This is a genomic window from Desulfosarcina variabilis str. Montpellier, assembly GCF_048565275.1.
Classification (GTDB): domain Bacteria; phylum Desulfobacterota; class Desulfobacteria; order Desulfobacterales; family Desulfosarcinaceae; genus Desulfosarcina; species Desulfosarcina variabilis.
In genome coordinates, this window is the sequence record NZ_CP159846.1 from 5,074,376 (window position 1) to 5,132,046 (window position 57,671).

General features: G+C 45.1%; 51 protein-coding genes, 3 tRNA genes and 1 pseudogene (2 of these 55 running past the window's edge). 20 read left to right on the forward strand and 35 right to left on the reverse strand.

Annotated elements, in window-relative coordinates; translation table 11 throughout:
- Positions 1-56 carry the end of a hypothetical protein gene (locus tag Dvar_RS22850; protein WP_419655436.1) on the forward strand. The gene continues 583 nt to the left of window position 1, outside the view, so only the last 56 of its 639 coding nucleotides appear in the window; the start codon falls outside the window, past its left edge; the stop codon is at positions 54-56.
- A gap of 170 nt (positions 57-226) precedes the next feature.
- Here the strand turns inward: Dvar_RS22850 and Dvar_RS22855 are convergent.
- Both Dvar_RS22855 and Dvar_RS22860 read right to left on the reverse strand, forming a co-directional pair.
- Positions 227-314 (reverse strand) — tRNA-Leu (locus tag Dvar_RS22855).
- A gap of 132 nt (positions 315-446) precedes the next feature.
- Positions 447-1,145 carry a potassium transporter gene (locus tag Dvar_RS22860; RefSeq protein ID WP_419655437.1) on the reverse strand — a complete coding sequence of 233 codons (699 nt, stop codon included), beginning with the start codon at positions 1,143-1,145 and terminating at the stop codon, positions 447-449.
- A 197-nt stretch (positions 1,146-1,342) separates the two neighbouring features.
- Between Dvar_RS22860 and Dvar_RS22865 the strand changes: the two genes are divergently transcribed.
- The 4 genes from Dvar_RS22865 to Dvar_RS22880 are packed head-to-tail and all read left to right on the forward strand — an operon-like array spanning position 1,343 to position 5,097.
- Positions 1,343-1,960, forward strand: coding sequence for a Maf family protein (locus tag Dvar_RS22865; protein ID WP_419655438.1), 618 nt, complete (start codon positions 1,343-1,345; stop codon positions 1,958-1,960).
- Positions 1,957-2,640: a YggS family pyridoxal phosphate-dependent enzyme gene (locus Dvar_RS22870; RefSeq protein WP_419655439.1), complete on the forward strand. Its 684-nt coding sequence runs from the start codon at positions 1,957-1,959 to the stop codon at positions 2,638-2,640. The genes Dvar_RS22865 and Dvar_RS22870 overlap by 4 nt, the downstream gene beginning before the upstream one ends.
- Positions 2,637-3,218, forward strand: a complete 582-nt coding sequence (locus tag Dvar_RS22875; protein ID WP_419655440.1) for an epoxyqueuosine reductase QueH — start codon at positions 2,637-2,639, stop codon at positions 3,216-3,218. Before Dvar_RS22870 ends, Dvar_RS22875 begins: the two co-directional genes overlap by 4 nt.
- The gene (locus Dvar_RS22880; protein WP_419655441.1) at positions 3,190-5,097 is read left to right on the forward strand and encodes a M48 family metalloprotease; all 1,908 of its coding nucleotides are present in this window, start codon (positions 3,190-3,192) and stop codon (positions 5,095-5,097) included. The genes Dvar_RS22875 and Dvar_RS22880 overlap by 29 nt, the downstream gene beginning before the upstream one ends.
- 16 nt (positions 5,098-5,113) lie before the next feature.
- Here Dvar_RS22880 and Dvar_RS22885 read toward each other — a convergent pair whose 3' ends face one another.
- The 16 genes from Dvar_RS22885 to Dvar_RS22960 all read right to left on the reverse strand — a co-directional run bounded on the left by Dvar_RS22885 (position 5,114) and on the right by Dvar_RS22960 (position 23,825).
- Positions 5,114-7,423: a GspE/PulE family protein gene (locus tag Dvar_RS22885; protein ID WP_419655442.1), complete on the reverse strand. Its 2,310-nt coding sequence runs from the start codon at positions 7,421-7,423 to the stop codon at positions 5,114-5,116.
- 170 nt (positions 7,424-7,593) lie between these two features.
- The gene (locus Dvar_RS22890; RefSeq protein ID WP_419655443.1) at positions 7,594-7,818 is read right to left on the reverse strand and encodes a hypothetical protein; all 225 of its coding nucleotides are present in this window, start codon (positions 7,816-7,818) and stop codon (positions 7,594-7,596) included.
- Between the two features lie 24 nt (positions 7,819-7,842).
- On the reverse strand, positions 7,843-8,274 hold the full coding sequence (locus Dvar_RS22895) for an ACT domain-containing protein (RefSeq protein WP_419655444.1): 432 nt from the start codon (positions 8,272-8,274) through the stop codon (positions 7,843-7,845).
- Positions 8,275-8,345: 71 nt separating this feature from the next.
- Entirely contained in the window at positions 8,346-9,647 is a 1,302-nt protein-coding gene (locus Dvar_RS22900; protein WP_419655445.1) for a phenylacetate--CoA ligase family protein, read from the reverse strand.
- Between the two features lie 346 nt (positions 9,648-9,993).
- Positions 9,994-10,785, reverse strand: a complete 792-nt coding sequence (locus Dvar_RS22905) for an enoyl-CoA hydratase/isomerase family protein (RefSeq protein WP_419655446.1) — start codon at positions 10,783-10,785, stop codon at positions 9,994-9,996.
- Between the two features lie 84 nt (positions 10,786-10,869).
- Entirely contained in the window at positions 10,870-12,879 is a 2,010-nt protein-coding gene (locus tag Dvar_RS22910; RefSeq protein WP_419655447.1) for an N-acetylmuramoyl-L-alanine amidase, read from the reverse strand.
- Positions 12,880-12,886: 7 nt separating this feature from the next.
- Positions 12,887-15,490, reverse strand: coding sequence for a DNA mismatch repair protein MutS (mutS, locus tag Dvar_RS22915; RefSeq protein WP_419655448.1), 2,604 nt, complete (start codon positions 15,488-15,490; stop codon positions 12,887-12,889).
- Positions 15,491-15,649: 159 nt separating this feature from the next.
- Positions 15,650-16,033: a hypothetical protein gene (locus tag Dvar_RS22920; protein WP_419655449.1), complete on the reverse strand. Its 384-nt coding sequence runs from the start codon at positions 16,031-16,033 to the stop codon at positions 15,650-15,652.
- A 150-nt stretch (positions 16,034-16,183) separates the two neighbouring features.
- Positions 16,184-16,975 carry a UPF0280 family protein gene (locus tag Dvar_RS22925; protein WP_419655450.1) on the reverse strand — a complete coding sequence of 264 codons (792 nt, stop codon included), beginning with the start codon at positions 16,973-16,975 and terminating at the stop codon, positions 16,184-16,186.
- Positions 16,976-18,157, reverse strand: a complete 1,182-nt coding sequence (locus Dvar_RS22930) for a deoxyguanosinetriphosphate triphosphohydrolase family protein (RefSeq protein ID WP_419655451.1) — start codon at positions 18,155-18,157, stop codon at positions 16,976-16,978.
- The gene (locus Dvar_RS22935) at positions 18,141-18,920 is read right to left on the reverse strand and encodes an ATP-grasp domain-containing protein (RefSeq protein WP_419655452.1); all 780 of its coding nucleotides are present in this window, start codon (positions 18,918-18,920) and stop codon (positions 18,141-18,143) included. The genes Dvar_RS22930 and Dvar_RS22935 overlap by 17 nt, the downstream gene beginning before the upstream one ends.
- A gap of 2 nt (positions 18,921-18,922) precedes the next feature.
- Positions 18,923-19,765 (reverse strand): P-loop NTPase, encoded by an 843-nt coding sequence (locus Dvar_RS22940; RefSeq protein ID WP_419655453.1) that lies wholly within the window; start codon positions 19,763-19,765, stop codon positions 18,923-18,925.
- 4 nt (positions 19,766-19,769) lie between these two features.
- Positions 19,770-20,234 carry a Mut7-C RNAse domain-containing protein gene (locus Dvar_RS22945; RefSeq protein WP_419655454.1) on the reverse strand — a complete coding sequence of 155 codons (465 nt, stop codon included), beginning with the start codon at positions 20,232-20,234 and terminating at the stop codon, positions 19,770-19,772.
- A gap of 8 nt (positions 20,235-20,242) precedes the next feature.
- Entirely contained in the window at positions 20,243-21,064 is an 822-nt protein-coding gene (locus tag Dvar_RS22950) for a hypothetical protein (protein ID WP_419655455.1), read from the reverse strand.
- A gap of 13 nt (positions 21,065-21,077) precedes the next feature.
- Positions 21,078-22,787, reverse strand: coding sequence for a tetratricopeptide repeat protein (locus Dvar_RS22955; RefSeq protein ID WP_419655456.1), 1,710 nt, complete (start codon positions 22,785-22,787; stop codon positions 21,078-21,080).
- 93 nt (positions 22,788-22,880) lie between these two features.
- Positions 22,881-23,825 (reverse strand): sigma-70 family RNA polymerase sigma factor, encoded by a 945-nt coding sequence (locus tag Dvar_RS22960; protein WP_419655457.1) that lies wholly within the window; start codon positions 23,823-23,825, stop codon positions 22,881-22,883.
- A 119-nt stretch (positions 23,826-23,944) separates the two neighbouring features.
- Here Dvar_RS22960 and Dvar_RS22965 point away from each other — a divergent pair.
- Positions 23,945-24,021, forward strand: a tRNA-Arg gene (locus Dvar_RS22965).
- Positions 24,022-24,319: 298 nt separating this feature from the next.
- Here the strand turns inward: Dvar_RS22965 and Dvar_RS22970 are convergent.
- The 4 genes from Dvar_RS22970 to Dvar_RS22985 all read right to left on the reverse strand — a co-directional run bounded on the left by Dvar_RS22970 (position 24,320) and on the right by Dvar_RS22985 (position 27,352).
- Positions 24,320-24,700: a response regulator gene (locus tag Dvar_RS22970; RefSeq protein WP_419655458.1), complete on the reverse strand. Its 381-nt coding sequence runs from the start codon at positions 24,698-24,700 to the stop codon at positions 24,320-24,322.
- A 113-nt stretch (positions 24,701-24,813) separates the two neighbouring features.
- Positions 24,814-25,659: an HDOD domain-containing protein gene (locus Dvar_RS22975; RefSeq protein ID WP_419655459.1), complete on the reverse strand. Its 846-nt coding sequence runs from the start codon at positions 25,657-25,659 to the stop codon at positions 24,814-24,816.
- A 31-nt stretch (positions 25,660-25,690) separates the two neighbouring features.
- On the reverse strand, positions 25,691-26,140 hold the full coding sequence (locus tag Dvar_RS22980; RefSeq protein WP_419655460.1) for a PilZ domain-containing protein: 450 nt from the start codon (positions 26,138-26,140) through the stop codon (positions 25,691-25,693).
- Positions 26,141-26,623: 483 nt separating this feature from the next.
- The gene (locus Dvar_RS22985; RefSeq protein ID WP_419655461.1) at positions 26,624-27,352 is read right to left on the reverse strand and encodes a Stp1/IreP family PP2C-type Ser/Thr phosphatase; all 729 of its coding nucleotides are present in this window, start codon (positions 27,350-27,352) and stop codon (positions 26,624-26,626) included.
- Positions 27,353-27,826: 474 nt separating this feature from the next.
- Here Dvar_RS22985 and Dvar_RS22990 point away from each other — a divergent pair.
- The 10 genes and pseudogenes from Dvar_RS22990 to tnpC all read left to right on the forward strand — a co-directional run.
- A pseudogene (locus Dvar_RS22990) lies at positions 27,827-28,093 on the forward strand (FHA domain-containing protein); the annotation flags it as partial.
- A gap of 39 nt (positions 28,094-28,132) precedes the next feature.
- Entirely contained in the window at positions 28,133-28,702 is a 570-nt protein-coding gene (locus Dvar_RS22995) for an FHA domain-containing protein (RefSeq protein WP_419664147.1), read from the forward strand.
- Complete coding sequence (locus tag Dvar_RS23000; RefSeq protein WP_419655462.1) at positions 28,699-29,844, forward strand: glycosyltransferase family 4 protein; 1,146 nt, start codon at positions 28,699-28,701, stop codon at positions 29,842-29,844. Before Dvar_RS22995 ends, Dvar_RS23000 begins: the two co-directional genes overlap by 4 nt.
- A 52-nt stretch (positions 29,845-29,896) precedes the next feature.
- Complete coding sequence (locus tag Dvar_RS23005; protein ID WP_419655463.1) at positions 29,897-31,033, forward strand: radical SAM/SPASM domain-containing protein; 1,137 nt, start codon at positions 29,897-29,899, stop codon at positions 31,031-31,033.
- Between the two features lie 4 nt (positions 31,034-31,037).
- The gene (locus Dvar_RS23010) at positions 31,038-32,024 is read left to right on the forward strand and encodes an NAD-dependent epimerase/dehydratase family protein (RefSeq protein ID WP_419655464.1); all 987 of its coding nucleotides are present in this window, start codon (positions 31,038-31,040) and stop codon (positions 32,022-32,024) included.
- Positions 32,025-32,470: 446 nt separating this feature from the next.
- Positions 32,471-33,163, forward strand: coding sequence for a methyltransferase domain-containing protein (locus Dvar_RS23015; protein WP_419664148.1), 693 nt, complete (start codon positions 32,471-32,473; stop codon positions 33,161-33,163).
- A gap of 509 nt (positions 33,164-33,672) precedes the next feature.
- Positions 33,673-35,076 carry an IS1380 family transposase gene (locus Dvar_RS23020; protein WP_419655465.1) on the forward strand — a complete coding sequence of 468 codons (1,404 nt, stop codon included), beginning with the start codon at positions 33,673-33,675 and terminating at the stop codon, positions 35,074-35,076.
- A gap of 758 nt (positions 35,077-35,834) precedes the next feature.
- A complete protein-coding gene (locus tag Dvar_RS23025; RefSeq protein WP_419655466.1) occupies positions 35,835-37,118 on the forward strand; it encodes a glycosyltransferase in 1,284 nt (427 codons plus the stop codon).
- Between the two features lie 360 nt (positions 37,119-37,478).
- Positions 37,479-39,479 (forward strand): HAD family hydrolase, encoded by a 2,001-nt coding sequence (locus Dvar_RS23030; protein ID WP_419655467.1) that lies wholly within the window; start codon positions 37,479-37,481, stop codon positions 39,477-39,479.
- Between the two features lie 284 nt (positions 39,480-39,763).
- Positions 39,764-41,155 carry an IS66 family transposase gene (gene tnpC / locus Dvar_RS23035; RefSeq protein WP_419655468.1) on the forward strand — a complete coding sequence of 464 codons (1,392 nt, stop codon included), beginning with the start codon at positions 39,764-39,766 and terminating at the stop codon, positions 41,153-41,155.
- 38 nt (positions 41,156-41,193) lie between these two features.
- On the opposite strand, the gene Dvar_RS23040 is transcribed toward tnpC, so the two are convergent.
- The 10 genes from Dvar_RS23040 to lepB all read right to left on the reverse strand — a co-directional run bounded on the left by Dvar_RS23040 (position 41,194) and on the right by lepB (position 54,916).
- Entirely contained in the window at positions 41,194-41,850 is a 657-nt protein-coding gene (locus tag Dvar_RS23040; protein WP_419655469.1) for a class I SAM-dependent methyltransferase, read from the reverse strand.
- A complete protein-coding gene (locus Dvar_RS23045) occupies positions 41,828-43,132 on the reverse strand; it encodes a lipopolysaccharide biosynthesis protein (protein WP_419655470.1) in 1,305 nt (434 codons plus the stop codon). The genes Dvar_RS23040 and Dvar_RS23045 overlap by 23 nt, the downstream gene beginning before the upstream one ends.
- A gap of 261 nt (positions 43,133-43,393) precedes the next feature.
- Positions 43,394-44,302: a glycosyltransferase family 2 protein gene (locus tag Dvar_RS23050; protein WP_419655471.1), complete on the reverse strand. Its 909-nt coding sequence runs from the start codon at positions 44,300-44,302 to the stop codon at positions 43,394-43,396.
- A 53-nt stretch (positions 44,303-44,355) separates the two neighbouring features.
- Positions 44,356-46,011, reverse strand: a complete 1,656-nt coding sequence (locus tag Dvar_RS23055) for an ArnT family glycosyltransferase (RefSeq protein ID WP_419655472.1) — start codon at positions 46,009-46,011, stop codon at positions 44,356-44,358.
- A gap of 34 nt (positions 46,012-46,045) precedes the next feature.
- Positions 46,046-48,190 carry a tetratricopeptide repeat protein gene (locus tag Dvar_RS23060; RefSeq protein WP_419655473.1) on the reverse strand — a complete coding sequence of 715 codons (2,145 nt, stop codon included), beginning with the start codon at positions 48,188-48,190 and terminating at the stop codon, positions 46,046-46,048.
- A gap of 122 nt (positions 48,191-48,312) precedes the next feature.
- Positions 48,313-49,464 carry a vitamin K epoxide reductase family protein gene (locus tag Dvar_RS23065; protein WP_419655474.1) on the reverse strand — a complete coding sequence of 384 codons (1,152 nt, stop codon included), beginning with the start codon at positions 49,462-49,464 and terminating at the stop codon, positions 48,313-48,315.
- Between the two features lie 10 nt (positions 49,465-49,474).
- A complete protein-coding gene (locus Dvar_RS23070; RefSeq protein ID WP_419655475.1) occupies positions 49,475-51,562 on the reverse strand; it encodes a tetratricopeptide repeat protein in 2,088 nt (695 codons plus the stop codon).
- A gap of 218 nt (positions 51,563-51,780) precedes the next feature.
- Positions 51,781-52,218 carry a prepilin-type N-terminal cleavage/methylation domain-containing protein gene (locus tag Dvar_RS23075; RefSeq protein ID WP_419655476.1) on the reverse strand — a complete coding sequence of 146 codons (438 nt, stop codon included), beginning with the start codon at positions 52,216-52,218 and terminating at the stop codon, positions 51,781-51,783.
- Positions 52,219-52,852: 634 nt separating this feature from the next.
- Positions 52,853-54,244: a sigma-54-dependent transcriptional regulator gene (locus Dvar_RS23080; protein ID WP_419655477.1), complete on the reverse strand. Its 1,392-nt coding sequence runs from the start codon at positions 54,242-54,244 to the stop codon at positions 52,853-52,855.
- A gap of 33 nt (positions 54,245-54,277) precedes the next feature.
- On the reverse strand, positions 54,278-54,916 hold the full coding sequence (lepB, locus tag Dvar_RS23085) for a signal peptidase I (protein WP_419655478.1): 639 nt from the start codon (positions 54,914-54,916) through the stop codon (positions 54,278-54,280).
- Positions 54,917-55,093: 177 nt separating this feature from the next.
- Here lepB and Dvar_RS23090 point away from each other — a divergent pair.
- Positions 55,094-55,191: transfer RNA gene (locus Dvar_RS23090), tRNA-Sec, on the forward strand.
- A gap of 98 nt (positions 55,192-55,289) precedes the next feature.
- Here Dvar_RS23090 and Dvar_RS23095 read toward each other — a convergent pair.
- The 3 genes from Dvar_RS23095 to Dvar_RS23105 are packed head-to-tail and all read right to left on the reverse strand — an operon-like array spanning position 55,290 to position 56,560.
- Positions 55,290-55,670 (reverse strand): hypothetical protein, encoded by a 381-nt coding sequence (locus Dvar_RS23095; protein WP_419655479.1) that lies wholly within the window; start codon positions 55,668-55,670, stop codon positions 55,290-55,292.
- Between the two features lie 12 nt (positions 55,671-55,682).
- On the reverse strand, positions 55,683-55,928 hold the full coding sequence (locus Dvar_RS23100; protein ID WP_419655480.1) for a hypothetical protein: 246 nt from the start codon (positions 55,926-55,928) through the stop codon (positions 55,683-55,685).
- Positions 55,925-56,560, reverse strand: a complete 636-nt coding sequence (locus Dvar_RS23105; RefSeq protein ID WP_419655481.1) for an AAA family ATPase — start codon at positions 56,558-56,560, stop codon at positions 55,925-55,927. Before Dvar_RS23105 ends, Dvar_RS23100 begins: the two co-directional genes overlap by 4 nt.
- 166 nt (positions 56,561-56,726) lie before the next feature.
- Here Dvar_RS23105 and Dvar_RS23110 point away from each other — a divergent pair, with 166 nt between their 5' ends.
- The 3 genes from Dvar_RS23110 to Dvar_RS23120 all read left to right on the forward strand — a co-directional run.
- Positions 56,727-56,948: a hypothetical protein gene (locus Dvar_RS23110; protein ID WP_419655482.1), complete on the forward strand. Its 222-nt coding sequence runs from the start codon at positions 56,727-56,729 to the stop codon at positions 56,946-56,948.
- Positions 56,949-57,014: 66 nt separating this feature from the next.
- Entirely contained in the window at positions 57,015-57,365 is a 351-nt protein-coding gene (locus Dvar_RS23115) for a hypothetical protein (protein ID WP_419655483.1), read from the forward strand.
- A gap of 142 nt (positions 57,366-57,507) precedes the next feature.
- Positions 57,508-57,671, forward strand: the 5' portion of a protein-coding gene (locus tag Dvar_RS23120) for a DUF2442 domain-containing protein (protein ID WP_419655484.1). It continues 70 nt past the right edge of the window; the window shows 164 of its 234 coding nt (coding positions 1-164); the start codon lies at positions 57,508-57,510; its stop codon lies beyond the right edge, outside the window.

Genomic DNA, 57,671 nt, shown 5'->3' on the forward strand with positions numbered 1-57,671 from the left:
TCAAACGGCTTTACGATCAATACCGCCAAAAATATTTTGATGGTGAAACGGCATAGTGTCTTTTTAAATCCTTGTACAGACCTTGTACAAATACGGAGCTAAATTTTTACATAAAATCTCACACCACCATAATCCCCCATCAATCATAGCTTTACAGGAACGACATATCATAGAAACCAAAATAAAAAGGGTTTGCAGATAATTAAATCTGTAAACCCTTTGTTGGTGGTGCCTAGGGCCGGAATCGAACCGGCACGAGGTTAAACCTCGAGGGATTTTAAGTCCCTTGCGTCTACCTATTCCGCCACCCAGGCAAACCATAACTTTTAACGCCACGTGTAATGGAATACACATAAAAGGTTGTGTGCCAGCTATTAACGGGTATCTGGCAAAATGTCAAGAAAATCGGTCAGCTGGTTTCAATCAAACGGTTTTTTTACGACGGGTCATCGGCCCTGGAGCCGCACCACATCCACCACGCCATGGCAGCGGCATGCAGTGGCAATCATCAATGGTCGATGACGGTTGTTGTTGGCTACATCCAACGCCTGCCACAAATCCGCGGGATAGATACCGCCCACACCGGGCAGCAGCTGATGACTGCGCAGGACAATGGGCAGGATATCATCGAGTTCAAGTTCAGCCAAAAGACGAAACATATCAACGGGTCTGGGCTTTCCCGTATGGGAGCATCGGTCCTTGGGTTCCGGGCAATTATCCGGGCAGAGAAAATCAGCATGGCTGACAAACGCTTTGCCGCATTCTCCCGCCATGGCGTGGGGCAATTTGGCCAACCAGTCGTCATGGATCGGAATTTTTTTAAGCCTAAAGCCTCTTTTGATCAAGTGAATTGAAAGCCACTCAAAAACAACATGGATAGGGATCGCCGGAATTACCATGTCCACCGGCGCATCCTTTACCAAATGCTGCGCCAGCCAGGAAATACCATCCGCGCAAACGGTTGTGATCGACGCCGCTGAGGCGACGGTGTCGTTTTCTGGCCGGCTGTCCACTACCGTGAGAACCGCTTTGGGGAAACGCCGGGTGATGCGGGAAATGGCGATTTGTCCGAAGCGTCCCGCTCCGATTATCCAGAAACGGCTAATATGTTGAGGTTTTTCTCCTTGAGCCTTGTTATTGTGCATGGCATTTGATAAAACAACGCAATATATAAGATTGTTGTGGGTGTTGGCCCATGTCCTATGATACATAGTGTTTAAGATAATGTTTTTGGCAAGGCCAGAGGGAGGAAGCCGTATTGTCATACTGCGACGACCGATAACGCAGCCCAAAAACATTATCTTCAATGCTATAGCGGCCGAATAAGGATAAGGATATAACAATGGTTTCAACTCGCCGCCAACTGATTCTGGCCTCCCAGTCCCCCCGCAGACGCTACCTCCTTGAACAGGCTGGGCTAACGTTCTCGGTCATTCCCAGCACCGTTGATGAGAATGCCACTGAATTAACAGACCCGGCGGATTATGTCAAAACGCTTGCCAGGGCCAAGACCATGGACGTGGCTGACCGGTATCCAGACAGTTGGGTGATCGGTGCCGACACCATTGTCACCATTGGGCAGGCAATTTTAGGAAAACCGTCGAGCCCCGCTGAAGCCAAGGCCATGTTGATTCAACTCAGTGGCCAGTCACACGCTGTTTTTACAGGATTTGCCATTGCCTGCAAAGAAAAAAAGATCTTGGTTTGTGATGCCATTCAAACCAGTGTTCAGTTCAAAGCGCTTTCCGATGCCGAGATCGACTGGTATATCCAAACCGGTGAGCCATTTGACAAAGCCGGTGCGTACGCCATCCAGGGAATGGGAACGTTTTTGGTCAGACGGATCAATGGCTCATATACCAACGTTGTGGGATTGCCTGTCTGTGAAGTTATCGAAGCCCTAATCAAGCTCGGCGTCGTCAGTTTGAATCGGGAAACCGTTACGGGAGCCAAGGTGTGAAAAAGATTCTGGAAGATATCAACAGGCGGATTGCCGATGCCGCCACAGGTTGCGGACGGGACCCCAAAAGTGTTCGTCTTGTCACCGTGAGCAAAACCGTCGATGCACAGCGGGTCGCCAAGGCCATTGATGCCGGCGCCACCATTTTGGGAGAAAACTACATTCAGGAGGCAAGGGATAAATTCAATGCCCTGGTAGATCGGCCGGTCAAGTGGCACTTTATCGGTCACCTGCAATCCAACAAGGCCAAATACGCGGTTCGCATGTTCGATCTGATTCATTCGGTCGACAGCCTCAAACTGGCCATCGCGTTGGATAAAGCCGCACAAAAAAACGGGAAGTGCCAGGACATTCTCATCCAGGTCAACATCAGTGGTGAGGAGAGCAAATCGGGGACAACGGAAGATGATGCCATGCATCTGATCGAAGCGGCCGGCCGGCTCGAGCATGTTCGGGTGCGCGGGTTGATGACCATGCCGCCCTATTACGACGAACCGGAATTGGCACGTCCCTATTTCCGTCGACTTGCCGCCCTTGGCCAACGCATCGCTGGCCAACATCTTCCCGGTGTGGCCATGGAAGAACTGTCTATGGGTATGACCGGTGACTTTGAAGTGGCCATCGAAGAAGGCGCCACCCTGGTGCGTATCGGCACTGCTATTTTTGGACCACGCCAATGAAAATATTGCTGCACATCTGCTGTGCCCCCTGCAGTATCTATCCGCTCCAGGTCCTTCGCGATGATCACCATACGGTCATGGGTTTTTTTTATCGTTACAACATCCATCCCTATACGGAATGCATGCAACGCGAAGAAACCCTTAAGGATTATGCCGCCACCATTGATCTGAAAATGATCTACCAGAACGGTTATGAAATCGAGGCCTTTTTGCGTAATGTGGCCTTTCGTGAAGCGGATCGCTGCACATATTGCTACCACGACCGCTTGAGCACCACAGCCAATTATGCGAAAAAGGGTAAATTCGATGCCTTCACAAGCACCTTGTTGTACAGCCGCTTTCAAAAGCATGACCAGATTCGCTGCATTGGTGAAGCCGTTGGAAAATCCATCGGCGTTCCCTTTTTCTACCAGGATTTTCGAGATGGCTGGAAAGCGGGGATTGATGAATCCCGTCGGTTAGGCATGTATCGCCAACAATACTGCGGGTGTATTTACAGTGAAAAAGATCGATATTATCGGCCGCCGCAAAAAATAGCGCGTGTACCGAATGATCAGGCGCCCAACAACGCCCAATAAACCCAATATTATCCATCCGCCCAACGCACCGATCGCCATGTTCGCTAACTTTATCTATTTTATCGTTGCCCTGCTGATTTATTCAACCTATCAGCCGTCCGAACAGACCAATTTTTCCGCAATGGACACGGCGCTTTTATTTTTTGCACTGATCCTGCTGTTCTTTTATTATTCCAGGTATACATTTTATCGTATCAAACGGATGAGCGACAAAGCGCCGCACCACGTCCTGGATCAACAGTTTTCTTCGGCATTGACCCGCCAGTCCATCATGGCGGTTGCTCTGTTCGCCGTGGATATCTACGGGCTGAACATTCCTTCTTTTTGGATGCATGTGGTACTGTTCGAAACGATTCCCACCCTTGAGGCGCTGGTGTTTTTGGCACTTTTCGTCGCCTATCTATCCCTGGTCTGGTTCAATGCCCATGGTGCCTATCAGCATATCTATCGGACCGACATTACCCGCAACGCATACGTTGGGTCCAACATTGCCTTCAGTGTCCCCGTGCTGCTGCCCTGGTTGCTGCTCTCCGGTATCGCTGATCTGATCCTGGCGTTGCCGTTTGACCGGCCTCGCCGTATCCTTCTTTCACCAGAAGGGGAAACCGCCTATTTTCTCTTTTTTCTCTTTGTGGTGGCCCTGATTGGACCGTTGATCATCCAGAAATTCTGGCGCTGCCGTCCCCTGGAGGCCGGTTTTTACCGTGGGCGTATCGAGTCCTTGTGCCGTCGCGCCAATCTTGGCTACGCGGACATTCTCTACTGGCCCATTTTTGGCGGCCGCATGATCACCGCCGGTGTGATGGGACTGATCAGTCGTTTTCGCTATATCTTGGTTACCGATGCGCTGTTACGCATTTTAACCCCCGAAGAGATAGATGCCGTCATCGCCCATGAAGTCGGCCACATCAAAAAACACCACCTGCTTTTTTATCTTTTTTTTCTGATCGGATTTACAGCCATTGCTTTTTTTACCTACAATCTCACCATCTATCTGATTATACTATCCGAATCCGTTTATCACCTTATTTTCTCTACCGGCATCCGTTTGCAAACAGCGGTTACCGGCCTGCATAGCCTGGCCATCATTCTTATTTTTCTGATTTATTTTCGTTTTATCTTTGGATATTTCATGCGCAATTTCGAGCGGCAGGCCGATGCGTTTGTCTACTCCCTTTTTGACAGTGCCGCGCCGCTGATTTCAACCTTTAGAAAAATTGTCATCGCCTCCGGTCATTCGGCAGACAAGCCCAACTGGCACCACTTTAGTATCCGGCAACGGGTTGATTTTCTCAACCGCTGTGAGTTGGACCGTTCCTGTATTCGGCGTCATGATCGCAAAGTACAGATCAGTATTATTATCTATGCCATGGTGATGGTGGGGGTGGGATTTTTCGGATATCAGCTCAATTTTGGACAAGCCGGTCGGCAGTTGAACGAAAAGGCATTAGAAACCGCGATACTAAATGAGATCAATTACGGTGGGCAGGCCAGTGCCGGTCTTTATGGGATGCTGGGAGATTTGTATTTTGGTCATCGGCGCTTTGATCAGGCGCGGGCAGCCTACCAAAATGCATTGGCAATCGATCCTGACAATGCCCTTGTGCTCAATAATTTCGCCTGGCTGCTGGCCACCTGCGAAGATCCCGCCTATCGTGATCCAAAACAGGCCTTGGTATTGGCCAAACAGGCTGCAGCGCTTGAAAAGTCGCCCCATGTTCTGGATACCCTGGCCGAAGCCCTGTTTATCAATGGACACATCCCAGAGGCCATTCAAGCTGCCACGACAGCCTTGGATCTAGCCAAAACCAATCGCGCCTATTACGAAGGGCAGCTCGAAAAATTCCAAGCTGCCCGAGAGCGTACGACTGATCATTAATGGGTGTGGATCAGGCTTATTTGATACAGACTTTGCGCACCTCGATCAAATCACAAAAGCCGTTGAAGATCTTTTCGATACCGTCCTGTTTCAGCGTGGTCATGCCATCGGCAATCGCCTGGCCACGAAGTTCTTCCATAGGCGCTTTGGTCTGAATCCGTTTTTTCATTTCATCGGTGCCCATCAGCAATTCGTGGATCCCCATTCGTCCCTTATAGCCGGTATTACTGCACATTTCACAGCCTTCGGCCTTGTACAGTTCCAACTCGTCGTTATAGGGAATATTCAGATTTTTCTCGAAATCCTCTTCTCCATATTCACGGACCAGTTCGTCATACTCTTCTTTGGAAGGATGATAACTTCGCTTACAGGTGCTGCACAGGGTTCGTACCAGCCGCTGGGCCAGGATGCATAAAATCGCATCGGCAAAGTTAAATGGGTCCATGCCCATATCCAGCAGACGGGTAATACTCTCCGGGGCGCTGTTGGTATGCAAGGTGGAAAAAACCAAGTGACCCGTCAGGGAGGCTTCAATGCCAATGGAGGTGGTCTCTTTATCACGCATTTCACCGACCATGATCACGTCCGGGTCGGCGCGCAGGAACGCGCGCATGGCCGCGGCAAAATCAAAGCCAATCTTGGGTTTGACCTGAACCTGGCGAAGCCCGCGTTGGGTGATTTCCACGGGATCCTCGGCGGTCCATATTTTGGTTTCGGTTTTGTTGATAAAGCTAAGGGCCGAATGCAAGGTGGTGGTCTTACCGGACCCAGTCGGCCCGCAGACAAAAATCAACCCATACGGCTTGGTGACCACACTGATGAAATTTTTATGATTGCGTTTGGAAAAGCCCATTTTGTCCAATGGGATGGGCTCTCCTGCGGCAAGAATACGCATCACCACATCTTCCAGTCCCCCTTGCGTAGGGATTGTGGCGACACGCAGTTCGATGTCTTTACCGCCGTATTTCTTGAATTTTATTTTGCCGTCCTGGGGCAGCCGACGTTCGGCAATATCCAGGTCAGACATGATTTTGATTCGGGAAACAACTGCGTTTTTATAGGAAAACGGAATGGTCTGATAAACCGTACATGAACCGTCGACCCGGATTCTCACCTGGGTATTTTGTTTTCCGGGATAGGGTTCGATGTGAATATCTGATGCGTTACGGTTGTAAGCATCCATGATAATCTTATTGACCAGTTGAACCACGGCACTGTCTTCTTCGCCAACACCGGATTCCGCCTCTTCCACCTCTTCTTCTTCCACCTGAAGTTGGGAGAGGATGTCGTCAATTTCAGCCAGTTCCTTTTCATCATGGGTAAACAGTTTGATGAAATCAAGGATATCCTGTTTAAGGCTGACATAGAACGTAACCATACGCCCCGGGAACAAGGCTTTGATTTCATCGATTTTCTTCAGATCATGGGGGTTGTCGACAGCGATGACAACCTTCTTGTTCTCGCTTTTCAGCGGTACCCATACATTGCTTCGCATAAAGGGCACTTTCAGCCCTGCAATCAAATCACCGGGAATGGGATAGTTGGCATTGTATTCGATAAAATTGGTCTTGAAATATTTTTCCAGGGCACTGCCGATTTCCTTTTTCGGAATTTTAAAATCCTTCATCAGTACGGTGGAAATCGGTTCTTTTCGCTTGTTGGCCTCCGCAATGGCCTTGGCCAGCTCCTTTTGGGTAAGCAAATGGTTTTCCAAAAGGTAATCGTATTTATTATTGCGCCCCCCCTTGGCGGCGATCCGTTTTTGATTGTATAGGGCCACCCCCATGATTTTGGACAGTTCTTTAATGGCCTTTTCTTCTGCAGGACCGAATTCACTGCCGCTTTTGCTGTTAATCAACTCCAGGGTGCCCATCAAATATTTCTGATAGACAATGGGATGGGCCAAAATCTGTTTGGTTCGGTAGCCTGTCTGGCGATCCCATTTTGAATCGAATTGGAGCTGCGGATCGATCTGGTTGAGCGCATCCTGATCATAGGCATCTTTAATGTTCAGCAGGGTCTGTCTCAGTGCGGCATAACCGGCAATACTGGTCTGTGCCACGGGGATTCGAATTTCAGCGACCTCATTGCCCGATTTAAAGCGCGATACCAGTTCACGCTTGACACCATCCACCACATAGACGGTAATTCGGTCGGCACCGAACAGCTCGCAGATTTCATCCCGCAGATTAATTAACGCTTCGCCCAGATTGTTGGCCGCATTCAGACGGTTGCCAATGTCCTGGATTTTGGCTTTATACTTGGTTTCGGACGTTGCGCCATTGTCTGTGTCGTCAAGGGTCAAAGTAATTTCTGCATTGGCCATAAATGAATACCTACATTTATTCGGTTGATTACAAAAACGGAAACAACGCTTGCAACACTATCAACAGTATCGGAAAAACCGTTCTTAAATGTAACGGTTTTTCCCTTCATCGCCGATAGTCTGCGCTGCCCTCCAATCACCAATCCACTGTGGTGGCTTTTTCCGGGCCTTCACGATTTGCGGTACTGCTCATAAAGCTTTTTACAGCCCCCGCCAATAAGGAAAACCCCCATAAAATAGAAACAGAACTGAATGAAACCGGCGGCATTGGCAAATCGTGGGATCTGCTCAATTTTAGGCATTACCTGAGGAATACGGTAAAAGACTCCCAGTCCAGCCAGAATCAATGCAATAGCCCATATTATCTGAGATTGGTTCACCTGTTTATTGGACATCGATCAACCTGCCTTTAGCGTTGGTCAAAGGTTATACAAGTGCTCACCATCAATGACGTTAACACCCTTTGACTCAAGCAGACGGATCGCGTCCTCATATTTCTCGATTCGAAAGATCATTACGGCATTGCTACCCGAGGAACGCACAAAGGCATACATGTATTCCACATTGAGATCAGCTTCATGGAGCATCATTAAAATTTCATTCAATCCACCCGGACGGTCAGGCACACCAACGGCCACCACACGGGTCTTGCCAACGGTAAAGCCGTTGTTTTTCAGTGTCTGACGCGCCGTTTGGCTATCATCGACAATCAGCCTGAGAACGCCAAAATCAGATGTGTCGGCAAGCGCCAGGGCCCGGATGTTCACATTTGCTTCGCTTAAAATGGCAGTCACTTCAGAAAGCCGACCAGATTTGTTTTCCAGAAAGACGGATATCTGTTCAACCTGCATGCCTTCCTCCCTTTGTTTTCGGTCATTGGATTGGCCTACTTGAGTGGTGTTACTTAATTTTAATAAAAAAATCAGATCTTACGATTATCCACAACACGGACGGCCTTACCCTCGCTACGCGCAATGGTCTTGGGTTCGACCAGCTTCACCCTGGCGGAAACGCCCAACAATTCTTTGATGTTTTTTGTTATCCGCCGCTCCAGGTGTTGGAGCCCCCTGACCTCGTCGCTAAAGCCACGTTCACCGATCTCGACCATGACGTTCAGCACATCAAGATTGTCTTCTCGGTCAACCACCAATTGATAATGCGGATCGACCTCTTCGATTTCCATCAGCACACTTTCAATCTGTGAGGGAAACACATTAACCCCACGAATGATCAGCATATCATCACTGCGACCAGTAACCCGGTTCATTCGTATGTGGGTGCGGCCACATACGCACGGCTGGGGGTTGAGCGAGGTAATATCCCGTGTCCGATAGCGGATAACCGGAAACGCCTCCTTGGTCAGCGACGTAAATACCAATTCCCCGGTGGCGCCATGGGGCAAGGGTTCGAGCGTGTTTGGATCCACAATCTCCGGGATGAAATGATCCTCGAACACGTGCAGCCCTTGCTTGGCTTCATGGCACTCAATGGCTACCCCCGGCCCCATGACTTCACTGAGCCCATAAATATCCACAGCGGTAATGTTTAGTTTGCGTTCAATCTCCTCGCGCATGTTCTCGGACCAGGGTTCGGCACCAAAAATGCCAAACTTGAAATTCATTGATTCCATGGGAATCCCCATCTCTTCGGCCACTTCAGCCAGATGAAGGGTATAAGAGGGGGTGGCCGTAATGATGGTGGGCTTAAAGTCCCTCATGATTACGATCTGCCGCTTGGTATTGCCACCGGACACTGGAATGACAGAGGCCCCCAACCGTTCCGCACCATAATGAACCCCTAACCCGCCGGTAAACAGGCCGTATCCATAGGCGTTATGGATAATATCGCCCCGCCATGCACCACCGGCTGCCAGCGCACGCGCCATCAGGGTAGACCAAGTCCCCACGTCCCTGGCCGTATAGCCGACGACCGTTGGTTTTCCGGTCGTGCCGGAAGAGGCGTGGATGCGAACCACATTGTCCATGGGGACGGCAAACATATTGAAGGGGTAATTGTCGCGAAGATCCTGTTTTGTAGTAAACGGTATGCGTCGCATGTCATCCAGCGACTTGATATCGGCCGGAGTGATACCCGCCGCATTGAATTTTTTCCGGTAAAAAGGAACATTGGCGTACACACGTTCAAGGGTGGTTTGAAGCCTCCGGAGTTGGATTGCTTCCAATGCCTCACGGGGCATGGTTTCATATTCAATGTCATAAATCATGTTACGGGCTCCTTCCCGCCATAGTGGATCAAACTAAACTGAACGTTTCAAAAGTTGAAAATATTGGAAAACAGACTAAACAAAAAGTGTTATGTTATAAAATGGATTATCACCATTTTGCCTGTTTCTCGCTTAACTGATGATAGACGACAATAAAAGGCCGCAAGGAAATCCCCCCACGGCCCTTTACTTTGCCTATATGCATTACTTAGGACCTGAAACCAACAAAATTTTCGACCATGGTTGGTTGTACTTTATCTTTGGTTCTAAGTTGCCGTCAGCCACAACTGCCATCGCGAACGAATCTTTTACGACTCCGTCCGAACGGCGACTTTTTACGAGTTTATCAATCTTTCAGTGTGCCTTTAAAATCGGCTTTGCGCTTTTCGATAAATGCCCGGGTTCCCTCTTTGCCATCAACACTGGCCATGCAAATGGCAAAGGAATCGGTTTCGATCTGGCAACCGGTATTAATATCAACGTTCAACCCGCTGTTGATGGCCTGTTTGGCGGCCCTTAAGGAAACTTTTCCCTTGGCGGCGATTTCACGCGCTGTTTTCATGGTCTCATCCATCAAGGCATCCGGTGCCAATACGCGGTTGACCATTCCGATTTTTTCAGCTTCGGCAGCGGTAATCAGTTTGCCTGTGTAAATCATCTCTTTGGCCATGCTGGCACCGATCAAGCGTGGCAACCGCTGGGTCCCGCCAAAACCGGGAATGATCCCCAGCTTGATTTCCGGAAGGCCAAAGCTGGCATTTTCCGAAGCATAGATAAAATCCGAGGCCAGGGCCATCTCACTGCCACCGCCCAGAGCAAATCCATTTACCGCGGCAATCACCGGAATGAACAGGTTTTGCAGTCGGCCGATGGTCTGCAGCCCTTTACGGGCAAACAGTTTGGCCTGCAGGGGATTGAAGGTGGCAAGCTCGGTAATGTCCGCACCGGCAACAAAGGACTTGTCTCCGGATCCGGTAAGCACAAGCACCCGGATATCCTCGTCTTCCTCAATTTTGTCCAGGGCATCGGCCATTTCATCCAAAAGGTCCCCGTTGAGCGCATTGAGTGCTTTGGGACGGTTAAAGGTGATGGTGGCTATGCCCTCTGCCACTTCAAAGATAATGTTTTCATAAGCCATGGTTTCCTCCTCCTTAAATGAAAAAAGTATGCGTTCATCAACATTTGGATGCAGCAAAAAATGGCGGCAATCCGTTATCCTTTTTTATCCGGCGCGACGGTCGGGGTAAATCAGTGCCGTCGGACCGGTTTCTTTGATATATTTTTTAATTCCACGAACAATGCCGTCGCACAGCGCCTCCTGATAGGTTGCATTGGTCAGTCGCTTGCACTCGCGCGGATTGGAGATAAATGATGTCTCCACCAAAATGGCCGGCATTTGCGCGCCCAATAGCACATAAAATGGTGCTTTTTTTACACCCTTGCTGCGAATATGGCTATACTTCTTTTTCAGGTGATAGCACATTTCTGTCTGTACCATTGCCGCCAATCGGCTGGATTCATTTATTTTTGCATTTTGCATCAAATCGTTGAGGATGGATTCCAAATCGCTGATGTTTTTGGCCGAGGTGGCATTCTCCCGAGCGGCAACCAAAATCGCGTCATCATCGGTGGCCAGGTTCAAGAAAAACGTTTCAATGCCATAGGCCCTTGTATGTCTTACCGCATTGGTGTGGATGGAGACAAACAGATCGGCATTTTGTGTATTGGCAATCGCCGTTCGTTCTTCAAGGGTCAGGTACCGATCGGTGGTACGGGTCAGCACGGCGTCACATTTGAGTTCATGCTCAACTTTGCGGGCCAGGCGTTTGGCGATTTGCAAAACAACATGTTTTTCATGAACCCCTTTTAAATACCCTGGTGCGCCATAATCCTTGCCCCCGTGGCCCGGATCAATAACGATACGGCTGACGCCCAGTGCCAGTTGGCGGGCAATGGCGCCCGGTGAAAGCTTGGCGGTGGACTGTCCGATGGGATCACTGGTCGCCGGCGTGTCCGCATCTTGGCCCCACACATCCAAAACAACACGAAACGGGTTTTTCAATGAAAAAATTTTGTAGTGCTTAAACGATTTGATATCAATCACGATCCTGACTGTATCACCGGTGTACTGCCCTGCCCTGGCATCACGTAACAGATCATCATTAATGGGGATGACACGCTGAATATCACTGCCCAGACGACTTTTTTGCATGTCAATATAAAGGCGCTGGGGCTTTTTCAGGGAAGGGTCCTTTTTAAGTAGGCGGTGAGAAAAACTGGTTTCTTGATCCGCATCAATAACGATACGTGTATAACTGGGGGTGGACCAAAAACGCAGTCCATCGATGGTAATCATCCCATTTTTTAGGGTCGACTTCTTTTTCACGGTGGCACGCTTTTTCGCTTGGTTTTGTTTGATCAGACCGGCCACCGGATCTTCAGCGGTTTTTGATCGAACCATTTTAGATTGACCGTGCTGGCCCGATTCGCTCCGGGCTTTTTCAGCCCAGCGGCTTTTGGGAAACGCCTGTATCACCTGCTGAAAAAAATCCTCGGCAGACGCCGTATCCGACTCCCGTCGCGACTTTCCGGCCAGTCCTTTGTAGAGCAAACCGCTCATGTAGAGTGATTCGGCAGCCGCAGGTCCGGTCTTGTCGGTCTGATAAGCTTTTTTGAAATGCCTGATACACGCTTCCCATTGATCGCGATATTTTTGTTTTCGCTTGCTGTCCAGCAGTCGTTGATAAGCGGCGTGCCCTTTTTTCAGATGAGCGTCGGCAACCGCGCTGCGTGGTGGTGGGATTTTTTGGCCCAAGCGCTTCAGCTGTTTTTTGGATTTGGACGTATACCGGCTTTTGGGAAACGTCTGGATCACCTTCCCAAAGGCATCGACCGCCGCCTGGCGATCTTTGGCGACGCCGGAATGTCTGTGCAGCTTTAGATACAAAATGCCCGATTGGTAAAGCCCTGCCGCGGCCCAGGGTCCGGATGGATTCAGCTGGTAAACGCGCTCGTACTTTTCGATACAGGCCATCCATTTGTCGCGGTATTTTTGGTGGCGTGGATTTTTTTTAAGCGCAGCATAGGCCTTTTCAGCTATTAAATACTGTTTTTTAGGTGTTACGGCATAAGCGGGTTGGACAACAACCGTGCCGGCCAGAATAAATAACACCATTAAACATAGGGCGGCAACGCACCGCCGGGCTGTTCGCGTTGGCTGCATCATAACCATGAACGTTTCAGTAAACGACCGTTTGTGCCTTATTTTGCAATTCATTCAATAAATTCATGGCCTCCATGGGCGTCATGCGACTCAAATCCAACATCTGCAATGTCTCTACCAATTTTCGTTCCATGGGGCTAAACAAGGCCAACTGCACATGGCCGTCTTTTTTTTTGGATCGGTCCTTTACTTTCTTTTTTTCAACGGCCTTGGGATGCGATCCGTCCTCGATCTGGGCTAAAATGGCTTTGGATCGTTTAATCACCGGCTCCGGTATGCCGGCCAGTCGGGCAACTTGAATTCCATAGCTTCTATTGGTGCCGCCTTCAACCAATTTCCTGAGAAAGATGATCGTGTCGTTCCACTCCTTGACCGCAATGTTGTAATTTTTCACCCGTTCGAGTTGTTGTTCTAACTCGGTCAACTCATGATAGTGCGTGGCAAACAAGGTTCGCGTGCCCATGCCGTTTAAATTGTGCAGGTGTTCGGCCACGGCCCAGGCAATACTTAAACCATCATAGGTAGACGTTCCTCGCCCGATTTCATCCATGATAACCAGGCTGTTGGCCGTCGCATTGTTGAGGATATTTGCCGTTTCCTGCATTTCCACCATAAACGTACTTTGCCCGGCAGACAGGTTGTCCAAGGCGCCAACGCGTGTAAAAATACGGTCGGTGATGGCAATCTCAGCCTTCTTGGCAGGCACAAAACAGCCCATCTGCGCCATAATGGTCATGAGCGCCACTTGGCGCAAAACGGTTGATTTGCCGGCCATGTTCGGCCCGGTAATGATGATCACCTGATCGTCCTGGTTGTCCAATCGGATCGAATTGGGCACAAATCGTTCGGCGGTGATCAGCTTTTCCACCACCGGGTGACGACCGTCGCGGATATCCAGCACGCCCTCAGTATTCAATGTCGGCCGGCAATAGCCATTGGTCTGCGCCACATCAGCGAATGTGCTCAGGCAATCCACCTGGGCAATGAACCGGGCCAGGGACAAAATGTCGTTGTGATGTGCTTTAACCTCACCAACAATGGCGCTAAAAATTTTTAATTCAAGACTGGCGCGCTGTTCCTGCGCGTTGAGCACCCTGGATTCAAAATGTTTAAGGTCGTCGGTAATATAGCGCTCCGCATTGACCAGGGTTTGCTTGCGCACATAATGATCAGGAACGGATTTGCTTTGGCTGCGCGGCACCTCGATGTAATATCCAAAAACTTTGTTGAAACGCACCTTGAGGGTGTTGATGCCTGTCGCCTCGCGTTCTTTGGTTTCAAGCTCGGCAAGCCAACCTTTGCCGTCACGACTGATTCGGATCAATTCATCTAGTTCGTCATCAAATCCTTCGCAAATCATTCCACCATCGCTGATCACCGGTGGCGCATCCTCGCGAATCGCACGATGAATGTTCTCGGCCAGTTCAGTTAATGGGGTTGTCGATTGACCGTAACGGTACAGCTCCGCCGAAAAGCCGTCAAGAATGCCCAAAAGCTCGGGTATTGTCGCGATCGATTTTTTCAGGGATGTGAGATCCCGAGCATTGGCATGCCCCATGGCGATTTTGCTGCCCAGCCGTTCAATATCCTGTACCGACTTCAGACAGTTTCGCAGATCCTTGCGAATTTGGATCTTTTCCACGGCCTCGGCAACAGCATTGTAGCGCCCCTCGATCGGGTCTGGTTCAAGCAAGGGATAGCGCAACCAGTCGCTTAGAAGTCGTCCGCCCATTGCCGTGACACTCTGGTCCAAAATCGACAATAAGGTTCCCTGACGATTGCCCAAGCGTATGTTTGCCGACAATTCCAGGTTGCGACGGCTCTGATCGTCAACAATTAGAAATTGCCCCAAAGAATACGTTTGCATTCCATCCAGGTGTTCGATCTTCTGCCGCTGGGTTTCACTCACATAATAAATCAGTGCCCCGGCGGCGCTGACCGCGGCTTTCAGGGTTTCACACCCAAAACCGTCGAGAGACAAAATGTCAAACTGATCCAGCAGCCGCTGACGGCTCCGCGCAAATTCAAAAACCTTAGTATCCAACGAGGTAACCGCGAAACCGGTCAAGCTGTCAAAAAGGACGGAAAACGTATCCTCAGCCTTAAGATTTTCCGCGATCAGAACTTCTCTTGGGGCTAACCGCATGATCTCATCGATGACGGCCGGAGCATCCTCCGTCTCAGTCAAGCGAAACATGCCGGTAGAAATATCCAGGCTGGCAATCCCCACCAACTGGTTGTGACAGGCCACCGCCAAAATAAAATTGTTGGCTTTGGCATCAAGCAGTTCATCTTCAATGATCATACCCGGCGTCACTACCCGCACCACTTCCCTTTTGACCAGTCCTTTAGCGGCTTTGGGGTCTTCGACCTGATCGCAAATGGCCACTTTGTAACCATTGTCAATCAACCGGGAAATGTAGCCTTGGGCTGCGCGGTAGGGCACACCGCACATGGGGACAGGCGATTCCTGGTTTTTATTGCGCGAGGTCAGGGTGATTTCAAGCACCCGGGACGCGACCTGTGCGTCTTCGAAAAACATTTCATAGAAATCGCCCATGCGATAAAACAAAAGAACGTCAGGATACCGCTCCTTAATGGAGAGGTATTGTTGAAGCATTGGAGTCGTTTTTACAGAGGTCATCAATCAGGAAAAAGTTTTGATGCTTGAAAAATAGTGCATTGACGGATGATCAGGGCGCCTCCCCCGATGGGAAGGCAGGTGACAGGATATCTTTTTTCCATTTTCGCCGTTGCCGACGATTCAATTGACTGTAATTTAGGTCTCGACGGCCGTTTGTGGAGGTTGTTCCTCAACAACCGGCCGGGCGATTTCCTCAGTAGTCGCGGCTTGCTGGGCGGATAGCTGTTTCTCTAAAGATGAAACCGCATCAACCAAGCTAGCCTCTTTTGCCCTAAGCGCTTTGATGGTTTTCGCGTCTTTGAATTGCTTGAACAGACTAAGGAAATAGGAAATCAAGATGCCAATGAGAAAAAACGCCACAAAAAAAATCGCATTGGCCAAGAATGGTGTCTCATAGTAGAAAAAGCCAAGATTCAGAATCATTTGGCTTTTCGACATGAAAAACCCTTTGTTTTGAAAGATAACCAGCCCGACAAAGCCGAAAATGATAATCCAGAAGGCGATTTTCACCTTTTTCATGTACGTACCTCTTCCTCCCTGGTTCGCGTTGGTTTTGGGTTATCCAGCAAATGTCGCACCGACTAGCCTGGACCATCGGTCCGAATATTATTCCATATCGTAAAAAACCCTTTGATTATCAAGCATCTTTATCCTTTTCCACTGTAAAACTCAACCTTTTTTTCGGTTGCCGGGAACCAATTCAACGCTGCCCCAGGCACCTATTTCGCGATTTCGAACAACGATAATACCGCTTATCCCGGGTATGGATTTGCCAAAATGAATGGCATTTTTGATATCTTTTGAAGACTGAATTCGATTACCGATAGCAGTGGCACTTGCATCGGCCAGCGCGCATGATGGAGAGATCACACATACCGCATCCGCCGATCCTGCGGACAGGCTATGGCCCACCGTGCCCGATGAGGTGCATATCCCCACCCCATCTGCCGCAGGCGGCAATTTAATTCCAAATTTCATGCTCAGTGGAGAATCCCCGGCAAACAGACCGACCACAACGGTATCGTCCGTTTTAAGAAAAATATCACCGCCGTTCTCAACGACCACCTGTTTGCATAGGCTTAACAGGTGGCGGGCAACAGTTTCGGCGATCGCCCCGGCCACGGCGGCCATGGGCCCTACGCCGGCCGCCTGTCCAGCCTGTACCATCTGCCGAACCACGGGCGGTGCAAAGTCCGCGTTGAACCAAGGCTGCAGTGTACTCGCAAAATCCGGATAACGCATGATATACCCTTCGATATGGGCCCGGCAGGCCTGCACCTGTTCATGGGCCTCCCGTTCAAATCGTTTATCGGCCTGAATCATCAAGTCGGTCTCTTGAGATATAACATGAAAGGTATCTAGACCGACGACCCCGACACGCTGGCGATAGGTGCGCTCACAAAAATCCGTCGGTTGACGACCACGTCTTCGATCAGACGGTTTAGTATTTTTGGGTACCATTTAGGATTGCACCTGGGGGCGAAGATTCTCAGGGAATTGGTGCAGGAAGTATCGATCGGTCATTCCTGCAATATAATCCCTGACGATTTCCGCATAGCTGTGTTGGGCCAAGTATGAATCCGACATGTCCGCCAAAAATCCGGAAAAAATTCCCGCGTCGCGGTTGTCCTTTTCCAGATCATCCAAACATGTCTCGAAAAGTTTGGCAAACAGCGATTTAATGGTACCAGAATGAATTTTGCTCTTTGGATTCTGGTAAATCCGCTCGAGATTGAATGCCTTAAGCGCTTTGAGCGCATCGGATATTTCAGGACTGAAAGCTACATGTTGCGTTTTCTGACTGGTCTGGATGATATCGGTAACCAAACGGTAAACAATGGTTCCGTTGGTATTGCCCAAAATACGGACAATGGATCGCGGAATATCGCTGCGCCGAAGAATATTCAGACGAATGGCATCTTCCAGGTCCCGGCCGATATAGGCAATGGTGTCCGCCATGCGTACCACACACCCCTCGGTAGTCATGGGAATAATCGGTGTTTTAGGATCGTTCTTCTTGGCCGTGATCTCAGCTTCAAAGGTATTAAAATCCTTATTATGATTGGGTGTTAACAGCCGGTTATGGATTTCACCGTCATGACACAGGATACCATCCAGGGTCTGCAAGCATAGGTTCCATCCCTGCCCTTTGCGCTCAACCCGATCGAGAAATTGAATACTCTGTACATTATGCAAGAAATACCCAATGCCGGCCTTGACACATAATTCGGATAAATACGTTTCGCCTTCATGGCCAAAGGGGGTGTGACCGATATCATGGCCCAGGGCAACGGCCTCGATCAGATCTTCATTCAGTTTCAAGAAACGGCCGATGGTGCGTGCGATTTTGGAAACCAGCTGGACATGCAGCACCCGATGGGTAATATGATCGTTTGGAATCAGGTAGAAAACTTGCGTTTTATCGATATAGCGCGCATAAGCACTGGCGTGCAGGATTCGATCCGCATCCAGAGAAAATGCCTGACGATAACCGGCAGCGGCATCATTAATGGGGTGTCGGCGTCGGCCGGTTTCACTTAATGTTGCCGTGGGAGAAAAGATTGTCCGTTCGCGATGATCTAATGTTGATTTGAGATGGTCCAGGATAGGCGGGGTTTTGAAGTCTTCAAATATATCCTTCATCAATCATTCGCTCCATCATGGCATAATAATCAATCCCGGCGGCCCTGAATCCTTCACGACCATACTTCATATTGGCCTCCAGGATCATGTATTGTCCATCAAAATAACAGATATCCAGCCCCACATCATCCCACCCGCAGGTTTTGGCTGCGTGAATGGCAAGGGCCATGGCCGTCTTTGGTATCGGTTCCAGACTGATGCGCCCACCTCTGGCCACATTGGTTCGGAATTCTCCTTTTTTGGCAATCCGCCAATAGGCATGGGCCACCTGACTGCCGATCACCACGGCCCGGATATCACGGTCAATAGTCAGGTATTGCTGAATGTAGCAGACATGCCGACCCTGGGTGTAATGTTCAAGGTCGGCATCGTTTTCGATCAGAAAAACCCCTCGCCCCATGGCAGACCCACGCGGCTCTTTGGCGATAAACGGATATTGGAAATGCCGTTTGATTTTCAATTGCTGGCGTTTGCCGTAAAATACACGCGTTTTGGGATGGGGTAATCCGACCAACTGAAACAGCGCACTTTGTTTGATCTTATCTTGAACGCATTTATATGTGTGATAACTGGGAAAGGTCGCCTTTCCCATGGCATCGAACAGGTCTGCATAAAACGCCGTGGGATAATAAATTTTTTCCGCACGTCGGATCAGCGCCACTTCTTCTGGATTGTAGTCCGTAAAGTTGGGACGCACACCGATGGTGCGCACGTTGCGGCATGCGCGCAAGCGCGCTTCCAGCGCCAGGACCTGCAACGCCATAACTATAACCGGCCGATAATGGCCTGAACCACATTGTCCAGCGCCTGGACAAATGGTGTGTCGGTGGCGTGGGTGGCAATGGGGGTGCCTTGATCACACATCTTTACGACCTGAGGATCAAAGGGCAATGATCCTAAAAAGGTCAATCCCATGTTTTCGGCCGTCAATCTCCCGCCTTGGCTTTTAAACAGTTCAATGGTCTTCCCACAACACGGGCAGGCAAACGGCCCCATATTTTCCACCAGCCCCAGAATTTCAAGATTGACCGTTCGACAAAAATTGATGGATTTTCGGACATCGGCCAAAGCCACTTCCTGAGGAGTGGTGACAATCAGGGCCTTAGCCCCAGGAATGGTCTGGGCAACGCTTAAGGGTTCGTCACCTGTTCCCGGCGGTGAATCAACGACTAAAAAGTCCAAGGCCTCCCATTGCACATCGGCGATAAACTGTTTGATGATCCCTGTTTTTGCCGGGCCTCGCCAGATTACCGCCTGATCCGGATCCTTCATCAGTGATTGCATGGAGACCACTTTCAGATGTTCTTCCACGGGTTTGGGGATTACTTTCTGATTCTCATGAACATCCAAAAGCCCTTTGATTCCCAAAATACCGGCAATGCTGGGGCCGTGCAAATCCACGTCGAGCAACCCAGTTGGAAAGCCTTTACGGGCCAAAGACACGGAAAGGTTGGCGGCAAAACTAGATTTTCCCACGCCACCCTTACCACTCATAATGATGATCTTATTTTTTATTTTTGAAAGCGTCGCATTGATATTGACATCCTGGGGATCTGGATCTCCCTGGACATTGCCTGGATTGTTTTGCTCAGGTTGGTTTTCACTCATAAAGTTATACATCCTTTATTTTAAATAACGTTTCAAACCGCTGAGTCAGGCGCCTGTGATGGCTGCCGGACCAGTAAATTCGCTTACAGCTGTTACAAATATAAAATTTTTGGTGATGCTGCCAAATGTAAACCGGAACCTTTCCCTGTAAATATTGTTTATCAATTGGCGTAATTTCAAGGTTGCAGATTAGACAACGGCTAAAAGGATTGATATCAGCGGGCCCAATATTCAAATCCTTGAAAACCTGAATCATTTGCTCGATCGGATCATTATCTCGAATAAACAACAAAGGGCGGTGCTTATACCGGACCTGCACCTTCACTGTCCGCGTCAGGATAATGCGATCCGTTTCTAGGGCATTAAAAAAAATGTGGGTTCCACGTTCATGCTGGCAGACCGTATCGAATCCGGCGGCGCGTAGATGCCGGCCCAGTTTTCCAAGTGTGGCATCTGTAGCAAAACGCATCCATTACCTCAAGAGGAAATCGGTGGCAGTACAAACAGGGTTTTATCCAGAGACGGATTGGCTTGATACCGTTCGATACGAATTGAAACCGTTTGCCCAGAGGCAGCCGAAAGGTCAACCTGCGTGGGGATGAGAAAGCCATCGATGATCTGCTGACCGCTGATCTCCAGCGCAAGCATTGGCTTGCCATGCGGATCAAACCATAGTGCCCGTAGGGGCCGGCCATCTGTGTCAAAAATAATTTTTTGGCGTGTGTTGCCCCGTCGATCAACAAGACCCACAACAGAATGATCCGTATCTTCCAAGGGCATGCTTTGGGCAATTCGCTCATCCTCGATCGGAATACGCCCGACCAATAGCGCCAGCAAATCCCCAACCGTTACATCCATTTTCACAAAACGGGATAAACTGCCATTTTGAAATCGTTTTTTGTAATATTTGCCGGACGCGTGCATTACAAGGAAAAGATGCTTGCCATCACTGGCAACCGAGCCGGCTGCACCGCCAAAGGGGGCAAACAGATCAATCCGCAAATGATCGTTCAACTGACCGGCAATGGCGCTGCGATAGGACTCAGCGGGTTGTTCGGGGCCGGAAACGCTAATTTTACCCACACACTTGAACCGGATCAGATCGATATTGGTTTGCTTTAATGTGTCAATCATCTTTTCCGCAGCAGGGTCACGTGGCAACGGCAAGGCGCCGAAGTGGCTGCAGGCCGTTGTCAGCACCAGTATCAACACCCCCACCCACACAGGTTGAAGTGTGGAAAAGGACATGCGGCGTTTGGTCAATAAATGCTGAAGGAAGGAACTGATAAATGCGGTCATGCTTACCCATCAATCATGGTGATAACTGTCTGATCTTTTCCTCGATCGCGGCCTTGTCGGTATGTCCTTGCTCGATGGATTGCCGGTAACTGTCAATTGCTTGTTCGGTCATCCCTAATTTGTCGTAAACATCACCGATATGTTCTCTAATGATGGGGTCGTCCGGAACCACCTCGACTGCTTTTTTCAGCAGTTGCAGGGCTTTTTCGTATAGCCCGCGTTTATAGTAAACCCAGGCCAAACTATCGGTAATATATCCGTCACCCGGCTTGTATTCGAGCGCTTTGCGAATCAGTTGTTCGGCTTCGTCAAGATTAATACCCATCTCGGCAAATGTGTAACCCAGATAATTAAGCGCATTGGCATTGTCCGGCTCGTATTTCACAACCTGCCGCATGGCGTCAATGGATTCTTCTTTCTTCCCCCATTTGTCGTACACAACCCCTAAACGAAAATAGATACGCGGATTATCCGGATCCAGTTCAAGACCTTTTTCGAGTGTTTGCACCGCTTTGTCATAAGCTTCGGCCTGCTCGTAAAATGAACCGAGATAAAGCCGAAATTCCGGATTTTGAGGATCCTTATCGATTGTTTCCAAGAGGAAATCAATGGCTGTTTTGAGTTGATCCATTTCCTGGTAAAGCAATGCGGTGTGGACTGCCGCATTGCGAAAAAATCGAGAATTCGGTACCACCTGTTTAAACTGCTTGATGGCCTCGTCTTTTTTTCCAAGACCGTCCAAGGCGACACCAGCCAGATAATTAAGATCGGCGTTGTCCGGTGCACCTTTTAACATGCCTTCAATGATGATTATGGCTGTTTCATAATCCTGGGCGTCTAAATAATGCCTAACCAGGGTTCGGATAACCTCCTGGTCTGTCATGCTTAATCGTCCTAGCGATGCAAATATCTCGGATGCAGGCTTTTTTTGCCCATTTTGAAAGTATACATGCCCCAACGCCATTTTGGCCAAGATACTGTTAGGATCACGTTTTAAAATATTCTTGTAGATGGAGGCCGCTTGTTCAAATTTCTTTTCCGCTTTGTAGAGCGCGCCCAGTTCAAAGCGCGATTCAACCAAATCCGGTTCTAAATCCAACGTCTTTTCAAAATACCGCTTGGCGGCCTGGTGGTCATTTTGAATCGCATGAATTCGCCCAAGAAAAAAATAACCTGCGTAAAATCCAGGATATTTTTCTACCAGCTGCTCATAGACCGTTTTCGCTTCATCCCACTGTTGCTGTTCCATATACATTGCACCCAAAGCCAGATAAATCGACTGTTGATAAGGATCTAAGCGAATCACACGCGCGAATGCCTCCACGGCTTTGGTCTTTTCACCAACATTTTGATAAACTTTTCCAGACAAGATCAGTGTTTCGACATCATCGGGATGACTGACCAGAATATCTTCCAAAAGATTGATCGCCGTAACCGTATCCTTTTTCATTAACCATAGACGGGCCAATTCTCGCTTTAAATAGGCCGATTCTGGATCCTTGGTAAGTGCGTCTCGCATCAACTCGATCGCCTGATCGATATCGCCATTTTTCATAACCATGTGAGCCGCGGTGAAAAGGTAGTAGGCGTTGACCGGCCTGTCCGCTTGCCCTGCATCGGAGGGAGGGCTTGCCAACCAATTGTCAGATTCTGAATGTACGCATCCAAATAAGGCAATGAAACAAATAATCAGGCTTGATAATTTAGCATAAATTATTTTCATTCAACTTAACTTTCAGCTTGGCAACGATCCCCAAAAGGGGGTGCCGGGTGGGCCAAATGGCACAGCATTGGAAGAAGGCAATGGATGCGAAAATCAGGAGGCACCTTCGGTATAGGTTTCAAAATCAGGTATTTCTTTTTTGAAATAATCTCTCATTTTCTTGACTACATTCTTTTCAACTTGTCTCACGCGTTCTCGAGAAATCCCATATTTATCACCAATTTCCTGAAGGGTTACAGGCGTATCGGAAAAAATCCGTTTATCAAAAATCTCCAGTTCCCTTTCAGTCATCTGTGTTCTGAATTCTGCAATTTTTTCGTGCAGCAGGGATTCCATCTCCTTTTTGGCCACAGTCTCCTCCGCAGACTCAGATTCCGTACTCATAAACTCAATTCGTTCGGTATCAGAATCCTCTTTGAGCGGGGCGTCGAGAGAGATATCCCAGCCATCCAAACGCTGATCCATATCGATAATTTCACGTTCGGAGACCCCCAATCTTTGGGAAAGCAATTTAGGCTTCGGATCAAATCCTTGCTCGATCAATTTCTGTTTCTCTTTTTTTAATTTAAAAAAAAGTTTTCGTTGTCCCTGAGTGGTACCGATTTTGACCAGACGCCAGTTATCCATGATGAATTTCAAAATATAGGCCTTGATCCAGAAAGACGCGTAATAAGAAAATTTGACATTCTTGTAAGGATCAAATTTTTTTACGGCTTGCATCAAGCCGATATTTCCTTCCTGAATCAAGTCTAACAGATTTTGCATCCACACCCGTTGAAATTCCAGCGCTATTTTTACCACCAAGCGCAAATTGGATGTAACCAAACGATAGGCCGCCTCCTGGTCGCCTTCTTCCTGGACACGCTTGCCCAACACCACTTCTTCCTCGCGCGTCAACAATCGATACCGGCTGATTTCTGACAGATAGCGTTGCAGTGGGTCGTATTTAATCAGGGATTTATCGTTGGACACATCAGCCTTTTGGCCTTTAGCTTTATTTTTTGCTGATTTTACAGTCTTATCTTTTTCCTTTTTCATTCCTCTACCCGGGCATCGCCGATAATGATGGGTTCGTATTTTTTACCGCCGCATATGAATGATTTTCTTTTTCATATGGACATTTCTCGTTCACTATGCTACGGACCCCGATAATTCAAGCGCCTGTAGCTCAGCTGGATAGAGCAACGGACTTCTAATCCGTAGGTCGCAGGTTCGAATCCTGCCAGGCGCGCCATTGTTTATCCTTGTTTTTAAGCCAGCAAAATCCATTCGTTACTCCGCATCACCTTCCAAAGTTTTATAATATAGCATATTCAATTGCTATTTGAAAAACGATAATTCGGCCTGTCCTTACCACAATGGAAAAACCCATGCCGAACTTGGGGTTGTTCTAACATGGGTTTTTTAAAAAAGCTTTAGGCGTTATCAGGCAATCAAGATCCTAAAATCATCGAGGAAAGGTGGGTTGCGGGGCAAGACACATTAATCGGCAAATAAGACGGATAAAAGATTAGGCTTGAATATCCCCCCACTCATTCAACGGGGCGTAGCTTGAGGATATTTTTTGCGCGCTCAATCAATTGTTCCCCTTTGAACGGCTTGACGATATAGTCTTTAACACCCATTTTCACAATCTGCATCACATTTTCCTTACCTGATTCAGCGGTAAGCATGATAACCGGGATATCCTTTAAATCACTCTCCGCTTTCAGCTTTCCAAGCATTTCAATGCCAGTCATTACTGGCATGGTGATATCTAAAATGATCAGATCCGGTTGCTCCTTGGCAGCAATGGCCAATCCCTCAACCCCGTTTTCACCTTCAAAAAGCTCACAGTTATATGGTTTAAAGGCCTTTTTGACGATCATCCGAATGGTTTTACTGTCGTCAACCGTAAGGATCTTATACGCCATCACTTACCTCCGGTATTTCAATATGTAGTTGAGTTCCAAATGCTTTCGATTTTTTAGTATCGGTTTTGTCGGTTGATTCTTTAGCAAATTGTGAAAAAAACCCTCCTTTATTATCAACTCTCAAAAAGTGCCTTGACACGTTCCATTTTTTGACCAAAATCGTCTATCACGACTTGGGTTTGTATCTCGGTAAACCCTAGCGATTTAGCGACGCGTTCATCTTCCATATAGTAAGCATCATCCAGCCCTAATCCGATCTCCATTTTTCGACACATGGCATCAGCCAAATAGACGATCGAGGCTTCAATGAAGCACCCCTTTGCCTCCAGGGGGATATGATAATACCTGAGCACACATTGCAAAGCTGATGGGAAATTCCATTTTTTTGCGATCAACGCACCGATTTGGGTGTGATCATATCCCAGGACTTGACGCTCAGCATCCAAGAATGTCAAATCTTTTGCTTTCAAGCGACCAAGTATTTTATCCTTGGCTGAATCTACGTATGGATCCATTATCACTTTGCCAATATCACGCAGCAAAGCGCCTGAAAAGGTTAGGCTGCTTTGCTTGATGCCTTTGATCTGGGCTAAATGATTAGCCATTATCGCACCGGAAACAGCATTTTCCCACAAATTACCCTTGGCCATTTCGTATCCCTCATGGGAGCCCTTAAATGGCTCTGAGCAACAAGCCAACAAAACCAATTCAACCACCTGCGTCATACCCAGGTATATAATCGCTTGTTTTGCATCATCAATTTTACCCGGCAAACCAAAGTAGGCTGAGTTGGCGAGTTTGAGTACATTGGTTGTCAGTGCGGGTTCAAACCGAATAATATCGACCAAATCGGATAAACCACAATCCGGATCATCCAAAAGAGACATGACTTTCCCGGCTATGTCCGACACGGGCTTCAATTGATCAATCTCGTCGATAATAGCTTCGAGTGTGGCCATCGAATTTTTTTTCGCTTTCTTGGTTTGGGTTTTATGGCAACCTGGTTGAATTGCGTTTTTTTAACCCGATATGGTGAGCCATTAGTTCCCGAAGTTCCTTTTTTAATGTTGGATCGAGCTTTTTGAAGCGCAATACGGCCCTTTGCGAAGAATCGACCTGCTTGCCTGTCTTTTTAGAAGCAGTTTTCTGCAAAAGGGTAAAAGGGATATTATGCAGATAAATTCCTTTTTCTGTCATCAACAGATCTAGTTCTATTTTACTTGCCGCAGGGAGATGACAACGGTTACTCTCAAAGGCCATACCACCAAAACTCATGTTCGCCACCTGCCCCACCATTTGCGATTCTGATTTATACAGAACCATGGCGATCTCGCCGATGCTCATTTGCCGATGATTGTTTAGCTGCTCCAATTCGTTTCTTAATATGGCAAATGTTCCCCTTGGCATGGCATAACGCTTGAATTTCCGACGTTCTTTCATAAACTCCTCGAATCAGAATGATTGGCGTTAAAAGAACAAAACCAAATTATTAGTAATGCAAGATAAGCGCCAGCAACCAAAAAAATGAATCGTTTTGCTAATCGCTCCAGTTAGGTATCCCTATCAGTCTAAATCCATGGGATCAGTCGCTTTTAATGAACACCTAAACTGGGCGATTCAAATTGTGGTGGGTAATAAAGACCTATCGTATTACCATGCTTACCCCTTTTCATGCATACCAGAATTTGAATCGCCAAGTTTAGGTAACAAAAATTTGGCGGTGGTGACGGTTTTTTGATGGAATTCGGACAATTCATTGGTGAAAAGAGAACTGCTGCGAACTGAATCAGGTTGAAATGCGCTTCAAATCAAATGAGGATTAACTAAACTGGGCGATTCAAATTTTGGGAGGCAATAATGACCTATCGTGTTACCATGCTTGCCAATTTTCATGCAGATCAAAATTTGAATCGCCCAGTTTGGTTATTCATAAATGTGTGCTAGCACAACGGTGACATTGTCTTTTCCCCCAGCCGTTTTTGCCAGGGCGATCAATTCCTTTGACTTTTCCTCTAATGGTCGATTCTCCCGTAGTATCGTTGAAATGTTGGCATCCTCAACCATATCGGTCAGCCCGTCACTGCATAATAAAAACAAATCGCCTGTACTTTTGCGCCCTTTAATTACATCGATGGTGATTGTATCACTTACGCCGACCGCTCTGAGGATTACATTACGCATGGCATGCCGTCTGGCTTCCGCTTGAGAAATAAGCCCCTGATCGACTTGGTCCTGAACCAGGGAGTGATCTTTTGTCAGCTGCTTAAAGCCATTATTCTTTAATCGATAGGTTCTAGAATCGCCAACATGGCCAACGACAAACCCATTGTTAAAAAAAACCAACAGTTCGGCGGTGCATCCCATTCCATGATCACTTGGATTGCGTTGAACATGGTTGAGGATTTTTTTGTTGGCCAAGTTAAATGTTTTTTGTACCTTTGCGATGGCATCTGTTTCAGCCTCACCATCATAACCGTCGAAAACTGCTTTTGCTGTATCGGCGAAAATCTGACTAGCCACTTCACCGGCAGCAGCGCCGCCCATACCATCTGCAACCAAACAATAATGGCGTATCTTATTAATTAGGTAAATATCCTCATTATTGGGACGGATATTCCCCACATCGGTAGCCCCATGATATGCAATCATCATTGATTCCTGAAGTACCTTTTTACAACCTCTCATTTTCAAAAAGGTTGATCGAATGCGCTACGCCAAACAATCACCGCCGACCTTTGATATCGGTTCAACACTCAATAATTAATTGATATTATTGCGTACTTAATAAAATGTCAACGTGCTTCTTTCATATATTTTATCTGATAATAATAGGGTTAAAAAAAAATTTATATTTTTCACCTTTTCATTCATCATTATTTGAACAAATATCCAGCCAAAAACAAATCAAGTTTTCGAGATTGTGTCATAATAACAGGGAATCGGCTCTGAAATAGAATATTTATATTGGTAACAGGGAATTGCATGCGAAAAGGAGTTGAAATTTCTTGACAGCAACCATGGGTTTGCGGCTATAGTCAAAGCAATGTGACATCAGCGTCTAGTTTCAGCCAATTAATGATACACATTCTCCGATAGTAAAAGATTTAATCCTTTAGGTGGGACAATATGCCCCAAACGCCAACCATCACCATTCAGTTGGTACACATACAGGGCCCGTTAAAAGGCCAAATCAATGAATTTTCAGAATTTCCCATTCTTATTGGAAGGCAAGCCGCTTGCCAAATCCGCTTTAACAAAGAAATGAAGACCATTTCCAGGCAGCATGCCCGTATCGAATGCAAAGGCAACCGATTTCGAATCATCGATGTCAGTACGAACGGCACCTATGTTAATGGGAAACGGATTTCTGATGTTTACTTAAGAGATGGCGATGTAATCACTTTTTCAGAAAAGGGGCCCAAAGCTAGCTTTTTGACAAAAATCGGTGCCGGCAGCACTACCGTTCCATCAACGCATCCAGAAATAAACAAATCTAAATCCAGCGATTCATCGACGATTTCCTCTCCGGCCTCTCGTCTAACCTTGGGAGCTGATCAGGAGATCCAGGTCTTTAGCACGGATGCGCCACTGGTCATCCAGTACGGTCAAACGCTGCAATCTTACAATTTGTTGCCCATAACCATAGGCAGCGCCCCTGAATGCGACTTTGTCATTGCCGACAAAATGCTTGACAGCCAGCATGTCCAGATTTTTTTCTCTGATAATAACTACTATGCAAAGGATCTAACGCAAAAAGGCCGGGTAACCATCAACGGTCGCCCCGTTGAAACCCAATCGGTTCTCGCCCAGGGCGGGGAGCTTTCTCTTTCCGATCAAGGACCCAGGTTCAGGTTTCTTGGTGATGGGCGTTTGGCGGAGATACAGGAGAGAAAATCTGAGCCAGGGGAAATGACGGAAACGGATTCAGCATCCCAAGCAAAAAATAACAACCGATCCATATCACAAAAGACAAGATCCATTTTTAAAAAAATTTTCAAATGAAAATCACTATTCTGGGATCTTTTCCGCCGCTAAGGGGTATCAGCAGCTATTGCTTTGAATTGACCCGTTCAATAATCAAGCACACCTGTCAAGTAGAATTCATTTCTTTTAGAAAAATGTATCCAACCTTTCTATATCCCGGTCGGGACTTAAAAGACGATCACTCATTTCCCAAATTGCATTCCCCCAACCTGAGAGTAAAACGAAATATTGTCTGGTATAATCCAATTGGATGGATACGAGAAGGCCTAAGATGCAAGGCATCGATTCTTCACGCTCAATGGTGGAGTCTGCCACTGGCGCCTATTTACCTTTGTTTTTGTGTTATCTTTAAATTACGGCGTAAACCCGTGGTGTTTACCATTCACAATGTGATGTCGCATGAACGCTCACCCATTTTCTTTCTTATTTCTAAGCTATTATTCTTTTTTGGGGATCATTTCATCGTCCATTCAAAATTGAATAAGCAGCAATTGATTGATCAGTTTGGCATCCACCCCGACAGCATCAGCCAAATACCCCACGGCCCGCTGAATCTGCAGATCAATTCAAATGCAGATCCTGATGCCATACGAGCACAAATGGGGTTTACGCCCGAGCATAAAGTGATTCTGCTCTTCGGCGCTATTCGTCCTTACAAAGGGGTTGACACAGCTATTTCAGCCTTTTCCCGAGTAGCCAGGCAATTCCCCGAAGCACGTCTCCTGATCGTCGGCAAGCTTTGGCAAAGCTGGACGCCTTATGAATCAATGATTCGGCAATATGGGATAGAAGAACAGGTTGTCACTCACCTGGGATATATTCCTTCGGCTGATGTTCACCGATATTTTCTTGCCTGCGATCTGGTTATTCTGCCTTACCATCACTTCGATAGCCAGTCGGGCGTGGGAGGCACCGCGATATCTTTTCGCAAACCGATGATCGTCTCCCAAACCGGCGGGCTGCCTGATTTAGTGTTGGATCATCGGGCGAAAATTCCGCCAAACGATCCAATGGCGCTTGGGAATTCGATAATCCGGTGTCTCGAAGATCCTGGCCTGCTAATGAAATTGGTCAAGGATGCCGATACAATAGCAGACATTTTGTCTTGGAAGGGTATCGCCAAACAGACCATCCAGGTCTACGAAAGCTTGATCCGCTAAAAAAAGCGCACACGCTTGCGCCTCACACAGCAAGCCCAACACGGAGTGACCAGTGAGTTACCTGAAAGAAATTGCGCCTAAACTGCTCTCATATCGGCTCACGCGATGGGGAATCCGCCGCCCCGCTATGCCGCTCAATCTGACGTTTTCTGTGACTAACCTGTGTCAGTCAAAATGCAAAACCTGCAGCATCTGGCAATTATATCGCGAGCATCCCCAAAAGTACCATTCCGAGTTAAGCACAAGGGAAATAGAAAAAATCTTTAAATCAATGGGTCACATTTATGTTTTCAACATCAGCGGTGGTGAACCATTTCTGCGGCCGGACATCGTTCAAATCATCGAATTGGCCTGCAAATACCTGACGCCGGGAATCATCCATATTCCAACCAATGCCATTTCCCCCCGCTTAATCATCAAACGGGTTGATCAAATCGTCACCTTACTAAAACGTAACCATCCCCATGTCCGTTTGACCATTAAGCCCAGCCTCGATCACATCGGCGACAAACACGATGAAATTCGAGGAGTGAAAGGCAACTTTGAAAAAGTAATGTGGCTTTATAAGCGTTTGAAGGCGCTAAAACCCCATTATCCCAACCTTCACGTGGAGTTGGGAACCGTTATCTCAAGGTGGAACGTCAACGACATCGATGAAATCTCGAAGTTTGTGCAAACACTTGGCCCGGACAGCTACCGCAATGAAATCGCGGAGCAACGCTCTGAAATGTTCAACCAGCAGGATCCTATCACCCCTGACCCACAGGCGTATCGCAACGCCATTGATTTCTTTGTGGCCCAGATAAAAGAGAATAATAGAAAAAAAGTGCTGTTTCAGCGCATAACCAACGCTTTTCGATTGGTGTACTATCACCTGGCCATTCGTATCATGGAGCAAAACCGACAGGTCATCCCCTGTTACGCGGGAATTTCCAACGTTCACATGACTCCTTATGGAGATATTTGGCCCTGCTGTACGTTGGGGTATGATCAATCAATGGGCAATTTACGGAATTTTGAATACGATTTCAAAGGATTATGGATCAGCGAAACAGCCCGCCAGATTCGGCGGTTCATATACGAAAAAAAATGCGCCTGCCCGCTGGCCAACCAGGCATACTCAAACATACTGATGCATCCGCCCTCTTTGTTGCGGGTGTTGCGGGAAATTCTAATCAGCAAAGGATAACGGTGTGAGATATCTTGTTACTGGTGCAAGCGGTTTTATCGGGCCCCACCTTATTAAAAAGATCGCAGGTTCAGGCCACTTTTGCCGATGCCTCGCAAGAGATCCGAAAAAAATCAAATTCGAGTCCTCCTGCGATGTGGAAATCGTCACCGGTGATATCACTAAACCGAAAACCATAAGGGGCATTGCCGATAATATTGACTGCGTGCTTCATCTGGCCACCTTGGGTCATATGAGTAATTTTACCGTGCCGCCGGAGATGTTCATGTCTGTAAACGTGACTGGAACCGAAAACATCATGCGTGAGGCACTATCTTCAGGGGTAAAGCGGGTTGTGCACTGCAGCTCGGTCGCAGCCATGGGAATTTGCACGGACATGCCCGCCACAGAGGAAAGCCGTTGTTTTCCCCACCACCCTTACGGGAAAAGTAAATTGAAAGCCGAGGAATGCATTCGATCGCTGGTAAGAGACCGGCAACTGCCGGCCTGTATCATTCGTTTTTCAATGGTCTACGGTCCCGGAGACTGGCGGGATATGCTGAAACTAACAAAGTTAGCGAAAAAAGGGCTGTTTCCGAAAATCGGCAACCGCGCGAAACTGACGCCGCTGATTCATGTTGATGATGCTGTTCAGGGCATCCTACTCGCGGCAGAAAAAGGAAAGCCCGGTGAAACGTATTTGATCACCAACGAGCAATCCGAACCATTCGACCGAATCCGTAAGATTCTTCAACAAGCTTTGGGTGTTCGGCGATTACCCCTTTACGCACCGGAATGGGCAACCCTTTTGGCCGCATCGATTATCGAAAAAGCTTTCAGTTTAGCTGGCAAGGCACCACCGATAGCAAGAAAAAATATCGAGTCAACCATTGCCGATCGCGTTTTTTCAATTGACAAGGCCATGCGTGAATTGGGTTTCAAACCGAAAGTCGATCCTGTTGCGGGTATCATGGAAACCGTGGCGTGGTATAAGGCGAACGGATGGGTATAATAGCCAATCTTCCACAATAATAGCCGATTATCCCCACGCCAACATGGGAGATTAAGCGTATTGACATATCGTGAAGCGGGTGGCACTTTGAATTACCAATGCATTTAATTGGTAATTCTCGGTACGAAAAGGACGAAATGGAGATCAAGATGCAAAGTACGATTACCGATAGGTGTCTTTGGCTGATGCATGGATAAGTGCCAGTGCATTATTGAGTGACACAGTATTCTTGTCCACAAAGATCCCGAGTTTAAAGCCCTGGATTGTGATCAATTGTTTTTACCTTTTAAAAACGCGAGATAATAAGAAATAAACAATCTTACAACATGGCAAATCATGAAATGAGAAAAGAAACTGAAGTTTTCGGCGTTACCTATGATCGCTACGTTCTGCTTCAATTGCACCGTATTCTTACAGAGACCCTCGGGTTAAAAACAGTTGTAGAAATGCCCAGCCATGGGGCCAAGGCGGCCGGGTCACTATACTCCATTGGGTTCGGTCTGGCAGGATGCGATGTCACCCTGATCAATCCGGAGTTTGAAATGTTGAGTGCCTGGAAAGGACTGGGCATCGGAGATCGCCTGCATTTCAAATCAGACGTTGATGTATATCGGACCGGTTTTGAAACGGGTACTTTCGATCTTGCATGGAATTTCGTCACTTGGACGGAACTGTCCCACCCGGACCGCTATCTTCAGGAAATGAAAAGAATTTCATCTAAATATGTCATGCTCGTTACCTGCAATAACTTTCAGCCGGGATATCCTTGGCATCGCTTCCTGCACCTGATTTTCGGATTTCCTTGGACTCATGGACAGGTTGAGTACAACCATATTACACGTGTGAAGAATCTGTTTCGTCAATCGGGAATGAAAATCATTGAATATGGTGCGATCGACACTCCCGGCTGGCCAGATCCAAGCGGTCCCAGGGATGTGCGCTTACATCGACGATTTGGATCCGCCGGTCATAACCAGTACCTTGAAAAACCGGAATGGAAGGTTCCCATATTAGATTACGTGAAAACAGGTAATTTTCCTGATTGGATGTGCATGTTGGGCAAATGGGATATGCTTTTCAGAAAAGGCGTTTTTAAATTGCCAATGAGCCATTTGTTTTATGTGATGGGTGAAAATTGAACTTTTACTTAAAACTTAATGTCGTGAATGTGGTTGTAGAAATATTCAGAGCACTTGGAATTACTATAAGAATAGAAATGGATTTCTCATTCATTGGTGCAGTGATTGTAGTTCTGGTCGGCACTATCCATTCCCTTCAGAGAATGAATCAAAAAAGAATTATTTTAAACGATCTGCATATGAATTTTATTTAAAATGAAATCAATATTGATTTTTGAAAAAAGGGTTAATCGTTTAACTTGATAGAACCAAATGCTTGATGGCATTGAACCAAGAAAAGAACCTACAGATTTCTTTTATAAGTATTTCAGAATGAAAATCCAAAATGGTTATTTAGAAAAAAATTCTGAGTCTTCAATTTACTGCGATGTAATCGCAGAATAGGATACCTAAAGTAGGCGATTTATAGAAAAAAAGAGTCCTCAAAAGTTGGATAACATGCTATAATGCTTGTTAAAAATCACCAAATTGACAACAAGCCAAAGCGCACCCAACAGGTGGAGGACTCTATGATTAAACATAGCAAAAACTACCGGCAAAATGAACTCAAAATCCGACGTATCGAAGCCACTTCTGACCGATTGACCGGCAGGGCAGGATTGTCCCTGTTCGTAGCCTATATGCACGGTATCCAAGTTTTCAGTTGGTTGGATCGCTGGTTCGGTTCCATCCGGAAGAGTAAAAAAGGCCTCAATATTACAGAGCTTTTCAAGCAAGCGCTCTGTTTCTTTGTTGACGCTACCAGTCGACGACTGACCTACTTCGATCAGATTTCTCACGATGAAGGTTATGCTGGTAGCATCGAGACGCCAATAGAAAACATGGCTTCTTCGGATCAAATGAAGCGTTTTTTCAAAGCATTTGCCTGGACACGGGTATTTTTGTTCCGGCGTCTTCTGCAGACCCTTTTTATCTGGCGTTTGCGGATCAAGCAACCCGATGTCATCGAATTGGGCATCGACACGATGGTCATGGACAATGATGATGCAAAATGCCGGCATGGCGTCAAACCCACCTACAAAAAGAAAAAGGGTTTCCAACCGCTGCAGATGAATTGGGGGCGCTTCATCGTTGATGCGGTATTTCGAAGTGGGAACAAGCATTCCAATCATGGTGATGCAGTGCAGAATATGATCAAGCACATGGTCTTGAAAATCAGATTCGAGTATCGGGGTGACGTCCCAATCATTATCCGAATGGACAGCGGGTTTTTCGACCAGAAAATCTTTGCGCTTTGTGAATTGCTTCACATCGGCTACGTCTGTGGCGGTAAAGTCTACAAAGACATCAAACAAATGGCAGACAACTGGGACAAGTCCAAATGGAAACGGTTTGAATGCGGTAAGAACAAGGCATGGCAATATGTTGAGTTCGGTTGCAAACAGGGCAACTGGCATAAATTCCGCCGAGCGATCTTTTGCCGGTTGATGCATGACGACAGCAAGCAACTCTATCTTCCCGGGTTCCGTCCTGATACCGTCATTATCACCAATATCGGTCAGGGCGAGGCAATTGATGGTATGCTGAAAAAGGCCGGGGCGATGGATTACATGACCACCCAAGGGCTCGTTGCCTGCTATCATGAACGCGGCAGCGACGAATTGGCCAACCGGGCGTTGAAGGACTTTGGGCACGAGCAATTGCCCTTCAAACGATTTGCCCCCAACGCTGCCTGGTATTATACAATGCTGGTGGGTCATTTTCTGCTTGAATCCTTTAAAGAGGACGTTAGCGCTCCGGTTTTACCGATTGGCTCCTATGCCTCTACAGTACGCAGGCGCCTGATCGATATAGCCGGCAAGATTGTCTTTCACGGTAAAGAAACAGTCCTGAAAGTATCCAGGGCCTACTTGGAAAGCCTTCGTTTACCGGAGTTGTTCAGGAGGTGTGAAGAAGTTCCGATTATCGCATAACTGTTAAACAAGGCAGAACGGCATAGCAAAACTGATGGTGAGGTGCGTGCGAAATCTGGGATAAAAAGCATATGATCATATGCTTTAAGCCTGTAAACGATTCCCGTGAGAATTTAAGACCGGAAATTGCTTGTTCTCACTTTTCTGCCAGGTTTTTTCTTGAGACACGGCTGTTCAAAAACAGAATCGCCTACTTTAGGGGATATAATTGAGCATGTATATGATCATAAGCAATTCTTCAATAAATGTATCAAATTATTGAAACCAGGAGGTGTTTTTCTTTTTCTATTCAAAATTTTTCTTGTTTTTATGCAAGGATTTTTAAGGGGCGATATGTAATGCCAGTCCATTTAAATTATTTTACAATTGGATACATTAATAATGTTTTATCTTTAAAAAACATAAATACAATCAATATTGATCATAAAATCAAGATACATAGCTTGATCAAAAGTTTATTTTCACTCATTCTTTTAACATCAATACAAAAAATTTATTTAAATCAGTTAGATCGATAGATATGCTAAAAAAGAAAAGAAAAACCATCAATGTTTAAAATTAATAATATTAGATATAATTAATTAAATTTTTAAGAAATATAATTTATATAATTTCTCTTCCCATTGGTAGTGGTTAAATTGTTGATTTTTACTGCCAGAAAAATATTGTATGAGAATGCTGAAAAAATGGGATATGCTTTTCAGAAAGGTGATTTTCAATTTGACGATTAGGCATTTGTTTTATGTGATAATAAGAAAATGAATCGATCTTTTAATTTATTAAATAATAATAAAATGTTATCAAGTTTAAAAATTGCGATAATCAGTAAATCAAACGCCGATGGTGGAGGCGCGAGTCGCATGGCCTCTGATTTGGCAAAAATACTCAATCAATGCAAAGGCATAACCGCTCATCACTGGATGGGTTATCGTGGAAATGAATGGGAACCTTATATGCGTTTTTTGTATGGTGGGAAAGCATTTCATTCTTTTCAGTTTGTATGCAGAATGTTTTCTCAATTATTAGGCTTCCCAGATTTTTTTACGCCTGAAATATTCTATCTATGGAAAAAAAAGGAAATTGACTACAATATTTACCATTTTCACGACATTTCTCGAACGTTTTCACCAATAGCATTACGCTGGTTGGCCAAAAGAAGACCGGTAGCCTGGACCTTTAGAGACTGCTCGCCTATTACTGGTGGGTGTTTATATCCGATGGAATGCAATGCATTTAGAAGTCGCTGTAGAAAATGCCCACAATTACGCGTTTGGCCCTTACAAACATTTTTAGATGCTACTGGTATAATGCAAGATTACAAAAGAGAAACAGCAAAATTGGGCATCCTTACACCAGTTGTCGCTTCCCAATGGATGGCAAAGCAAGTGATGGAGTCTGGTATGTTCTTATCATCCCCTTGTATTATTCCCAATTATGTAGATTTGGATATATTTCATCCGATGCCAAAGACAGAAGTTAGAAAAAAACTCGGTTTCAATATTGGCAGCTTTATTATAATGATGTCTGCTCCTAAGTTAGATGATAAAAGAAAAGGAGCCTTCTTCGCATTAAACGCTTTAAAGAATTTAAATCGAAAGTTTGAAGTGATTATTACTGGAAAAATTAGTTCTTCAAAACTACGTAAGCAATTTGAAGGTATTCCTATACATGAAGTTGGATATATCCGTGATCGTTTTTTGTTGGCTCAATATTATTCTGCTTCAGATATTTTTCTTTTTCCATCCTTAGCAGAAACATTCTGCAATTCGGTTCTTGAAGCGATGGCGTGCGGGACTCCTCCCGTTGCATTTCAGGTTGGTGCGATACCAGAATTAATTACACATGGTTTCCATGGCTGGTTGGCTTCATCAAAAAATATTGATGAATTAGTAAAAGGTATGCAAATTTTATTTGACCAGCCGGATATTCGGAATGCATGGGCAAAGAATGCTCAAAAAAAATCGTTGGAATATCATCGAAATGAATTTATCAATTCACATATTTCGTTATATAATAATATATTAAAATATCAGATGAAATAAGATTAAAGATTTCATATCTACCCAAAAAAAACCGGTTAATGAATTGGATGAAAATAAATTAACTACCAGTAGGTCAAACACAATTATTGCTTGACATATGGATGCTAATGTGGGCGGCGTTTTGTATGTCATATAATATCAAAAAATTATAAATACCGAATGAATTCATACCTTTACCGAAACCAAACTAATACCTTATGTTTTTCTCTTTTTTCCAACCATCAACTGAAGCAATGTCACGGATGCCTGCTCATAATTCTACAAACTCCCTGATTCAAATCTGAAAGAGCAAGAATTTCAAATTCTTAATTCAAAAATCTATTTATAAGGGTTGATACTAAAGTCTATTAGGAATTAATTATGGCAAATTTCGATAAAATCGTAAATTTTTTGGACAATCTCAAACCAGCAGTTAAGGTGATTTCTTTTGACATCTACAACACATTGTTAATCCGACTTACACCACCAGATACAGTTTTTCAAATTTCTTCAAAATACATGTCAGATTGCATACGTGATTCATTTTTTCTGGATATACCCGCAAATTGGATTTATAGCCATAAAAATAAATTTAAATTAAGATATGACCGTTTGTATTTTATTCAGGAAGCTGAATGGACAATATCAATGTGGCTAAAAGCAATGGCGAGAGAAATTTCTGTCGATCCAGAAAAGCTAATCGAGCTTGGTAAAAAAATTGAAGTGAGAGCAGAATTTGAAAACACAGAAGCTTGGGATGGTGCATCGGAAGTTCTACGTATGGCAATAGATCGAGGATTTCAAATTATTGCGACCAGTGATATGTGGCTTGAGACTGAAGAAATGGAAGCACTACTAACTAGATTTGAATTACACTTTCATCGTATATTTTCATCTGGTAGTATGGGCGTTTCTAAGCGAAGAGGTACTATATTTCGACGAATTCAAAATGAAATGGGGTTGCCAGCTTCCTGTTTTGCACATATCGGAGATAATCCCAAGGCTGACTTGGTTCGACCAAGGTTAGCAGGCTGGTCATCACTTAAAATATCCAACCCCACTGCTGAAAAATATACAATTTTTCCAAAAATTAATGGTTTTTATTTCAAAAAACAAAGCCTTTTCAAAGAAATTCTTCAGATATTGCAAGGGCCTCCTTCCTCGAAAGATCTATCGCCTTTTTTTCGTACCGCTTTTGATGATCTCGCACCTTTATTAATACTATTTTCATTTTGGCAATGGCGTAAATTTTTTGACAAAAATTTAGATGCGGTTTTTTTTATTGCTCGAGATGCTCGCGCCATGTTCGATGTATATGAGCTGATATCAAATTTTCTTCCTAACAGTCCACCTCGTTTTTATGTACGTCTTTCAAGAAAATTATTAACTATAGCACACCCAGAAGACCTCTTATTGAATGTAAAACACCTCCCTGGTAAGGCCGGGAAAAGAAAGATTGGCCACTGGTTAAGCAATTTTTCTTTAAGTACGGATCTTTTAAGCCGAATTTTAAAAGATTCAGGCTTGGACGAAAATGACAATTTTTCAAATAAATCTCGAAATGCATTGAAAGGGTCTATCCTTCGACATAAAGCAGAAATTGAAGCCTGTGCTCAAAAACAAAAAAAATTAATAAAAGAATACTTATTTCAGCAGGCTGGTACAAGCTCATTGAATAGAATTGGTTTGGTTGATTCTGGATGGGCATGCACTATTCAGGATTGTTTGCGCAACACTTTCAAAGATGCGAAATTGATAATTGGAGCTTATTTAGGAATTAGCGCTCAGGGTTCCCTACCGACACCTGAAAACCAGAAATTTGGATTCCTTCGAGATGATTTTCGAAAATTTCGCCATATGAATCCACTTGAAGGTTCTGCAGGTGTAGTCCGCCTTTGGGATACTTTACTGAGGGAACCTACCGGGACAGCAACTATATTGTCAACCGAAAATACCGGCGAGGTGGTTCCAATTTTGACTGAAACATCAGCAATCGGAAACGTAGAACGAGAGGCTGCGGATTCCATTCAAAAGGGAATTACCAAAGGTGTTACAAAAAGATTTAAGGCAATTAAGCTCCTTTCAACTTTGCTTGATCGATTTTCTGATACCGATATAGAATTAGCTGCCGCTACTATATCAAGGCGCATTACTACATGTCCTGGATTTGAAAAAGCTTCGGCGTTTCTTAATCTCGAATTTGATGAAGGAACTGAAAATGGAAGAACCGCATCATTTGGGCTATCGGGAATAAAAGAAGGAGTGGCTTGGTATCCCGGTATTCTCTCTTATTATAGGCTTTCTTTTATTTATCCTGCGTTGGAAATTATTGCAAGATTAATTCTGGATAAAAAGATTAGCCGTAAAACAGAGATAGACTGAACATAATTTGATAAATTTTATCTTTTTTTTGCAGAATAATTCAGTCGAAATCGTGAAAATGTATGGCCTTAAAATATATACGAGGCACGGAATGACTGGTCAGTTTGAGCGGAACAGGAATATTCAACAATTCTTAATTTGTAAGCGTTCAGGGGGTATTCTGGATGTTTACCCTCCAGTCGTAACCATCAGAAAACAAAAGAAAAAACAAGCCATCAGCAACTGTCTGAAATAATTGAAAAAATCGCTAGATTTTTTATTTTACCTATGATAAAGTGCTTTTCATGGCACTCAAAAGACCCTTCTCAGAGCTCGATTGGCTACAGACACCAGAGATGGTGCGGCATTACATTATGTACCTGGAACGTACGCTGGACGATATGCAGAAGCAGGTCGAATCCCACGAAAAGCGCATTGAAAAGCTTGAAGTGAGTACCCAAAAAAATTCTCATAATTCCAGCAAACCGCCATCTTCAGACCCGCCTTTTGCTAAAAAGCAACGCAAACAGAAAAAGAGCAATCGTTCCAAGGGCGGACAAAAAGGTCACAAGGCGCATCAGCAGCAAATACTGGATCCGACTGATTCCAAATGGTTAATGCCGAAACGTTGCTCATGCGGAAATACACACTTTGATCCAAAGCAAATGCAGCCGTTTTACGTCCACCAACGTATTGAACTGCCTAAGATCGAGATGGAAGTCAGCCACTTTATTCTCCAGCAATGCGACTGTCCCAACTGCGGCAAAACCGTCAAAGCCCAGCTTCCACCGGAACAGGCCACCGGCTATGGCCCGCGTTTTACCGCCCTGGTCGGAGAACTGAGCGGCATCAAGGCGATGAGCAGAAACGACGTCAAGCAGTTTTGCGAATCCGTACTGCAAATCCCTATTTCTACAGGAACTATCCAAAAACTCGTCGACCGTAACGCCGAAGCGCTGCTGCCGGTGTATGATGAGATCGGGCGGATCGCCCGCAGCTTCTGGTGCAACTATATCGACGAGACCTCATGGTTCAGGGAAAACGATTTGCACTGGCTGTGGGCCATGGTCAATGAGCGGGTCGCCTTTTATCGCATCGATCCTCATCGATCCAAAGAAGCCTTCGATCACCTGATCCAGGACTGGCAAGGAATCCTTGTCAGCGATGGATATGGTCTGTATCGTAAATGGGTCAACCGCCAAACGTGTCTGGCCCATCTGATTCGCAAAGCCGACGCACTCGCGGAAAGGAAAAAGGCCGATTTGCGACGCTTTGGAGAAATCATCGCTGGCTGGTTGAGGCAACTGGTCCATTTTGCCAAAGAGCCTCCCGCCCCAAAGAAGTGGTCGGATTTTTATACCTTCTTTCTGTTTACCGTCACCCTTTGGGAATCTGATGAGACCGATGCCGGTAGACTCGCACGCCAAATCATCCGGGAAATTGATAACCTCTGGGTTTTCATGGATCACGAAGGCGTTGAGCCCACCAACAATCGTGCCGAAAGAGCGTTGCGCTTTGGTGTGCTGTGGAGAAAACGCAGCCTTGGCACACAAAGCGAAAAAGGAAACCGCTGGGTGGAACGTGTTTTATCTCTAAGAGAAACTTGCCGTATCAAAGCAAAGGCAACTTTTCCTGTTCTTGTGGATTGCGTCAAAGCCTATTTCCAAAAATCGATTCCTGATCTTGCGTGGATTTGATCCTTGCCGTGCCTATCCCGTGAACGCTTACCTTAATTTTAACATTTAAAATTCTTTTCAAAAACAAAAAATCGGTGATATGGATTTTCATTGACTCTGTATGTTTTTTTTAACTTTATTCCTTCTGTAGTAAAGTCATTGATGATTTTCTGCAATGAATATCCCTTTTGATCGATTTCCCAATAATGCTCTCCATCAAAACGATGTATTTTAGGATTTATCCTCTTAAACGGAATATGAATTATTTTCTTTTTTATTTTTATCTTTTTGCTCAACATATATGCATCCAAAGATAAAACTAATTGTATTTTTGCATCTGGGAGGCTGATGAGAACATGTTTCTTTGCCACTCTGCCCATTTCCTTAAAAGCTTGAAGCGACTCTTCATAAGGGATATGTTCCAACATTTGGAAAGCGCAAACACAGTCATATGATCTATCTCCGAAAGGAAGGTTTGAAACCGAAGCTACATAGTCAGGTTTCAATTCTGTATCAATATCTATAGTATTGACTATAATCCCATAATTAATAGCCAAGATTTTAAATAGACCAGGTCCAGGCCCCAGTTCAAGAACAGTTTTTGACTGTGTAGATAATACTTCATCCAGTTGATGCCAAATACTTATCCATCGTTTTTTATCAAAATACTTTTTAAAATCATAATGAATTTTATCAACCTGTTTGCGATTTTGCATTTTTATACCTACTTGATATAACTACCCATGCTATAAGTAATAAATAAGAAATTGATCCGAATATACTAAAAAGAGCAACTGCTATCTTTTCGTCATTAAATAATACAAAACCCATAAAAATTGCAACAAATTTAGCGCCAGTACTAAAAAGTTCGTAAAGTAAAAGACCTCTTTGTAAACCAAGCACTGGAACGGCGGCTACACATGGTTTATTTACAAAGAAAAAGAACATCATTATTGAAAGCCACCTTGCATATTCTCCAGCTGTTACCCAATCATTTCCAAACACAAACCCAAAGAGACAAGGACCAAATATAATTAATAAAATAAAAGGCACAAAACCGATTGCTGCAAGCCAAATTGTTGCCTCAATAATAGGTTTTGTGAGGTTCCTTCCATTTTGTGCGGACTCAACAATATTTACATAAAAAACATTACCAAATGATTTTGCGATAAGTGTCGAAGGTATGCTTAGTACTCTTTTACAAATTACATAATATCCCGCAGAGGTTGGGCTAAAAATGGCAGATAGCATAAGTATAGGTAAATTTTGAGATACAGCATTAATTAGTATCTGAGGAGCTCTGTATAGAGGGAAATCGTAATACTTTTTAGCTAATTTAAAAAAATACAAATGATTATTTACATTTTTACTATTTTTAAATAAATCTAATTTTTTACATTTAATATTGAAAACCAACATCCCTGCATGAATGCCATTACCTATTGTTGATAGTATTATTAGAGCTAAAGCCGTCGGGTGAAACAAACCTATTCCAATTTTAGCCAAGCTATTTACCATCGCTTGGATAATTTCAATTTTTGCAGTCACAAAAAATTTCTTTTTTCTAATAAGCCATTGCTGTGAAATTTGCAAAAGTGAAGAAAAAAGCATCGCCAAAGGAATTAGAAGTCCAAATTTTGATACTTCCTGAGCTCCAAAATGACTAAAAATAAACTCCCCTGCTACCATAATTACAATTGCAACAATAAACGCTATTACAATAGCAATAAATCCGGATAGACTTGCCAAATTTTTAGCTTCTTTATCATCTTTTGGCAGAACAATGGAGATCGGATAAGTCAGAGCTGCAACAGGTAAAAGTACTTCCACTATCGCAATAAAGACACCAAGAAGCCCTAAAGCTTTTGGCCCATACAATCTTGTAATGAATGGAGATGAAGCGACGCTGATAACTTGTGCCAATACAGCCCCCGAGGCTACAATTCCAACATTTCTTATAAAAACACTATTATATATACGGGATAAAAAATATAACATTCTATAATGAAAAAAGGATTAACCTTTAGAAAGGGTCGTACAATATGCCCGGTCAAGATATGATGGCGACACTTGGGAACCCACGTGGGGTAATGGCGGTTCCAAATCGTGTGTTTTAATTTTCTAATGCGCTTTATTTGTATCTCCTTTGGCTTATGTTGCAAGGATAATTCAGTTCCCAGGCAGTGAACCGGGCAAATCGCAAAACCTTTGCATTCTGACAATGCATAAAGGGAATGAATTTCTGCTGCGCAGTATAAATCAGGGTTTGACAGGATTATATCTTGTTGTATCCCTTTTCATTGTTCTTCTCTCAAACCGCATCTGGCAGATCTGTTCAGAGACCAACCCCATCATAAAAATAATGACCGCAGATATAAAAAGTAGCGCACTCATATTCGTGAAGCGACCTTCAGCAAAAAATGAATATAAATAGCGCAAACAACCAAGAAAAAACATAAAAGCACTGACGGGCAGGAATACCCGCAAGGGTGAATACAACGTGCAGATCCGGATAATGATCATTAAGAATCGGACACCATCATTGACAATCTTGATGCTGCTTTTTCCAGATTTCCTTTTTTGCATATCAATGGGAAGATATTTAACGCTCCTCCCATCCCGTAAAACCCCCAAGGTGATGGTTGTTGGATATGAATAAGTATTTGGAAGCAGGTAAATATAGCTTTTGGCGATGTCGGCTTTAATGGCCCTAAATCCTGACGTTAAATCTTTTACCGGAAACTTTGTTACATAGGAAGCCAGCCAGTTGTACACTCTGTTGCCGACCGCCCTTTTATATGATGCCTGACCACCCTTTTTTCTTGCACCAACCACCATATCGTATTCGGGAAATAATTCAATCATTCTGGCTATATCTTCTGGTCTGTGTTGACCATCTCCATCCATAAAGATGAAAATATCACCGGTTGCAACCCGGATACCCGTCTTTACGGCAGCGCCATTGCCGATATTGTAAGGATGGCAAAAAACCGCTGCTCCCGATTGGTTCGCGATTTTGGCCGTAGCATCGGAAGATCCATCGTCGATAACAATAATTTCGGCCTTTGGGTATAAATCTTTAACACGGAGAACCACGGTTCCTATCGTGTCCGCCTCGTTATACGCCGGAATAATAATGTTTATTTTTAATTCATTATCATATTTCATTTATTGTTACCCATCTTTGTAAGTTTATTGACTCATGTCGGAAACCAACATTATCAGGGTGTGATTTGAAACAAGGCATAGCCGTTTTTCGTAAATAATAAACGGCAGTCCTCATGCACCAATTGGGCAATCTTTCTATTTTGATCATCATTGAATATCCCGTTTGCCCACTTTTCAAAAAGGGTGATACCAATCATGAGGTGAGTGTAATGATTGTTGATTAATATTTTCCCAAGCCGGCTATTGGCAGGAGCATTGATAACGGTTTCCTGAAAACTCGATATACCGAAAACAACATCTTTTTCAAAATAATATCTTCTGTTCCCCATAAACACTGCGAGTATTTTCATTTGACCATCTATAATTCGATTGGCATAAGTAATGGTTGCATAGTCAGGCATCTTATTATTTAGATAGGATTCTCGCGAACATTTTCCTGTCAGATAGGGTATTGGATCGATTACCTTGTAAAGATTAATTAAATAATCGGCATTCAAGAATAAAAAGAATGCGATAGTACCTGAAAAGCTCCACCATACAACTGATTTAATAATATTGTTGCTGATAGCGCTGATTTTCTCCTTCACCGCATGACACCCCATAACGCATAAAATCACTAAAGGCGGCAATACAGGGGAGATGTATCTTATGCGCATGTCGACGATAAAACTCGCATAAAGAATATAGAGCACGACGAAGATGGCAAGTAAAGCATTTTCTACTTTTAGCGAAGGACACACGTTTCTTGGTCTCAGCAGAATAAGAAATGGCAACATGATGAGAATAGGATTAAGTCTGCCATCGAAATATTTCGGGTTGTCATCTTTCCCCTGGAAGAAGATTCTTATTGGAATGGCCAAGGTATCCCAAAAAGATTCCTTATAGATAAGCTTTCGTTTAGTCCAAGGATTCAAACTGACGCTGGAATTATTAGCTTCAATATTGTCAGGCTTGAATAATCGATCGTACAAAGGAAATACCGGGTTATCGGTCAGGCGGTAATTTCTAATCATCCATGGTGAAAAAACCGTCATAGCAACGATAGTGAAAAGAATTGGATAGGCAATAGCTTTAATTACTTGAGAATGCCTTTGGTTTTGCGCCCTGATATACACGATGGGAACAAACAGGGTCAGCAAAAAAAACACCAGCAGTCCGTTATATTTGGTCCCAAGCCCCAAACCACAAAACACGGCCGAGACGATAAGCTTTGCGATCCGATCTGGTTCTATCCGCCATTCCAGCAGGTAATAAAATGCACCCCATGAAAAAAAAATAAGCCCCAGATCAACATAAGCACTGATGCACAGTGCAATGATGATGGGGGTAGACAAAAATAGCAAAACACCAAACAATGCCAGTGTACGAGTAGTTCGTTTGGCAAGGTATAGATAAATCATCCACGACGTACCAAGGGCGAAGGCAAAATGGATATATTTTGGAATAATGTCGTTACCAAACAAGAGCGGCAACGCATACAATAAATCGATATTCATTGGATAGTAAGAAAAAACGATATCCGGCATCTCAATAATTCCGCCAGCTTTTATCCACAGCTTGGGTACCGCCAGATGGTGGGTCAAGGCATCTCTGCTAACAGGCGGCACCGTTGACATGACCAGGATGCATGTAATCAAGCCTGTCAATATTAAGATCAATACCACCTGAATAAAAACACCGCTATTAATCTTTACAGTCCCTTGATTCAACGATCTATCCTTATAGGTAAACTTTTTAGCTGCTTCAGTTTGATTGGATAGTTTCCATTACGATATCTTTTGCAGATGATTCCGTCATCATAGGCCATTGTTGCACCTTGTCTCTGGCTGCCGAAAAAATAACGGGAACAATTTTTGCTAAGTCCAATGGAATTGAAAAATGTTCCTTTGATTGTTGTAAAAGCATAAAGATTTGGTTTGTTTTAAACAAGTTAAGAATGAAATGCATACGTTTTTGTATCAGTTCATTGTTGCCGGCAATGATTGCGTTTTGTAGTTGAAGCATTAAAACAACGGGTGAATCAGCCTTCCTCGATAAAGCCATGTTCAGAAAGAAACTGGATCGGTCAACATTTTCAATGGAAGAATACAAGGCGCCCAGATAAATCAGACTGGGCACATTGAGAGGTTTTTCCTGCAATGCTTTCCTGAAAAAAGCTATCGCCTCCTCGTACCGCCCCTGTTTAAAGGCGATGAACCCTCTTTTGTTGTAGCTGTTGAAAGACGGCGGTTGCGTTTTGATAACCAGATCCATGGCAGCGGATGCATCATTCCAGCGTCCCAAGGCCATATTGGCGTCAACCCGCCCGCCCATGGCACCGATAACATTTCGCTTTTCACTCAACACACCTTCCCAAAGCGAGAGGGCTTTTTCATAGAAGCCTTTGGCAAAGTAGATTCCTGCGATATCATTTTGAGTATACACCTTCCGGTAAACAGTAATGTCGTCTTTCCAGCTGAAGCCCAAGGATCGCTGATACAGACTCAGTGCGTAGTCCAAATCTCCGATTTGTAAATAATGGCCATAAGCCAGGTTATTCAATGCCCGTGGCGTGTCAGGATATTGCCTTAACACATTTTGCCAGAGCGATTTTTCCGTTCGCCAATCCTCATTGCGTGTGTAAGTCGCAATTCCCATCGTGAAAATCACAAAAGGAATAAAAAAGACCATAATCGGAAACAGATGAGATTTACGATCCTTGAGGGTTGATAGTGATTGGCAGATGGCCAAAGAAAAGAGAACAAACAGAAACATTGAAGGAAGGTAATTTCTGTGTTCATAAACCAACTCTAACCCAAGAATTGAAGACTCAATGATGTGGTTAAGAAAATAAAATAACACAGCAAATGATATCAGAGGTCTTTTTCGTGCAGCTAAGCAGGCATAAATAATTAGAACAACAATACCACCCATGCAGATTAGGGTAGACCATGGATCAATAAGGCTTTTGGATATCGGGAAATGGTGATAAATAGAAAGCCGGTGGTTAACCGGATAAAAAAGCAACGACAAATAAAAAAAAATAATTCTCGGTTGGGTCAGCAATCGCTCGGTAATGCTGAAAGGTCTTTTTTCGTAGATCGAAATAATGATATTGTGAATGCTTTGATGCCAGATCAGCAATGGAATCAGAATGGCGATTCCACCGAACGCCAAAATGATGTACATGGTTCGTTTAGCGGTTGTTCGGTTTTTTAAAAAAAAGCGGTCGCCGCTTTGAAAAAAAATATACTCAGTGAGGATCAACACCGCCGGCAGCATAACGGCGTTTTCTTTGGAAAGACAAGCAAGCGCAAAGCTTGTTGCGCTAAAGGCGGCAAAAACGACTGTCTTCCAGGTTCCGTTGTTGACAAGCCGTGCTTTTAAATAAAAGTAGAAACTTAAGATATAAAACATGGCCGCCATGGCCGCCATTCGCTGTACGATGTATGTGACCGCTTGCGTCTGCACAGGATGGACCGCCCATAAGACCGATGCCAGCAATGCCACCGAATGGGTATTTACGCCCGATTTGCCATCCAATTTCGGCGTCTGCAAAAGCATCTGCACGGATAAGAACAGGAAAAAAGCCGATAAGCAATGTACTATATTATTAACCAAGTGAAATCCGAAAAGCTTACCATCCCCGAGATACCAATTCAGCGCGAAAGTCAGCATCGGAATAGGCCTAAACGTTCCTGATAGCCCTTCACTAGTAGAAAAGAATTGTGCCATCGATGAAAAATCGATTTTTTCGATACGGACCTGATCGTTCTTGGTGATACTCGTCCGATCGTCAAAATGCCAAGTGCACTGGTAGCTGTTCGAATAAACAATTAAAATTAGCAGAAACAGCAGAAAGAAAACAAAACAATTTTGTTTAGATGGATTTACGGATTCCTTTTGCACTGAATCTTTCCTATGGCTGGTCAATAAAAAGCGCTTTGCGTAACAAAAATCAGGACCTCACAGGTCGACTCGGGGAATCAACGCTTAGCTGCAACACTGTTTTTCATTGCCTTACTCATTTTTCAACGAAGGGATAATATCTGTTCAGGAATTTGCCCCAGATATGTCTCCCCTTTGATTAAATACGTCGGCGTCGCGGATATCCCCAAGTCGATTCCATCCTGGATGTCTTGCTCGAGTTTTTTATATAGTGCCAGCGAATTAACTGAAGCAGCGAAGTCCATCAGATCGAAACCGGCTGTTTTCGCCATATTTTTTATATTTATTGCGCCGGACTTAAAATCCATATTGAAGATCATATCGTTAATTAACCAGAAATTGCCTTTTTCAGCCGCATACAAGGACAGCATTGCTAATTTTCCAGAACCGATATGAAAGGGCTCCGTAACAATCGGGTTGAACTTGTGGTCCATGGGGAAATGCCGGTGCACAAGTCTGATTTTATCCTCATGTTCGGCAACAAATTGCCTCAAGTAAAAATGCATTTTTTTACATTGAAAGCACTGATAATCGGTGAATTCAACAATGGTCAACTCCGGCTTTTCAGCACCAATCCATGGATGTCCATCTTCGGTCATACCTGTTTTCAAATTCTGGCCGTTGATGTGGGGGCCCATTTTCCAATACGGCGGAAAAAAAAACATCATCCCGATGGCGATGGACAGCATGCAAACTAAAGTAACCGACCATTTCTTCCAGTGCCTTTTATAAAGACCAAAGTCTTTTCTCAATCCGCTGAAGACATTGCCCCCGTCAAATCTATTGAAAATCAGATAAGAATAGAAAAGCAGACCGAAATTAGCCGCATGGCTTAAAATGCACATAATGCACTGACTTCTTATCAGATACGACGAGACAGCAGCAAGGACGATGCTGTTTATACAATAGAGCAATGATAAAAGGAACAATGTGGGCCAAATATAAGTCTTTTGGGCATGAAGCCGCCATGCATTTACCAAAAGAATGATCACTATCGCATAGCCCCAAATTCCCCAGACAGGGATCGGCACTCCTAAAAAAATCGAATAAGGGCTTTGAGAAACGGTATCGCAGTTGATGGCGCGGGAAATCGCACAGAAACTCTCATAGGCAATGTCCGCATAATTTCTGTAATGGGAAATGGAGATATAAATTGAATCTCCTAAGCCTATAAGGCCCAAGGTAAAAATAATAAAAAAATAGACGCCAAAAGGCAGGGGCTGAATCTTTTTCACTGGTATCAACTCAGTTTTTAATTTGATTTAACATCCGTTGTGCCTGTTCGCTGACCAGGGGGGCAATCCTTGCAACTGATACAGGTGGCGTTTGAAAAAAGGTTGGCAGTTGTTTGAGCCAGGTTTCCGTCTCCTGCAGGCTGTGGTCGTTCAGCAAGCAATCAGTCCAGTTGCGTGCAGTAGATATATCACCCGCGCAAATGGCATTTTCGATTAATAAAAATACATTCACAATGCTATCCGGCTGATCGTTATATGCCAGCCTCAAAAACCGATCTGCGCGGACATAATAACCCATGGCACAAAGCGACGCCCCAATCCCCAAACATGCATTTCTTTTGTTTTCGGCAGTTTTCAATGATTTCCGGAATAGAATGAGCGCCTCCTGCGGTTGTTTCTGCCACAAGCGGATAATTCCTTTCAAATTATAGTAGTCTTCATGGACAAGACCTTTGTCGAGGATGTGGTCGATTTCACATACGGCATCTTTCCATTTTCCCTGTATGGTCAGAAGCACGCTCAAATCGTATCGGGCCTGGATATAGTCTGGATTCCGCTCCAGCGCCTGCCGGTAAAGCGCTATGGCCCTTTTCCGATCTCCTTTATACTTAGCATAAATGCCACCCATATTGCCTATGGTAGCGGATTCGATATCCTTTCTGGCTTTTCTGAGCGACAGACTCTTCTCGTACAATGCCAGTGCTGGATCGGCATTTCGCGGATCTTCCTTTATTAAAACTTGTGCCAGTTGAACCAATGGTCGTGCACTCCCTGGTGCCTTTTTCATGGCATCAAGCCACAACGTTCTTTCGGTCTGCCAGGTTTCATTGCGAATATAGGTGCCGACGCCAAACAGAATCATTAACAACGGAACGCTTGATGTAGCGAACCAATAGATGAATTTCCTCTTTATTTTATAGGTATTCATCAACGATTTGATTCCTGCTGCCACCGGTACGAAAAGAAAGCAGGAAGGCAAGTAATTACGATGCTCGAAGATGGGTTCGATGGGAATGATCGACGATTCAACGATTTGATTCATTAAAAAGAAAAGAACTGCGTAACTTGTCAGTATATTTCTATCTTTTCGATAAACCGCAGCAATCACCAAGCCCCCCATCAGTAGCAGAGATGGCAGTGTGGTCCATGGTGACATAAGTGACATCGACATCTGTATGTCGTGTTCAACTGACAATCGAAAGGGCATTGGGTAGAAAATCAAGCTCAGGTACCAGATAACGATTCTGCCTTCGGTCATCAGACGCTGTGCCATTGAAAACGGCCGATTGTCATAACCCGCAAAAACAAATCGCAATTTGCCGGAGACAGCAAAAGCGAGAAGCAAAAATAAAGAAGCAACAACGATGGTTCTTACAACCCATTTTATCTCTTTTGTTTTGAAAATTTCGGGAAATGAACCAGAAATAAAAACCCATTCTACAAGAAGCAGTGATCCCGGCAGCATGATCGCATTTTCCTTGGATCCGACCGCAAGCAGGTAACAAAGCAAGCATCCCAGAAAGGAAAATGCTTGCCGTCGCCTTGCACTGCCTTTTCGAAGGTCGAGATAAAAATAGATACCCAGCAAATAGAAAAAGGCCGACAGCACGGCCATGCGCTGGACAACATAGGTAACCGCTTGAGTCTGGATCGGATTCAATGACCATACCAGCGCACTGACGATGGCAATGAAATGCGCATCTTCATTGTCATAGCGACCTCGCATCGATGGCGTTTCCAACAGACGCAGAATCAACAGGTACAAAAGAAATGTGTTGATGACGTGCAGGGAAAGATTGGCGAGATGATATCCGGCCGGGTTATCGCCTCCTATATACCAGTTCAACGCAAATGTAAGATTGGCCACGGGTCGGTATAATTTGTTTCCAGCGCCCGGTTTGGCGAAGAATGTCTCCCACAGGGTTGTCGGATATAAATTATCGATATGGAGTTTTTGATTATTTACGATGCCGGGCTTGTCGTCCAACTGAAACGCTGCATTGAAAGTGTTGCTATAGCAGATGAATACAAGTAGAAAAATGGAAATGACAAGGGACGAGCTACAGGTTGGATCTCTTTTTTCATTTTGCCTACCCATGATTGCCATTCCGCTTTTTGTTCTTGATTATTTTTGCTAAATAATTTCCTTTGGATTTGAAAAGGTACTGCTCTTTGACAACAAGATGTGGTGTGCTTAGCCGAATGAATGACTTCTTCCAAATTTTTATTAGGTGGGGCTTATCATCTTTCAACAGCAAAAAGGAGGGGGTTTCCCCCTCCTTTTTGTTAAAACGTACTGGCCAACTTGTCCTCAGGTTACTGGCGGATAGTCAGCGTGTACTGTTTAGTAGTAGTATTCCAGAAACCGTTGGGATTTGCGGTTTGGGTCATGGCGTCGGTGTAATCATCCGGACACCGCTCAGAACCATCTTTAACGACTACGGTGACACCAATATTGGGATTTGCGCCAGTAATAGAGACAATCGTGTTATTTCCGGACATCTGCACACCGTTGCCGTCGTTAAGTTGGCCAGAAGTGGGCGTAGCAATATGCGTTGGAATGGCGAAATAATCGCCAATGGCACCGGCCACAGCCTGAGCATCGGATTCCGCCCGGGAGCAGAAGCTCTTGTTACGATAGGCGATGAAGTTGGGGATGGCGATGGCTGCCAGGATACCGATGATGGCGATGACGATCATCAATTCGATCAGGGTGAAACCTTTGCTGTCCATTTTTCTCATTTTGCTAAGCATGTTCTAAATCCTCCTAAAGATTTAAGTTAATAAATGATGCTGAAAACGTCCTACAAAATTGGGTTAATGTTGACTGCCTCCTTTTGCGGCTATGTTAGACTTGTTCTTTTGCACTTAGGATGCCAGTTTTGCCTATCTCTTTCCATTTTTCATCAACCATTTTATTTCATTCACTTTTATTACTTTTTAATCGATCTCGAACTCTCATCAACCGACATTGAAATTTGAATCTTCCACCCGTTTAGCCAAAATTTGTTAAGATCTGCCAAAAATTGTCATTGGTCTCGTTGACGCCGTTTGAATCTCGGTTTTGAGGACTCACCCGTATTATCGAACGGTGCTGCAAAACATTTAGTTTTAAATAAAATTTTATAATTGACCGGATTCATTTCAAGAATCGAATCAACCATCTGCTTATAGAAATAGGAAAGAATCAGAGACCCCAACGGGATGATCGTTGTTACGAACGAGCCAGCAAAAAGATAAGGGATGTAAAGAAGGAATCGAATTCGAGCTACATAAATAGGGGCAACAGATACTGATGTCGATCATCAAGGGCAGCAACGCCTGATTTTTTGATCATCTTTGAATGTGTATAATAGAATCAACGGTGGGATTTGTAAACAGCCGCAATCTAATTGGGGTTGATTTTATCAAACCGGTATCGAAAGGAGCGCAAGCTGATGCCCAGCAGTTCAGCCGCCTTGTTTTTGTTATTATTGGCACATGCCATGGCCTTTTCGATATAGGCCCGCTCGATCTCTGCCAGGATTTCATCCAATGCCACACCATTTACGACCTCATCAAGATCAAACCGGCGGTTGCGGACCCCTTCGATCCATCTTTTTTTGTGAACCGACATGGCCAGACTATCGGGCAGGAGGATGTTGGTGTTGGAAAGGGCTACGCTTCGCTCGATTAAATTTTCCAACTCCCGAATGTTGCCGGGAAAATCATACTTTTTTAACAGGTCAATGGCATACGATGAAAATTTGGTTACCTGCTTACCCAGTTCCCGTGAGTATTTTTCCAAAAAATGCTGTGCCAACGGCAATAAATCATTTTTTCGCTCCCTGAGTGGCGGGAGTTTGATTTCGATCACGTTCAACCGATAAAAAAGATCCTCGCGAAAATTCCCTGCGATCACCTCGTCTTCGAGCTTTTTGTTGGTTGCGGAAATTATTCGGATATCAACGCTGATATCCTTGGTGCCGCCAACAGGCCGGAACACCCGTTCCTGAACAGCGCGCAGGAGCTTGACCTGCATGTTGACGTTCAGTTCGCCGACTTCGTCCAGAAACAAGGTACCGCTATGGGCAATTTCCATCAGACCTTGCTTGTCCGTTGTGGCCCCGGTAAATGCGCCTTTACGGTGACCGAAAAACTCACTTTCCAGAAGCGTTTCCGGAATGCCGCCGCAGTTAATGGTCACAAAGGGTTTGTCGTTTCGATCGCTCTGCTCGTGAATCGCCTTTGCAATCAGCTCTTTGCCGGTACCGCTCTCCCCGGTGATCAAGACACTGGTCTTTGTTTTCGCTACTTGCCGTATCATATCGAAGATATGAAGCATTCTTGGGCTATTGCCAACAATCTTGCCAAAATGAAGGCTTTGCTTGATTGCATCTTCAATGATCTGTTTTTCTTTTTCCAGTGTCTTTCGTTCAAGAGCATTTGCAATGGTTTGAAGCAACTCCTCATTTTTAAAAGGCTTGGGCACATAGTCAAACGCACCTTGATTCATCGCTTCAACGGCTGTTTCCGTGGTGGCAAAGGCTGAAATCATAATAGCGGTGACATGGGGGTATTTTTTCTTGGACGCCTTCAAGACATCAAGGCCAGTCATATCGCCCAGCCGGATGTCACAAAGCAACAGATCGTACGTTTCCTTATTTATAATGGAAAGCGCCTCTTTTCCGCTTGCTGCCGACAAAACAGCATACCCTTTTTTTTCCAGCATGAATTCAAGGAGTTCACGCATGCTTAATTCATCATCGACAACAAGAATACAGTGGGGATCGTCTGCCATTAGGACACTCCAGACGCTAAGTTATTAAAGCCATCACTCAAGAATATGCCCCAGCCGGTTCCATCGAACCCCAAAATTTTCCTTGTCCCACGACCAGTAAATGATAAACGCCTTCCCTTTTACAGCAATCAGGTCCACATATCCCCAAAACCGGCTGTCGTAAGAGAAATCTCGATTGTCACCCATTACAAACAGTTTGCCCTCTGGCACGGTAATGGGCCCCAGGTTATCTCTGGGTTGGGTTCTGGCATCGTAAATTTTCTGAGTTTTGAAAACAGCATGACTATTCTCCGCCAATACGCCATTGACAAACAACTTTTTATTTCTGATTTCAATGGTATCACCAGGGATACCGATCACCCGCTTAATAAAGTCCTTGCTGGGGTCTTCAGGAAATTCAAAAACGATGATATCGTCTCTTTTGGGACTATTGATGGGAATGATCGTTTTTTTAAGAAACGGCGCCTTGACCCCATAAATAAATTTGTTTACCAGTATGTGGTCACCGATCAATAGTGTATCCTTCATCGAGCCAGAAGGAATTTTGAACGCCTGAACAACAAATGTGCGAATAAATAGCGCTAAAATAACCGCAACGATAATCGCTTCTATGTTTTCCCGCAATGCCCCCTTTTTCTTGGGTGCGTTATCGGCATCTTTGCTCTTTTTCAAAATAGACTGTTTACCTTTCTGCCTGTTTGGGAGTACCGTTTGACTGGCTAATGACAAAAAAATTTAATATATCAAACAAACTGAGCAATGCAAATCCCATGATTTTGTAATTTCAGCTTCACACCAAAACAAAGTTGACAAATTGAGGATTTCCATTCATAAGAGAGCCATCCAAAGGGAAGTGCGCAGCTTACTGGTGAGGCTCCCGGACTTCAAATCCGGTGTGGGGCGCTAATACCGTCCCGGGTGGGTTCGATTCCCATGCACTTCCGCCAACTTTATTAATAATATCAGCGGCTTACGGGCCGCTGATGTGCTTTAGACGGGTACAAGACGGGGACAAAACGGCGTCCGATTACCCCCGGGTACCAATTCACACCCTCCCCAGGACGCCGGAAAGGATATCCGAAACCCGCTTTTGGATATCCGGTTCACCATCCAGATCCTTGACCATTTTCCGCAAGAAATCCATATCGCCAACCCCAGCCTCAACAACATAAGCAGCCCTCGCCTGCCGTTCTGGAAACAGATCACCTTTGATGTTCAGCTTGAAAAAGGCATGGACCTTCCCTTTTATTCGGATCAATGACGTGACCTTCCGGATTGCCTTGTCGTATTCCTCCCCCGGGCGCGCTCCGTCCGGATAGCAAGCCTCAACCTCGGCCGCGAGCATGGAAATCAGGTTTTCATAGAATGAAATCCGCTGGTTTGGACTGAATTCCGCCACTCTTTGCATCACCGGCTTTTGGATCAAATCTGTTCCCTTTCAATTGATCAGTTTTTTAAGCTCTTGCTCGATTGCCTCTTCCACAGCCTCCATGATAAAGCCATGGATGCTGTATGGCGTATTTTCTGCAATGTACTGGAGCTTCAGGTGCACAGGCTCCGGCAAACGAAGATTGAAAGATTTGACAACACGCTCGTTCGCGTTGGCCCAGGGCAAGTTGGAGTCTCCCTGGATGAATCCGTCCTCGGAGAGATTGCGTTTCTTTGGGATGGGTGGTTTTTTCATGAAAAGACCTCTTTGTATAAGGATTCGATTTCCGCTTTCGCCTTTATGTCATCCATTTCATAAACAGATAGCCCTTCCTTGGCTGCCTTCCGGAAAATGATCCGGTCCCGAATAACGCTTTCGGATAGGATCAGATTCGGATACTCCAGGATGTATTTCCTTGCCTCTTCGATCTCACTTGCCCGCGGATGTGACGAGGCCAGGTTCAAAAACGCAAACGATTGTAACCCCTCGTTATACACCCTCGCGTCTTCCAGCATCTGATTGATGTTTTCCAACGTCCAGGCATCGAACTGGCTCGGCCGGATGGGCACATAAAATTTTTCCGCACCCAGCATCGCCGACCTGAGTTCAACAGAATCCTGACCGCCAGCGTCGATGATGATCACTTTGAATTTCATTCGCATATCAGCCAGCTCTCGGTGGATCTTTCCTCCAGTCTTTCGAACGCAGGGAACGCGGATCAGGGATTCGTTTTCATCACGGGTGATTGCCCAATAAGTCGCCGTAGCCTGCTTGTCAGTATCCACCAACAGCACATCATTGCCTTGGATTGCCTGCATAGCTGCAAGGTTCATTGCGATCGTGCTTTTCCCGGTTCCGCCCTTTTCCCCACCGATCAGGATGATCATGCCATTTCCTTTTGTAGAATCATACCATTCCATTCGGCACCGATCTGTACCATTTCGATCTACCCCTGTCAACGCTCGTTCTTTTTACAGAAAATTGAGATTTATGCAATTGCAAATCAACCAATTCATTCATTGGTTGCCGCCACCATCAACCAAGGAGATTTAGATGATGCTCAGCCCGACAATGAAAAATGTTCTTGATGCAATCAAAGATCAAACCATCAAGCAGCGCGGAAAGAACGCCGGCCAAGTCAAAAATCGGATCTCTGGCGACGCATACTATTACAACACCATTTGCGCGCTGTTTCGGCGCGGTTTGATCGATTTCAAAATCAATACCATTCATGGCAATGGATGGGCAGCCACCCGCAAAGTCCTGGAATATTAAAGGAACCCGCAAAGATGAAGCCGAACGGAACATCAGCGGAACCCATTTCACCAAGGAGAAACGCAAATGAAAGAACTGAAACATAACGACAAGATCATCATCAATGGCCGCAAAGGAACAGTCGGAACCGTAGCCGGTTATGCCAAACAACACGGCGATGACCCTGGGCCCGAAATCGAACGCGCCAAGGCCAATGGCCACCCCATGTGCTGGGCCAACCAGGAACCCACCATCATCTGCAACGACCCTGGGTTTTACGAACGGCGGGAAAAAGAATGGGCGAACCCCATCGAATTGAAAAACAGCCGCCTGGTTAAAATCGAGGATGCCATCTACCGCATCAGGTTCATGGGCGATTATTCGGACTTCGTCCATTTCATCCCTTATCAAGGCGAGGAGACTGCCAATGCCGATTAAAGACATCGCCTGGATCAATCGGCAAATGAAAAAATAAGCCGCATTTTATCAACCCCAACGCCCCCGGCTCCGGCCGGGACACCTGGAGGTCAGGCCATAACGAATAGATTGACCCGGTTGCCTTACCTGATATAATTATTTGATGGAAAATGAGATTACCAACATATCGAAATTTGGAGTTTGGATACTAATTTCCACGGGAGAATTATTCATGCCGTATGATGAATTCCCTTGGTTTAAAGATGCCTCGATCGACCAAATCCATAATGTCCAAGAGCCACATCCAGGCCACTTATATTGGCCCGA

What these genes read in the sequence shown, in the direction of transcription:
- Dvar_RS23050 (WP_419655471.1), bottom strand. Translation starts at nt 44,302, where the DNA reads ATGAAATATGATAATGAATTAAAAATAAACATTATTATTCCGGCGTAT.
- Dvar_RS22985 (WP_419655461.1), bottom strand. Translation starts at nt 27,352, where the DNA reads ATGATGATTGCATATCATGGGGCTACCGATGTGGGGAATATCCGTCCC.
- tnpC (WP_419655468.1), top strand. Translation starts at nt 39,764, where the DNA reads ATGGCACTCAAAAGACCCTTCTCAGAGCTCGATTGGCTACAGACACCA.
- Dvar_RS22950 (WP_419655455.1), bottom strand. Translation starts at nt 21,064, where the DNA reads ATGACCGCATTTATCAGTTCCTTCCTTCAGCATTTATTGACCAAACGC.
- Dvar_RS22905 (WP_419655446.1), bottom strand. Translation starts at nt 10,785, where the DNA reads ATGGCTTATGAAAACATTATCTTTGAAGTGGCAGAGGGCATAGCCACC.
- Dvar_RS22945 (WP_419655454.1), bottom strand. Translation starts at nt 20,234, where the DNA reads ATGCGTTTTGCTACAGATGCCACACTTGGAAAACTGGGCCGGCATCTA.
- Dvar_RS22980 (WP_419655460.1), bottom strand. Translation starts at nt 26,140, where the DNA reads ATGAAAGAACGTCGGAAATTCAAGCGTTATGCCATGCCAAGGGGAACA.
- Dvar_RS23110 (WP_419655482.1), top strand. Translation starts at nt 56,727, where the DNA reads ATGATGCTCAGCCCGACAATGAAAAATGTTCTTGATGCAATCAAAGAT.
- Dvar_RS22925 (WP_419655450.1), bottom strand. Translation starts at nt 16,975, where the DNA reads ATGGTACCCAAAAATACTAAACCGTCTGATCGAAGACGTGGTCGTCAA.
- Dvar_RS22900 (WP_419655445.1), bottom strand. Translation starts at nt 9,647, where the DNA reads ATGATTTATGACATTGAATATGAAACCATGCCCCGTGAGGCATTGGAA.
- Dvar_RS23025 (WP_419655466.1), top strand. Translation starts at nt 35,835, where the DNA reads ATGAATCGATCTTTTAATTTATTAAATAATAATAAAATGTTATCAAGT.
- Dvar_RS22955 (WP_419655456.1), bottom strand. Translation starts at nt 22,787, where the DNA reads ATGAAAATAATTTATGCTAAATTATCAAGCCTGATTATTTGTTTCATT.
- Dvar_RS22975 (WP_419655459.1), bottom strand. Translation starts at nt 25,659, where the DNA reads ATGGCCACACTCGAAGCTATTATCGACGAGATTGATCAATTGAAGCCC.
- Dvar_RS23070 (WP_419655475.1), bottom strand. Translation starts at nt 51,562, where the DNA reads ATGGGTAGGCAAAATGAAAAAAGAGATCCAACCTGTAGCTCGTCCCTT.
- Dvar_RS23040 (WP_419655469.1), bottom strand. Translation starts at nt 41,850, where the DNA reads ATGCAAAATCGCAAACAGGTTGATAAAATTCATTATGATTTTAAAAAG.
- Dvar_RS22970 (WP_419655458.1), bottom strand. Translation starts at nt 24,700, where the DNA reads ATGGCGTATAAGATCCTTACGGTTGACGACAGTAAAACCATTCGGATG.
- Dvar_RS22860 (WP_419655437.1), bottom strand. Translation starts at nt 1,145, where the DNA reads ATGCACAATAACAAGGCTCAAGGAGAAAAACCTCAACATATTAGCCGT.
- Dvar_RS23115 (WP_419655483.1), top strand. Translation starts at nt 57,015, where the DNA reads ATGAAAGAACTGAAACATAACGACAAGATCATCATCAATGGCCGCAAA.
- Dvar_RS23030 (WP_419655467.1), top strand. Translation starts at nt 37,479, where the DNA reads ATGGCAAATTTCGATAAAATCGTAAATTTTTTGGACAATCTCAAACCA.
- Dvar_RS23105 (WP_419655481.1), bottom strand. Translation starts at nt 56,560, where the DNA reads ATGATCATCCTGATCGGTGGGGAAAAGGGCGGAACCGGGAAAAGCACG.
- Dvar_RS22895 (WP_419655444.1), bottom strand. Translation starts at nt 8,274, where the DNA reads ATGCAGGTTGAACAGATATCCGTCTTTCTGGAAAACAAATCTGGTCGG.
- Dvar_RS23080 (WP_419655477.1), bottom strand. Translation starts at nt 54,244, where the DNA reads ATGGCAGACGATCCCCACTGTATTCTTGTTGTCGATGATGAATTAAGC.
- Dvar_RS22885 (WP_419655442.1), bottom strand. Translation starts at nt 7,423, where the DNA reads ATGGCCAATGCAGAAATTACTTTGACCCTTGACGACACAGACAATGGC.
- Dvar_RS23075 (WP_419655476.1), bottom strand. Translation starts at nt 52,218, where the DNA reads ATGCTTAGCAAAATGAGAAAAATGGACAGCAAAGGTTTCACCCTGATC.
- Dvar_RS22865 (WP_419655438.1), top strand. Translation starts at nt 1,343, where the DNA reads ATGGTTTCAACTCGCCGCCAACTGATTCTGGCCTCCCAGTCCCCCCGC.
- Dvar_RS22940 (WP_419655453.1), bottom strand. Translation starts at nt 19,765, where the DNA reads ATGAGTGAAAACCAACCTGAGCAAAACAATCCAGGCAATGTCCAGGGA.
- Dvar_RS22880 (WP_419655441.1), top strand. Translation starts at nt 3,190, where the DNA reads ATGATCAGGCGCCCAACAACGCCCAATAAACCCAATATTATCCATCCG.
- Dvar_RS22910 (WP_419655447.1), bottom strand. Translation starts at nt 12,879, where the DNA reads ATGGTTATGATGCAGCCAACGCGAACAGCCCGGCGGTGCGTTGCCGCC.
- Dvar_RS22960 (WP_419655457.1), bottom strand. Translation starts at nt 23,825, where the DNA reads ATGAAAAAGGAAAAAGATAAGACTGTAAAATCAGCAAAAAATAAAGCT.
- Dvar_RS23015 (WP_419664148.1), top strand. Translation starts at nt 32,471, where the DNA reads ATGCCCAGCCATGGGGCCAAGGCGGCCGGGTCACTATACTCCATTGGG.
- Dvar_RS23000 (WP_419655462.1), top strand. Translation starts at nt 28,699, where the DNA reads ATGAAAATCACTATTCTGGGATCTTTTCCGCCGCTAAGGGGTATCAGC.
- Dvar_RS22875 (WP_419655440.1), top strand. Translation starts at nt 2,637, where the DNA reads ATGAAAATATTGCTGCACATCTGCTGTGCCCCCTGCAGTATCTATCCG.
- Dvar_RS23020 (WP_419655465.1), top strand. Translation starts at nt 33,673, where the DNA reads ATGATTAAACATAGCAAAAACTACCGGCAAAATGAACTCAAAATCCGA.
- Dvar_RS23045 (WP_419655470.1), bottom strand. Translation starts at nt 43,132, where the DNA reads ATGTTATATTTTTTATCCCGTATATATAATAGTGTTTTTATAAGAAAT.
- mutS (WP_419655448.1), bottom strand. Translation starts at nt 15,490, where the DNA reads ATGCTTCAACAATACCTCTCCATTAAGGAGCGGTATCCTGACGTTCTT.
- Dvar_RS22930 (WP_419655451.1), bottom strand. Translation starts at nt 18,157, where the DNA reads ATGAAGGATATATTTGAAGACTTCAAAACCCCGCCTATCCTGGACCAT.
- Dvar_RS22935 (WP_419655452.1), bottom strand. Translation starts at nt 18,920, where the DNA reads ATGGCGTTGCAGGTCCTGGCGCTGGAAGCGCGCTTGCGCGCATGCCGC.
- Dvar_RS23100 (WP_419655480.1), bottom strand. Translation starts at nt 55,928, where the DNA reads ATGAAAAAACCACCCATCCCAAAGAAACGCAATCTCTCCGAGGACGGA.
- Dvar_RS22890 (WP_419655443.1), bottom strand. Translation starts at nt 7,818, where the DNA reads ATGTCCAATAAACAGGTGAACCAATCTCAGATAATATGGGCTATTGCA.
- Dvar_RS22920 (WP_419655449.1), bottom strand. Translation starts at nt 16,033, where the DNA reads ATGAAAAAGGTGAAAATCGCCTTCTGGATTATCATTTTCGGCTTTGTC.